The organism is Trichodesmium erythraeum IMS101 (assembly GCF_000014265.1).
In the GTDB taxonomy this organism is placed as follows: Bacteria; Cyanobacteriota; Cyanobacteriia; order Cyanobacteriales; family Microcoleaceae; genus Trichodesmium; species Trichodesmium erythraeum.
Map to the genome: position 1 here is coordinate 115,343 of NC_008312.1, position 57,671 is coordinate 173,013.

Genomic DNA, 57,671 nt, shown 5'->3' on the forward strand with positions numbered 1-57,671 from the left:
AGTTTCCCTTTTTCATAGCAAACACTAGCTTCAATTGTATACTAAAAAAGTCTAGCTATTTCATGTTGTATATCTTGGTCATTAACATTTTTTCTAATTATATATTGATTGCCTAAATATTTTAAAAAGTTAGAATAAATTAGGAAAAAAAGTAAGGGAAGATGACCAAAAATATCATGCCAAAGATTGAGAAGTCGAGAAAAATTAATATCAGTATCCGATCTGATAAAAGTTGCTATGGCAAAATAACGATGAGAAAGCAGATAAAAAAATGTGTCTGCTTCTAATAATCCTATAACTGGCCATAATTGCTATCCAATTTGTTCTTGTAAAAAGTCTGAAAGATGATTAATATTAGGAATATCTTGAATCAAATTTTTGATTTTTGCTAAACCTGCAATAAATTTTTCATTGCTCGACTTTCAATAGTTTCTAATTGTGTATTTAAAGGTTGTTTCCAATTACGATGGGCTTGGGTTTTATACTGATAAAAGTTCTTTTCCAGCAATAAATTTTTCATTGCTCGACTTTCAATAGTTTCTAATTGTGTATTTAAAAGTTGTTTCCAATTACGATGGGCTTGGGTTTTATACTCATAAAAGTTCTTTTCCAGCCTTTCATAAAGTAATTTTTCCAAAGTTATGGATTGCATATTTACTTCTATTAAGTTATTCTGACTTGAACTACAATTATAAATTTATAGTCAAAATATGATCAAAAAAATGCTTTGTAAACTACTAGTAAATTTGTTATAAACAGGAGCTTGCTTTGATGAAAAAAAGTATAAAACCAAGCTATAAACTACACAAAAATTTTCGCTTACCAATGGGATTTACTCCAGAAAATTTTGACTCTGGAATTACATATCAAGCTCAAGAAAAAGATACTTTTATTGTTACTTATCCTAAATGCGGAACAACTTGGACTCAACATATTATTTGGATGTTATCCCACGATGGAAAACCATTACCTTTAGATAAAAATATTAATTTAGAAGTTCCTCATTTGGAAGAAGTCGGAGGTGATTTTGTTAAATATTTATCGAAACCTCGTTTTATAAAAACTCATTTAACTTATAATTTAACTCCCTATAATCCTGATACAAAATACATTTATGTAGCTCGTAATCCTTTTGACTGTGCTGTTTCTTTTTATTATCATACTCAAGGATTTATCAAACATTATGATTTTGCTGAAGGTACATTTGATGATTTTTTTGAATGTTTTATTACTGGAGAAGTAGACTGGGGAGATTACTTCGATCATTTGCTTTCTTGGGTTCAACATAAAAATGATCAAAATGTTCTGTTTCTAACTTATGAATCTATGAAAAATGACCCGAAAATGAATATTATTGCTATGGCAAAATTTTTAGGTGATAATTATCTAGAAAAAATCGAAAATCTACAAATTCTAGAAAGCATTCTTCATCATACAAGTTTTACTAGTATGAGCCAAAATCAAAGTCGTTGGTCTAGTCAACGTCCTGTTAATATGACTCCATTTATTCGTCAAGGAAAGGTGGGAGATTGGAGGTCACATTTTTCAGTTTCTCAAACTCAGAGATTAAGTCAAAAATTGAGGATGAAAACTGCTGGTACTGAAGCTGAAAATTTATGGCAAATTCCTGAATAGTTATGATTTTTATTCATAGAAAAGTAAGGTAATAATAAATTGTATTTTTCAGTTTATTAAACTCAGAGATTAAATCAAAGGTTGAGGATTATAAATGCTGGTGCTAAGGCTAAAAATTTATGGTAAATTTATAAACAATTCGTAAAAAATGCTCATAAATAATAAAAATAATTTCTCAAAATTAACTAATATAATTTTTTTTAAAAAAATGGTTTTTTTTGATATGATTAAATCTAAAAATTTGGGTAATAAATTTAATTAAAAAAATGGTTAATCAATATAAAATAATTACTAATTATTAGTATTGATTGATGATTTATGGTTACTATAACTATGATGATAGAGCTAAACTAATATACTTAATTGTAGGTAATAATTGTCATATTTTGAACTAGGAGTAGGAACGGGATTACTTGCAGAAAAGTACATGAAACTTGACAATACTTGTGAGTTTACGGGGGTTGATATTACACTATGGTTTCTGTAAATTACTAAAAAATGTTTGGGAAATAAAGCTAAAAATTTGGGTAATAAATTTAATTAAAAAAATGGTTAATCAATATAAAATAATTACTAATTATTAGTATTGATTGATGATTTATGGTTACTATAACTATGATGATAGAGCTAAACTAAGATACTTAATTGTAGGTAATAATTGTCATATTTTGAACTAGGAGTAGGAACGGGATTACTTGCAGAAAAGTACATGAAACTTGACAATACTTGTGAGTTTACGGGGGTTGATATTACACTATCGTTTATGTAAATTACTAAAAAATGTTTGGGAAATAAAGCTAAGTTAATTGTAGCTGATGCTCTAACAATGGAACTAAATACAACTTTTGATGTTGCTATATCAAATTGAGGAGTTTGGCTATTTGTTAGTTGTGGCGATCGCTTAGAGTTAGTCAGTCATATTCCTGATGTTGAAACTAACTATTAATAACTCAAAAATTTAGTTGGTCATTTACGAAAAGGAGGTTCATTTTTTGAAATATACAAAAGTTTGGAATTGATATCGTAAAAAAAAGCTATTGCCTTAAGAAAAGGCTGAATTTTTAGCTCAAGAAAAAGTAACTATTATCTTGTTTAAGTTGGATACTTATCAGAAATCATTCAATGAAGTAGGGTTTGATTTTCAAGGTATTAATAATGATAAAAGCTTGGTAATCTACAACAATAAATAGATCTACTAGACAGTAGATATCTTACCTAAAGCACGAAAAGATTATCAAATCCTTATCCTACCATTTAAAACTTAGTATTTTTTGGAAATGTTTAATTTAGTCGGTAAAAGTGTAATGCATTTTCTCGAAACAGTTTACGCTTTTGTTCTGGAGTACATTCATGAATAGCTAATTCTAATACTTCTACCTAACGAGGATACTCGGTAGCAAGTTGAAACACGGGCCAATCACTACCACAGAGAACTCGATCCCAGCCGAAACAAGTGATTGTCCAATCTATATAAGGTTTTAACTGTTTTTCAGTCCAGTTTTGATGATCTGCTTCAGTTACTAGTCCCGATATCTTACAATAAATATTGGGAAATGCTGCTAGTTCCTGAATTTGTAATTTCCAGGGTTCAAACAACTGGTCTTTAATATTTGGTTTACCAATATGGTTAAGCATAAAGAATACTTTGGGACATTTCTACACCATTTTGATGATATTCTCCAGGTGCTTGTGGTAAATGCAAATATTAAAACTCAAATCAAATTCAGGCAATAACTGGAGTCCCTGAATAAAATTGGGATTTAAATAAAATTCTAAATCTTCTTCTTGAATAAGTCGTCGAACCCCCTTAGCCTTTGGAATGGCAGATAATTTTTCGAGTGGTAGATCTAATCTGTTGACCTTTTTCCAAACCACAGAAAACTACAATTCTTTGAATAATAGAATTTTCGGATGCTAATGAAGCTACCCAATTTGTTTTATCTATCCTTTGGGAAAGATTAATTTCACATTCAACAAAAACCATTGTATCGACTATAACTGGATTACAGGCGTTTTGAAAATCAGGCACAAGAAAAGGATGCTGGAGTGGTGGACAATTCTTCAACCACAAATAGTCAAATTGTTGAAGGTTCCACAAATGGACATGAGCATCGACAATAGGAAAATTGAGAATAGTTACTTTAGGGAAAATCTATTTCAAGTTAGCTATTCTGAGTAATAATATCACTAAAATGGCCAGCGATCGCTTAGTGGTATTTGCCTGAATAAATTAGGTAAACAAGTCATCAAAAAATCTAGTAGTAGGATTGGAAGGTAATACCCAATTTGTAGATTTATAGCTAACTTTAGCTCCATAGTTAATCGAGTTAAAAAATTTGAACACAAGAATTTAAAATTAATACAATTTATCTGTTAAAAATCTAATTCTTAAATCAATATGCTAATAGTCCAAAAATACGGTGGCACATCAGTAGGGTCTGTGGAAAGGATTAAAGCCGTGGCCCAACGTATTGCTAAAACAGCTAGCGATCGCTCAGTAGTAGTAGTCGTATCAGCGATGGGAAAAACCACAGATACCCTAGTCAAACTAGCAAACGACATCTCCCCCAACCCCTGTCGCCGAGAAATGGATATGTTACTATCTACAGGAGAACAAGTTACTATCGCTCTAGTGAGTATGGCCTTACAAGAGTTGGGAGTACCAGCTATTTCCCTCACTGGAGCCCAGGTAGGAATAGTCACAGAAGCTCAACATTCCCGGGCTCGTATTTTACATATTCAAACCGAACGGATAGAAGAACATCTGCAACTGGGAGAGGTTGTAGTTGTTGCAGGTTTCCAAGGTATTAGTCAGACTCGCCATCAGGAAATCACAACATTAGGTAGAGGTGGTTCAGATACTTCCGCAGTTGCTTTAGCTGCAGCACTCCAAGCACAAAGGTGTGAAATATATACAGACGTACCCGGAATTTTAACAACTGATCCCCGCATAGTACCTGAAGCACAGTTAATGTCAGAAATTACCTGTGATGAAATGTTGGAGTTGGCAAGCTTAGGAGCAAAAGTGCTACATCCTAGGGCTGTTGAAATTGCTCGAAATTATGGAATGCCATTAGTAGTCTTATCAAGTTGGAGCGATGCACCAGGTACCCGTGTAGTTTCAGCAATACCCAAACGTCCTGCCTTGCAAGATTTAGAATTAACTAAACCTGTAGACGCCGTAGAATATGATACTAACCAAGCTGGAATTTCTATGCTGCGCCTTCCGGATCGCCCTGGTGTGGCAGCCCAATTATTTTCTGGTATTGCTCTACAAAATATAGATGTAGATTTGATTATTCAATCTATTCACGAAAGCAATACTAATGATATTGCGTTTACCGTCAGTAAAGATGTATTGAAACAAGCAGCAGCAGTTGCAGATGCTATGCTGCCGGCTTTAGGAAAAAATGCTCACCCCAGTTTGGGGGAACCAGAAGTTAAAACAGAAGAGCGACCTATTGCCAAAGTTAGTCTTGTGGGTGCGGGAATGATCGGGCGACCAGAAGTAGCAGCCAAAATGTTTGAAGCTCTGGCAGCAGCAGGAGTCAATATAATAATGATTTCCACTTCGGAGGTTAAGGTCAGTTGTGTAGTAGATGCAGAAGACTGTAAAAAAACAGTTAATTCTTTGTGTCAAGCATTTGATGTGGATGTTGCAGATATTTCCAGTAGCTCTACTGCTGGTGAGTCGGAAGAAGTGCCCCCACCAGTGCGAGGGGTGGCTTTGGATATAAAGCAAGCAAGACTGGCAGTGCGTCAAGTTCCGGATCATCCAGGAATGGCAGCCAAGATATTTGGTTTGTTGGCGCAGCAGAATATTAGTGTAGATATGATTATTCAATCTCAACGCTGCCACAGTGTGGATGGAGTTTTGACTCGTGATATTGCTTTTACTGTATCTCAACCAGAGGGAGAAACTGCATATCAAATTTTGGCAAATACAGCGGCTGACTTTGGTTGGGGAGAAGTGGTATTGGAGAGTAGTATCGCGAAAGTGAGTGTAGTTGGCTCCGGAATGATTTCTCATCCAGGGGTAGCAGCACAGATGTTTGAGGCGTTGGCAGCAAGTCAAATCAATATTTTGATGATTACCACTTCGGAAATTAAAATTAGTTGTGTGGTAGAAGAGGAGGATGGTGTGAAGGCATTGCAAGCTATTCATAAAGCTTTTTGTTTGTCTGCTAATGAGGTAGTTAAAGTTCCAGCTTAAGGGTTCTATAAGGTACAAAAATCATAGTCTAACCTCTGTGGTGCGGCCATCTTACCCGCCACATAGGGACTTTATTTGAGCAGGGTATTTGTCTAATCTTTTAATCAAAAACCAGGCTTTTTTGAGTCTCGAAATATATCCAACATTGAAGATCTCAATGGATAAATTAAGGAATTAACAGGCCAGAAAATTTTGTTAATGTTGTCATAGAAAAAATCTCCAAAAATTATATTGGTTGTGGGATAGAGCGTGTGGATTTTTTTCAAAATATTTGCTGTAAAAATAGGAAAAAGTTTTTATAAAGAACAGCCACGAATTGTGATCAGAATATTTGCAGAACTTAAATTGAAACATCATTCAATTAAAATGAAGCCAATTTTAACTTGAAGAACTGCAGTTTTTTTTGAATAAATAGTTAAGCGATCGCGGAGGGTAGCGGAGTGCTGTATCTTCTAAAATAGAGGGTAAAGATTGATCTTATTTTCATACACTATATATAGTGTTTTGGGGTAAGTCCTGACTAATAAAAATTACAATCCATCAATTTGATAATATTTTTTTATTTTATATATAAAAATATTATACTAAGCTGTTAAGCATTTCAACGAATTATCATAAATTTTAGCAAAATAGCCAATTTTTTACTGTACAAAGTTTTTGCTTGAATTGGTTGTTATTAGAATAAGCAATCTAAATAGTTAACAGCTTATGCCCATGAAATTACTTAAAATATAACTAAGCAATTAAACAATCATTGTAATCCTAGTATAGTTTTATGTAATATCTACGTATAAGATGTTCAGCTTAACAAAATGTATAATTAATTTTACGTACCTGTTGATTCAACTAAAATCACTAGTTAATAATGCCTGTCTAAATTCTTCAGCAGTTTTAAAATAAATTTCTGGCTCATCAATTAATGCTAAATCAATTACTTCTGCTAATAATTGGGGAATATAAATATTTCTTTGTCTAATTGGCACAGGTTTAGTTTGCAATATAGTTAAAATTGGGTCTTTCCCAACAAAATCACGGGGATATTCACCAGTTAACATATTATATAAAGTTGCTGCCATTGCCCAAACATCTACTTCCGGTTTTATATGTTTAAAATTAATTATTTGTTGCCTGGGCATAAACCGAAAAGTTTCACCTTTGTTTCTTGTGATTATTTGCCTACTAAAACCAGCTAAATTAAAAGCTTTTGCTATTCCATAATTTGCTATTTTTACCACTGTTGAGCTATTTATATTACTTATAAAAATATTAGCTGGTTTAATACGCCCGTGAACTAAACCTTTCCCTGTACCAAAACTACCATCTGCTTTTTGAATGTAAGGAATTTCTGCATTATGAGCATATTCTAAACCATCTAAAGCTTGTATAATAATTGCGACTGACATACTAATAGATAATCGATCACCACAACGGTCCAACAAATCCTCAATACTATCACCATTACAATATTCTAAAGTCAAAAAAAATCTCTGCTCACTATAACTATAATCCTTCAATTTCACAACATTCCTATGATTTAAAGCTTTAATATTTTCTATTTCTACTAAAAAACGATTTATAGCCTGAGAATGGATAGCAACTTCTGGCAAGATTGTTTTGAAAACCATTAATTTTTGAGTAGATGTATTTCTGACTAAATAAACTTCTCCCAACCTACCTTTATCTAGTAATTTTATGAACCTATAACCTTTGGGAATTGTAATGATGATATTATTGTTTCCTGATTTTGTTGATTTAGCCGATAATTCAATAGTTTCTGTCTGGGTAATTTTAGGTATAGAAATCGTCTCTGGAGGAATCTCTATTTGAGTTTCAATACTTAGCTGAAAAATAGTTGTACCTAATTGAATTTTGTCTCCTGATTTTAAATCATATTCAGGAAACTGCATTTTTGCCGTAGCTTCAGATTTATATTTTGCTTGAAGTTTTCCAATTTTTTTACCATTAATATAAGTACCATTTTTACTGCCAAAATCATATATTTGTACATAAGGATAATTAATGTCAAGTATGCAATGATAACGAGAAATAGTACGATGTTCTTCATTATTTGGTAGTCTTATGTGACAGTTGTGATGACGACCGATAATACAGATACTTCTTTCTTCAAATATAAATTCTTTGCCACTCAGACTTCCTTGGATAATAGTCAGTTTGACTTGAACAAACATAATAGAAATTACACAAAAAATAAGTCAAAAAATAGGTTCAAATATATATAGATAAATGCTTTGAATAAAAAAAAATTAATTCTTCATTGCCAATTATTATAGCCATTTTTAGGGAACCAGGATAGTTTCCTTGCCTAGACTAAAATTTAGGCATTTTTTATTCCAGAAAACATCTAATAACAAGGGTGAAAAAAGAATGTTTTCTAATAACAAGGACTAGAAAAAGACTTGATAATAGGTGTTCCTTTAATTAAAAAATATCAGTTATAAACTAAGAAGTAGTATCGAACCTATTCCTATTTGACTTAGTCCGCCTGACGCAAAAAAAAATTCCTAGCTATTTGTAGCAAATATTTATCAGGATTAGTATAATATCAAATCTCAAAAGTATTGCTGTATCTTCTTGAGAGTAGGTAGGAACCTTCCATGTAAAAAAGCTAAGTCCTGGGGCTGAACGAGTAAATAATAATCGCCTTCTTTGCTTAGAACCATTAAAAACATTGCTCACCTTGTTTATCACTTAATTCTTGAAGTTTTGAGAAAGTATAGCATTATTTTCGGGAATTAGCATCCGCATCAATAAGACAGTTATAACTTTGATATTTTATATGTTTATAATATTAATTATTGTATAATTATATTCTATAATATTATTTCTACTTAATTAGTGCTCACAAATAATTTCATCTTTTACAATTTAATTTTTCTTTTATTCCTTTCTCTTTATTCCCTAATTATTGATTTATAAGTATTCAACCGGATATCATATAAACACTACTAATGCTTTTGTTAAAGATGACATTATGGTAATTTTACAAAATGTTAATTATCAGTTATCATAACATTTATGATAGTGACTTTTCATTGAATAATAGTTATTTTTGATTATTATTTTTATGCTATTCAGAGTGTACAATGACTTCGATTAGATGGTATAATTTTATTTTTTTATGGTTTTATTTTAGGGATAGAAGAAGACTAAACTAGGAATGATTAATCTAATTATCTGTGTATTTACTTTAAACAAAATTTATACTAAAATTATCGCTATTATAATATTATAATTATATTTTTTTTGTCCATAATTTGGTCAACAAAAAACTATTGAGTGTCCACCTCTATGTAGGAATTAAACGATGCCCCCTAAACTTGTGAAAATTCTCAATGATAGCTATCAAGCTGTGAAAAATGATGGAGAAGATGTGATTAGAGGATTAAGTAGAAGTCCCAAGAGTTTGCCACCCAAGTATTTTTACGATGATCATGGTTCTAAACTCTTTGAACAAATCTGTGAGTTACCTGAATATTACCCGACTCGTACAGAAACTTCTATCTTAAAAGAATATGCTGATGAAATTGCTCAAATAACTGGTAGTCGTGAACTAGTGGAATTAGGTAGTGGCAGTTCTACTAAAACTCGCTTATTGTTAGATGCTTATCAAGAAGTAGATAATTACTTTACATACATACCAACTGATGTGAGTGGAGGAATACTCAAAACTAGTGTATTAGACCTACAAAAAAAATATCCAGATTTCACTATTGAGGGATTACTTGGAACTTACCAACAAACTTTAGCCTACCTAAAATCAACTCCTAAAAAATCACGAACAATTTGTTTTATCGGAAGTTCTGCTGGTAATTTTCCTAGACAAGAATTTGACAATTTATTGAATCAGATTACTAGAAGTTTACAGCCAGAAAATTATTTTTTGCTAGGTATTGATTTGCACAAAAATCAAGAAATTTTAGAATCTGCCTATAACGATACTCAAGGAGTTACGGCTGCTTTTAATCTGAATATTTTATCTCATTTAAATTGGCGTTTTCAAGGAAATTTTGACCTCAATTTCTTCAGTCATGAAGCAATTTATAATCAAGCTAAAAGTCAAATAGAAATGTATCTATATTGCGAAGAAAATGTAACATTTTCTCTGGATATTCTAGATTTAAAAGTTAATTTTCAGGCAGGGGAAAGTATTCTAACTGAAATTTCTCGCAAATTCAATCTAGCACTTTTACCAACAGAGCTTGAAGCTAAAGGATTAAAAGTTAGGAAAGTTTGGACAGACCCTCAAAAGTGGTTTGGATTAATTCTTTGTCAAACTTAACTTCAGGAAATAAATAAAAAAGTATGGTAAGCACTTCACTGTCATATCTCAGTTATTAGCTTTATAAATAATGAATTAGTTATGTTATTTTTTTTCTACTCAAATAATATTCTTAGCTATAGTTAAAAATACATTTACTAACCTTAACTATCCATACAAGTAGGTTTCCTAATTAATTCAAAAAAGCTTTTGCTGAGTCTTGATACCTGAATGCTTACTAATACTAATTCACTTTAAATATTTCAGACATAATTTCCTAGAATGACTGAGAACCTCAAAGTTTTTGATTTTAAAAATCTTAATAAATGAATCTATAAATTCCATGAAATAGTATAATTATCTGGAATTTAAATATCTTAAATTGCAAAATTTAGAGATTAAATTTTTTTCTATTTATAACAATTATGAACAGTATAAAATCTACTACTCCACCAAAACTTGATAGTTGTCATGCTGACCTTGATTTTCGCCAATATATCCTTGAATATTTTAAGAATGCTTGGGAAATTGAAGATCTTTTAATGCATAGTTTAGTGGGAGAAGAAACGTTTTATTCAAAACCCGATCCTTTGAGAAATCCTCTAATTTTTTATCTCGGACATACGGCGGTTTTTTACATCAATAAATTAGTTTTCGTGGGATTATTAGAAAAGCCTATCAACTTTAACTATGAAAGATTATTTGAGTTAGGAGTAGATCCAAAAAAATCAGAAGAGTTAGATCAGGCGATCGCTCACATTAACTGGCCTCAACTTGAAGATGTTTGGCAGTATCGAAAAAAAGTCTATCAAAGCGTTATAAGCCTAATTGAGAAAACCCCTTTAAATCTACCCATCCATCAAGATCATCCTCTTTGGGCATTGATGATGGGTATTGAGCATCAACGTATTCATATTGAGACTTCTTCAATGTTGTTTCGGCAACTACCGACTGAAAAACTAAGACGTCCTAGTAATTGGCAATATGCTCCTACTAATGGTGAGGTGGTTGAGAATGAGATGATAGAAGTTTCTGGTGGAGTAGTTAAACTGGGTAAGCCAGAAGATGATCCTACTTATGGTTGGGATATTGAATACGGCGATCGCCAAGTTAAAGTTGCACCTTTTGTTGCTAGTAAATATTTAATTACTAATGCAGAATTTTTAGAATTTGTCAAGGGTGGTGGTTACGAAAATCAAGATTATTGGACTCAAGAATCTTGGCATTGGAAAAATGAAAATAATATCAAACATCCAAAATTTTGGATACCTGAAAATGGTACATCTATATATAGATATCGAGCCATGTTTGATGCAATTAATTTACCTTTAAATTGGCCTGTGGAAGTCAATCATTATGAAGCAATGGCTTATTGTAGTTGGAGAGGTAAAAATACTAGGTTAATGAGTGAAGCAGAATATAATTTAGCAACTTATGGTAATGGTAGAAAAGTAGAGGTAGATAATTACAATTTGAATTTAAAATTTGGTTCTCCAACTCCAGTTGGTTTATTAGAAACTGCAAAAAATGAATCAGGATTATATGATTTACGGGGTAATGTTTGGGAATGGTTAAGTGATAATTTGAATCCTCTTTCAGGATATAAAACTCATCAACTATATGAAAATTATTCTGCTCCGTTTTTTAATAGTAGACATAATATGATGTTAGGAGGATGTTGGATAACTAGCGGTACAGAAGCTTTCAGATATTATCGTAATTGGTTCCGACCTAACTTTTATCAGCATGTTGGTTTTAGAATAGTTCAGGGATAGAAAGATGTATAGCGTTTCTCAGACTAACGAGGTAGACCTATCTTTACAGAAGTGTTGAATGTTTTAATGTTGAACTGTATCTCACTATCTTGAAAAGTGCTGTAATTATTTTCAAATAGTATAAAATGAGTTGAGATTTAGAATACTAAAGATACAAAAGTTATTTGATTTTTATTATGAAATATAATTTCATCTAAAAATTGCTATTAGCGGCACAATTTTCAGCAGGTATTATATTTTTTATTAAAGCATACAAAGCTTAATTTTATAGCACAAATTATTGTGTACTGGACTATTGGTTCTATATCGTTTTATTTTCTTGGCATTCTCATTAAAAAAGGAATTAATAGCAAGGATAATTTGAGAAATAAACTAACAATAATAGTGAATAAAATTAAGAAACAACTATTTCCTTCGTTTACTCTAAAAGGAATTTTTATAGGACAAACAGAGGTGATATCCACACCCTATAATCTAGTTATTTATAGTGTTTAAATTAATAACTATAATATCCTGTTGCTTCCTAGGATTTTCCAGGAAATACTTGCCCTAATTAATATAGTAAAATCATGATATTTATTAGCTAAAAAATAGACTTTGCTTTCAAAAAAATATTTGGCTCTACTTATAGTAAAGATATATTAATTAGTTTTTTGAATGCTTTAATATATTCTGGTAAATCAATAATTCAAGATTTAGAAATAATCGACCCCTATAGTCCGGGAGATGTCATTAGTTTAAAAGATATTTATCTAGATGTAAAAGCTCTCTTAAATAATGGCTCGAATGTGATAATTTCAATGCAAGTTTTAAACGTTTCAGTATTTGAAAAGCGAGTAGTTTATAATCTATGTAAAACTTATGGGAATTAATTAGATACTGGAGAGGGATATCGAATATTAAAACCAGCAATTGCTTTAACGATTAAAGATTTTAAAATGTTTGAGAAAACAGATTAATATATTAATCATTTTTTGTTTAAGGAGAAAGAGAAATCATTTGACTATATAGATGAAGAAGTAGCAATGATATTTGTTTAATTACCAAAATTAATGAAAACATTAGATGAGCTAGAAAACATCACAGATAAATGGATTTATTTTGTGAAATTAACTCCAAGTCTAGAAGTAATTTTCACTAATTTAGCAGAAATAGAAGAGATATAAAAAGTTTTAAATATTGCTAATATGACAAATCTATTAAGAAAAGAATTAGAGGAAGTACACAAGGGGGAAGTATTTTTAGAAGACCGTGCGGGTCAAATTATACTAGCTCGACAGGAGGGACGAGAAGAGGGACGAGAAGAGGGAGGGCAACAAGGAATAGAGCAAGGGTTAGAAGCAGGTAAGTTGTGAATGTAAAGGCTAATATTAGGTCAACTGGAGAGAAAATTTTCAGCATAAATTTTTGCTATAATTAAAGAGAATATTCAATATTTATCTCTGGAAAAGTTAGAAAATTTAGGGATAATAATTGATGGTTTTAGCAGATTAGAAAATTTGTCTAACTGGTGTCAATAATTAGAAAGCTGTAGGTGTTCAACAATTAATAATTAATAATTAATTATTATCTCTTTTTGTAACCCAAATTTCCCACGAAAAGCATACTAAAACAGTATTTTTTAAGGAAGAAGGTGGATGACAGCTTCTTTGATTAATAATTACTATCAATAGTTTTTATAATATTTATTTTTACTTATAAACTTCATGGTTATTCCCAGGCAAGGCTTTCAATGGCTAGCCTAAAATATTACGTTTTGACGTGGGGAATGTAGCTTATAAAAAAGAATAGAATTAAGCTAAAAAAAATTTTTATTCATAAATGGAGAGGCTTTATACTTTAAATTTTTTCGGTAAATTGCTGTTAAAATATTATAGTAGAAGGGCATGCATAAATTATGACTCAAAAAAAGGTCTGACTTAATAACTGACCTAAGTATTATTTGTCATTATCTGTTTTCTAAGTAAATTGAAGTTTTTGAATGACAATAAGCATAACAATATTAATCCCAAGTTTCCTTGGGATTAATTTAACTATATGAAATAGAAAAAATCCTAGATAAATTAACATTAACTACTCTCAAATTACGTCCTAAAAAGAATTAAAAATTACAGGATAATTTTTGCAAATAAATTTTATTTATTAGGCAGAATGTAATTATTGATTATAGCCAATTACTGATTCTCACCAGACAAATTATGTTCCTGAAATTTATCGCAATATTAAACCCATACCCTGAAGTTATTTTGTCAGATATGGAAAAATAATTCAGCCTCAGATTCCAAAATCTCAAAAACTATGCGAAACTGTGAATCAAGTTATTAAAAATCTAACAAATAAACAACTTTTTCCTTGACAATATCTCAGGTTGGGTGCAATACTAATATTATTGAAAAAAAAGGTAAATATCCTTGGCATTATGCTCGAAATATTATTACAGCTTTGTTGTATTTGAACAAAGTTGATGGAGGAGAAATTGCATTTTATCCTAATTATAGAATTATTTTACCCAAAGCTAAATTTTCTAGATTTCAAAAAGTGATAGATAGGGTACAAAAATTTAGTTTTTTTCGTCATACCTTTGGCAAATAAATTATTATTATACATCAGCCTGGTTTACGGTTAGTTATGATGGGTGATAAATGTCTACATATTGTTTCTCCGGTAACAGAAGCAAAGGGGTAAATTAATGTTTTTATGAATTAGGATTTACCTAATGCTAGTTTTGTAATTAAATACAAACTGAATAGCTATTTATATAGTTCAGAATAGGTGTTAAATACAGACATAAATTGCTATTAATATTAGATCTGCCAAATAACCAGCAAAATTGAAATATATAAATAGAGATATAAGTATCATGATTTTCATCTATCTTTTATTTTATATTTACTAAAAATTACAAATTTTGTTTGCTATAAAGTCTGAAATTTTGATTTTTTAACTGATAACTGAAATGACAATGAAACCAAATCCAATTCCACCCCAACCAGGCCAAGAATCAGTTTGGGATTATCCTCGTCCAGCTCGTTTAGAAGATACAAATAAATCTATTCGAGTGATTTTTAATAATGTAGTTTTGGCAGAAACAAATAAAGCAAAAAGAGTATTAGAAACTAGTCATCCTCCTAGTTATTATATTCCTCCTGAAGATGTTAAAAGAGAGTATTTAATTCCTAATCCCAGGAAAACTTTTTGTGAGTGGAAAGGTTACGCTTCCTATTACGATATTTCAGTAGAGGATAAGTATGTTAATTATCCAGTCTGGCAATATTTGGAGCCAACCCCTGATTTTCTACCTATAAAAGGATATTATAGTTTTTATGCTAATTTAATGGATGCTTGTTATGTTAATGATGAGTTAGTAAAGGCTCAATCTGGTAATCTTTACGGAGGATGGATTACCTCTGATATTGTCGGACCATTTAAAGGGGAACCTGGTACAAGATGGTGGTAAATAATTGATAATGAAAAGGAGAGAAATTCTGTTAAAATAAAAGTAATTAAAGAAGTTTTTCGGGTGAATTTATTTGATGATGAAGATTTATTGTGGATATTTAAAGCAATGATAGGTTGATTAACTCATACTTTTTTTGAATGTATTGGGAAAATTGATGAAAGTTCCTTGATGATGAAAAAATGTCTGTAAAAATGTTTCTCTGGAAAAGTACTAAATATGTTTTCTGAACAGGTTGGCTTAGATACTACTATTGACTGGGAAAAAATAGATAAAAAATATAATTATGTGTATGGAAAAGAACACGCAATTCTAGAATGGTTATTTGAAAAGACTAGGGAAAATTTGTAAATATAATTAATAATCAAGGGCAGAGAAAAAAAGGTAAAAAATGATGATGGATAGTTTGGAAAAGTCGGCGATCGCTAATTTACTTTCAGACGAAAAACTCAAGCTCGTTAAACTGGATGAGCAAGAATATATGGAAGGACAAATTGCTTTTCGCAGTCAGCAAAATGAACAAGAGATGATGCTTGAAGCTACATTTCAAACTATAAAAAAATATAAGTCTTCACAAGAAAACTACAGTATCCTTAGTATAGGTTGTGGCAGTGGACTTTTTGAAAAACCTTTTTTAACAGAGCTCCTTGAGTTGAATAAATCTGTTCATTTTGTGGGAGTAGACTCAAACAAATTAGGATGTATAAAAATCAAAGAATGGTGTCAGGAACTTAGTAAATTTAAAGTGGATAAATTTAGATATCAAATTCATCCAGTTGAGTTTGAAAAATTTGAATCATCCCCAACTTTTGATATTATCCTATTAATTCATTCATTTTACTATTTTTCAGAAATAGAATCCTCTTTCCAGAAAATTTATGAACTTCTTGGAGAAGAAGGGATAGTAATTATTGCAATAGCTGTAAAAACAGAATTAAAGGAGCCTAGTTACTATGTAAATCAGCGACTTGATCAAAAGCAAACAGTTTGGAGCCACGATTTATATCAATTCTTTTCTGAACACCATATTTCTTTTCATAAAGAAGTTATAAACTCTTCAGTAAATATTGCACAATGTTTTCAGAAAGATTCTCAATTGGGTAGACATTTATTAGATTTTATAGTTAGTGCTAAGACGAGATATTTTTCTCCTTCACAATTAAAAGTATTGCTGGATTATTTGAGTAGCAATTCAAAAGAGTTGGAGGACGGAAAAATTATGATTCCAAGTTCTGTAAGCCTTTATTATTTTCAAAAGAAAAAGGAAGAAGAAGTCAAGAAAGGAACTTGAGAAAAATTGTGAATCTAATCAGTTATAAATCTATGAATCAAACTATGCCAAATTAAACCAATAAGAATTAATCCTAAACCTACTAACCAAATTTGCTTTTCTACCCAAAAAGCTAAAAATAAACAAGAAGCTAAACCTAGCCAACCTAACCATTTAGGATAAAGTCTTTCTTCTGGAGAAAGGTGGAGGGCAGCAAAATTAGTAATAGCATAATAAATTAATACATTAAAAGCACTAAAAGACCAAGTAGTTTTCACATCTCCAATTAAAACTAAACAAGCGATCGCTACTCCTACTATTACTACAGCTATATAAGGTGTAGTTTGCCCACTATCCAACCTAGCAACAACTTTAGGTACATCTCGTCGCCTCCCCATTGCTAACAAAACCCGCGACAACCCCAAAATCAGATTTAGCAGTACTCCCAACATTGCCGTAATAGCACCAATAGCAATTAACTTAGGAATAACAGGAATACCCAAACCTCCCACTTTAGCAATAACTTCTAAAGGTGCAACTAGACTTACATCTGCCTGAGATAATTTTTGAATTACTTCTTGACCCGCAAATACACTAACTATAGCGGTAGATATGTATAATACACAGGTAAAAATCATAGTTAGAGCGATCGCTCTAGGAATAGTACGTCGTGGTTCCTTTACTTCCTCGCCCAAAGTGGCAATACGACCATAACCAGTATAAGCGACAAACATTAAAGCAGTGGCTTGCAGTAAAGATGCTATAGGTTTATCCCCTGGAAAGAAAGGCATTAAATTCTTCCCTTCAGAGAAGACCACTTGAGGTACCCCTGCCAGAATAAACAGAACTAGAGAAAATAAGGTAATAGAAACAATAATAATATTAGTAACATTAGAACGACGAATTCCGCTTAACACAACTATAGTTAATACAACCACCGCAGTTAAAGCAGTCAATACTAACCAAGTGTTATTATTCACACCAAAAGCATTAAGGAAATAACCAGCAAAACCTAAAGCAGCAGTAGCAGCAGAAGCACTTTTAGCGAATAGAAACATCCATCCGGCAATAAAACCCAACCAATTATTTAGATATTTGTAACCATATTCATAAGTACCCCCACTCACGGGATGGTTTGCCGCTAACTGGGCACTATTAAAAGCATTGCAGGTAGCAACAACACCAGCTACCGCTACTGCAATAATTACCGACGGACCTGCAATGCTAGCAGCAATACCAATACTGACAAATACTCCGGTACCAAGAATGGAACCATTACCCATGAGGGTAGCGCCAAACACGCCAATTTCTCGCCGAAGTTGAGGTGTAGATGCCATTTAATTTTTAATTTTTATCGGCTTTGTTGTATAAAGATAGAAAATATGGTAACAATAAGCGTGTGGCACAAGAAACCTATAGTAAGGGTAGAGATGAGTAAGTCCAAGTCCAAGTCTAAGTACCTCTTCAGCAACTGGTCGTAGGTCTGATGCGTCCCTAAGACAGAGAGGGAGCCTCACATTTTGGTTGAATGATGAAGTCATAGAGCAGTGGGTAAATCAACAAAAAACTGGACGTAGGGGGGCATCAAATACCTATAGCAATACGGCCATTGAATTTATGGTCACTATAGGCTTTGTTGTATAAAGATAGAAAATATGGTAACAATAAGCGTGTGGCACAAGAAACCTATAGTAAGGGTAGAGATGAGTAAGTCCAAGTCCAAGTCTAAGTACCTCTTCAGCAACTGGTCGTAGGTCTGATGCGTCCCTAAGACAGAGAGGGAGCCTCACATTTTGGTTGAATGATGAAGTCATAGAGCAGTGGGTAAATCAACAAAAAACTGGACGTAGGGGGGCATCAAATACCTATAGCAATACGGCCATTGAATTTATGGTCACTATACAATCATTGTTTGGTCTGGCCGGACGACAGACTGAAGGTTTTGTCGAATCTATATTTCAATTGATGGACTTAGATTTACCAGTACCAGACCATAGCACTGTATCCCGTCCCTTGCTCAAACTGAATATCCAACTGCCAGTTATACCAACTAATGAAACTATTCCGTACAGTAGTAGACTCTACAGGGGTGAAAGTTTACGGAGAAGGTGAATGGAAAACAAAAGTTCATGGTGTCAGTAAACGGCGTACATGGGGTAAATTACACCTAGGAGTAAATGAGGCTAAAGGAGAGATTGTCAGTGGAGTAGTGACTACCAATGATGTCAGTGATTCACAAGCATTTTCTGAACTTGAGAAATGGAGTAGATGGGGAAATAGCCCAAGTATCAGGAGATGGAGCAGAGCACAAGTATAAATGTTACGGGAAAGCTAACCAACTAGGAGCAAAAGTAACAATTCCACCCAGGAAAAATGCAGTAATAGGTCAACACGGCAACTGCAAATGCCCACCTCATCCCAGAGATGAAAACCTCAGAAGAATCAGAAAGGTAGGACGCCAAAAATGGAAGCATGAAAGTGGTTACCATCGGCGTTCTCTATGAGAAACCACAATGTTTAGACTCAAAGTGAGCTTTGGAGGTCAGTTACGACGAGGAAAATTCGAAAGCCCAAGCAGTAGAGTTGTTCATACAATGTGCCATGCTGAACCGTATGATTCAAACAGGTAAACCCAAAAGTCACAAAGTGAAAATCTAGTTAACTTCCTGATGGAAGTTTTTGGCGATCACTACTTTCATGCAACAAAGCCATTCCACCCAGGAAAAATGCAGTAATAGGTCAACACGGCAACTGCAAATGCCCACCTCATCCCAGAGATGAAAACCTCAGAAGAATCAGAAAGGTAGGACGCCAAAAATGGAAGCATGAAAGTGGTTACCATCGGCGTTCTCTATCAGAAACCACAATGTTTAGACTCAAAGTGAGCTTTGGAGGTCAGTTACGACGAGGAAAATTTGAAAGCCCAAGCAGTAGAGTTGTTCATACAATGTGCCATGCTGAACCGTATGATTCAAACAGGTAAACCCAAAAGTCACAAAGTGAAAATCTAGTTAACTTCCTGATGGAAGTTTTTGGCGATCACTACTTTCATGCAACAAAGCCCAATAATGGCATAAATATATTATTGGGAAAAATATAAATTTTTAACTATAACGATTTGCTGATATAACTGAAAGCATTATTAGGTAATATTAACAGCAGCTAAAGTTGAGAATATAAATTTTCTCATCTTGATATTGCTGAAAGCTTTCATTGCCAATATTTATACCTAGGATTTTCGCGGTCTAGTTAAACAAGAAATAATCCTTTAATATTTATTTGCAGTAAATGTTGATGGTGATGGAAATATAGATTTTCTGAGTGCTTAAAGCTCTGAAAAAAAATCGCCTTGTACCTCAACAATAGCAGCAATAACTTTACATCAAAGATGATTTGTACTAATACTAATGGTAGCCCTTCAGTCTTTGGAGTATAATATTTGGAGACAATGATGAGCAAATTTTGATCCTTGGCCAAAGAGACGATAGCATCTACGATGGTAGTCGTGATCAGGAACGAGATCATAAAGGAAACGATTCTAAAATCATAAATATAAGTTTATATAAGTTTCATCAAAGTTTATCAGTCTATTTGAGTTATCTTTAATTATACTAAGAACAAAATCAATAATAAGTAGGTCACTTTTGAAATTTGTCGCTATATAACAAAATGTAAGTTCACCTCAAATCAACTGTGTAGATGAGCTTGAATTTAGTATACAAATATTAATATAGCTCGGTTGGTTGATAGCTATTTACTTAATATTATAATAGAATAAGTATCTTTTCTAAAAAGTCAAACTAATAATGTTAGAATTTTTATTTACAGATAACAGCGATCTCTCGCCAATATCTGATGTATTGAATGGAGTAAATACTCAACCGGACCCAATTAAGCTACAAGAAGTAACTTTACAAACTGAGTCAAAAAGTACCAATTTTGAGGTTGATAAATATAATGTAGAAACTGCTTTTATTCCTGATAAATATCAAACACATTTAGATAAAACTTTATTTACAGAACCAGAAATTCTTAGTAAAGAATTAACAGAAAAATCTGTTGTTTTGAAGTATGCTAGTCAAAGCCAAAAAGACCCCCTAACAGGAGTAGAAGATGGAGAACAATTAGTAGGAAAATCCATAACTCAAGAACCACCTTTACTATTTACTGAAGTTTCTGAAAAAGGAAAGGTAAAAAGAAACTTTAAAAATTCACCTATAATTCGTCAGCGACTAGTTGAGTTAGACTTTAATCTTCTAGATAACACAGATGAATCTGACAAAATTATCAGATTAAACTTATTTTCAGATGTTACTCTAGATGTCAAACTTGGGAAAGTAAAAAGTTCGCCAAATCAGCAAGATTGGGTAAGAACGGGTAAAGTTATAGGAGTCGAAAATAGTCAAGTTATTTTGATTAGTAGTAAAGATGAAAATAATATTTTAGGAGAAATTAGACTGGACTACATAGAGCCAGGAAAACAAGATCAATTTTATGAAGTTCGTTCTACAGACTCAGATAAATTTGTAGTCAATCAACTAGAAAATCCTTCTTTCTATCATTGTTATATTTGTGGTGGTATTCATGAAATATCCAACCATCAAAATAACGAATCAAATTTAGAAGATAACCTTGGCAATGGCCATTTTGATAGTGTTTTTAATAAAAAAGTCCTAAGAAAAACATCCCTATTATCTAGTAACAAAAAAATCAACGGTTTATTAACTAAAACACTTTGGGATACAGAAGAAGAAAATATAATTACTTATAGTTTTTTCTCAGAGCAAGCAATTAATTCATATTATGGAAGAGAAAATCCATTACCAGTAACTGACCCTATTAAAATAAATGTCAAAGATATTTTTAATCTCTTTGAACAATATATAGATGTTAGGTTTCAAGAAGTAGGAGATACAGCAGATAACTACGGTCAAATACGAATAATGTTATCCAATGGACCATTACAAAATGAATCCCGTGGTTATGCATATCAACCACCAGGTACATCAGAAAATCCTGCTGATGGAGATATACATTTATCATCTGTTTATCAAGACGAATACGAGGATGTTCCCGGAAGTTATGGTTATATAACTATCGCCCATGAAATAGGTCATGCTTTAGGCTTAAAACATCCTGGTAATTATAGTCCTGGAGAACGAGCTCCTTTCTTATCTTATGCTCAAGATAACAATACTAATACCATGATGACCTACATTGGTTTAGGTGGTTTAAATCAATATTCTACGACACCAATGACTTATGATATTCAAAGTTTACAATATTTATATGGTAGAAATAACAACTTTAATGCTGAAAATACAACTTATTCATTTGATAGGGTTTATGGATTTTTTGATGGTAATCAATATTTAGGCAGTTCTGACACAGAAACAAAACTAACCCTGTGGGATGGGGGTGGCTTTGATACTATCGATCTATCGAAACTTCCCGATTTAGAATTAGCAGATTTTACTTATGATTATCGCATAGATTTAAGAGAGGGTGGGTTAATTACTACTACTGATGCTTATAACCAACATGAATATATTGCATTTCAAGATACTAGTGGTAAGAAATATAAGACTTCTACTTCCGGTACGGCGATCGCTTATGGTGCAGTTATGGAAAATCTAATTAATTCTCGTGGAGATGATTTGATTTATGCTAATAATGCAGCCAATAAATTTAGTGGTTATACACCAGGAAAATATACCGGAAATGATAAAATTTTCAGGACAAATCAAAAGGATGTTTTAGACTTGTCAGAATATAGTAGTTCCCAAGTTAAGAGAAGGCGAAAGAAGAAAGATTTAATCCTTGACTTAGGTGAAGAAAATGGTTCAATTACTATTTCTAATTATTATGGAGTTAAAGCAAAAAAACGGATTGAGATATTGTATGAGAAACCAACTAAACCAGAAATTACTATCAACGATATTACTGTAAATGAGGGTAATAGTGGAACACAAAGACCACAATTTACAGTCAATCTTAGTGAACCTAGTGAAAGCACCGTAAGAGTTAATTTTGTTACCGTAAATAATAGAGCTAAAGCAGGTTCAGATTATCGACGTCGTAATGGCACTATTACTTTTAAACCAGGTCAAACCACAAAACAAATTACTGTACCTGTTTTAGGAGATACTGTTGATGAGTTTAATGAGAAATTCTTTGTCAAACTTAGGAAACCCCGAAATGCTACTATTGCAGATAATAAAGGTGTTGCAACTATTAAAAATGATGACTTAACAACTATTTCTATTAGTGATGCTAAAGTCACCGAAGGTGATAGTGATGAGAACAACGGTAGCTTTCAAGTAACTCTTGACCAAAAAAGTCCGAGGACAGTAAAAGTAGATTATGAAACTAAAGATAGTACAGCTATCAATGGTTCAGACTATCGTTCTAAAACAGGTACGATAAAATTCAAACCTGGTCAGACAAAGAAAATAATTCAAATACCTATTATTGGTGACGAAAAAGTTGAAAAACAGGAATATTTTTGGGTGGAATTAAGTAATTCTCAAAATGCAGACATAGACAATAAAAACCGTGCTGGTTTAGGAACTATTCAAGACAATGATGAATAGCATTTCTCAAAAACTTTTCTAATTGGCACTTTAATTAGGATACCCACTCCTAACCTCAAGCCTAGTGGGGGAGTGGGGAACTAAGAGAATAGGTGTAGGGACGGTTGCATAAGGGCATCTATACAACAGAAGAATAATTAATACACTTCTGGGGTAATAATTATCACAAAGGTGATCGTAGTCTGTTGTTAATTACTTTCATATTTGATGTGTTAACCTAAATATAGGATGATTTTAGGAGATTGGTTTAATAAATTAAAGTGGCTTTGTTGCATGAAAGTAGTGATCGCCAAAAACTTCCATCAGGAAGTTAACTAGATTTTCACTTTGTGACTTTTGGGTTTACCTGTTTGAATCATACGGTTCAGCATGGCACATTGTATGAACAACTCTACTGCTTGGGCTTTCGAATTTTCCTCCTCGTAACTGACCTCCAAAGCTCACTTTGAGTCTAAACATTGTGGTTTCTCATAGAGAACGCCGATGGTAACCACTTTCATGCTTCCATTTTTGGCGTCCTACCTTTCTGATTCTTCTGAGGTTTTCATCTCTGGGATGAGGTGGGCATTTGCAGTTGCCGTGTTGACCTATTACTGCATTTTTCCTGGGTGGAATTGTTACTTTTGCTCCTAGTTGGTTAGCTTTCTCGTAACATTTATACTTGTGATCTGCTCCATCTCCTGATACTTGGGCTATTTCCCCATCTACTCATTTCTCAAGTTCAGAAAATGCTTGTGAATCACTGACATCATTGGTAGTCACTACTCCACTGACAATCTCTCCTGTAGCCTCATTTACTCCTAGGTGTAATTTACGCCATGTACGCCGTTTACTGACACCATGAACTTTTGTTTTCCATTCACCTTCTCCGTAAACTTTCACCCCTGTAGAGTCTACTACTGTACGGAATAGTTTCATTAGTTGGTATAACTGGCAGTTGGATATTCAGTTTGAGCAAGCGACGGGATACAGTGCTATGGTCTGGTACTGGTAAATCTAAGTCCATCAATTGAAATATAGATTCGACAAAACCTTCAGTCTGTCGTCCGGCCAGACCAAACAATGATTGTATAGTGACCATAAATTCAATGGCCGTATTGCTATAGGTATTTGATGCCCCCCTACGTCCAGTTTTTTGTTGATTTACCCACTGCTCTATGACTTCATCATTCAACCAAAATGTGAGGCTCCCTCTCTGTCTTAGGGACGCATCAGACCTACGACCAGTTGCTGAAGAGGTACTTAGACTTGGACTTGGACTTACTCATCTCTACCCTTACTATAGGTTTCTTGTGCCACACGCTTATTGTTACCATATTTTCTATCTTTATACAACAAAGCCATAACGGACCAAAAATTGAGAGGCAATTTTTCCAACTACCTCCTAGTTAATTCCTATTTAGACCTAGGTCTGTTCCATGCAACCTCCCTACCTACTCTTAAGTTCTGAGTTCTAACCTTACTCATAAAACTTTTTCACTCAAGCATAATTAGGACAATAAAGCCCGCTTCTTGTTTGGATATTTAAGTTCTGAACCACATCTTTTCTTTTTTCAAACCCTAATAATTCAAACTTAGTCTACCAATTTACATCAATTATGGCAAATCAAATAAAAGAATTTCTCCATTGGACTTAGTTGAAATAGAAATATTTTGGATTTCACTTAAAGCAACACCATCTCCAGCGTTGAGAGATAATTTGTTATTAGTATCTACTTCAATATCTACTTCCCCACGAGCCACTTGCACCCATCCATAACGGTTATCTTTAAAAGAATAAGAAATGCGATCGCCCTCTCTCAAAACACTTGCAAATAAATCCACATCTTGATTAACTTTTAGTGCGCCATCCCTACCATCTACAGCAACTACTAAGTTTAACTTACCAGAGTTTTTTTCTATATTAAAAGAGCTTTGATGATATACTGGTTTTACAGCATTAGCCTTTGGCAGTAGCCATATTTGTAAAAAATGAACATTTTCTGATGTTGAGCGGTTATATTCACTGTGCATAATTCCTGTACCTGCACTCATGTGTTGTACATCTCCAGGAGATAATACACCACCTTGACCTATAGTATCTTTATGTTCTAATGATCCTTCTAAGACATAAGTAATAATTTCCATATCTCGATGTCCATGAGTTCCGAAACCATTACCAGGAGTAACCGTATCTTCATTAATTACTCTGAGGCAACGAAAACCCATGTGTTTGGGATCAAAATAATTTGCAAAAGAAAATGTATGCTTAGTATTGAGCCAACCATGATTTGCGCCTCCTCTTTCTGTACCTTTTCGTACTTTAACCTTTTCTACCTCTTGTAGTTGAACCATTTTTACTAACTCCTGTAAACTTTGATGATTTTTACCTAGATTAAATTGTAGCTATTGATCCTTAGTTTATCCTTAATTTTAACTAATAAAAAAAATTAATAAATAATTGGATCAAGTTGATAAAATTATGTGATTATCTACATTTTATTACTTTTTAAGGATATCGCAAATAGTTTCAAACTGTAAATATCAAATAATTTTTTGAAACTATTGTATTGTCAAATTTTTTCCTGGATACAATTGAGCCTTATAACTTTGGTGAAACACTCTAAGCACCCAAAAATCATTGAGTTTGCTGATTAATTATCAAAAAATTGGCTGATATTGGCGAATACCTTTTTGAGTCAAAAAAAGAGTAAGCTTTTAGGTCCAAAAGCTCACATAAATTGGCATTTTAGAGTGATTATGGCAGACAAATCAAGGGACAAGTATATCCCACTGCTTTATCTATAATTTTTATTTATCCTTACTTTTGACTATTCTTTTAACTATACATGCTTTTTAAGTAACACTTAATTAAGGATTATTAAAGTTAATCGATCCTTGATAGCCAGATAACTTGGCTAAATTCTCTAAAGAAATTACACCCTCCTCAAGCTGACCGTCAATATCCCAACTTGGATATGCCCTAATACCTGCTGCCACACATAGCTGGGTTTGAGAATTTTGGCCTTTAGGATCGCACTCAATATAGTTGAGTTTACTAACAGCTTCTTTACCAAATAACTGCTTCTGATCCTGACAATGACTGCACCAATAAGCACCATACATCTTTGCACCTACTTTTGTTAAATGTTCTGCTAATGCGACTTTTGTCGGAGTAGAAGTAGTCGTAACCCCAGAAGCACCTGGTTTCTCAGCAGCGGGGCTATGAATTGGAGCATAAACTGCAAATGTTCCTACGATAGTAATCATCCCCACAATAATAGCAGTAAAGATTAACTGTCCAATATCTTCCCAATTACGACCAATTAGTGCCAAGATAAGTAGAGATAGGGAACAAATAGCTGAACTAATACAGTAAAGACAGAGAGATTTAATCTCAAATGCCATGATGTACATCAGGTAGCTACTGAAGATGGTCATAGATACGCTACCTACAAATATTAATAACCAACTCCAGTTTTCTAGTTTTGAGCGTAATTCCTTTTGAGAATCTGGGTTAATTAACCAAGGTGCGATCGCTGTTGTTCCCATACCAGCATAAGCTAAAAAGCCAAACAGAGCTAAAGGTAAGCCTAAAACAATAGCGTAGGGACTTTCAAGGACTTTATCACAACCAGTCACAGGGCAAACAACTGTTCCCCCTGTTAATTTTTCTATAGTAAGATAAGCTGTAATTGTAGCACCTACTGCTGTAATACCAGCAATAATAAAACGTGAATTACGATGAATCCAGGGTTTAGAGCGTTTACTAACCATTGGTATCTCCTATTTAATGTAGTTTCTCTTGATCCTATTGGCTCTCTGGGTGAACTGAAAAGTCTATTTAGAGAGCTCTATAGTAAAATATTTTATCTATAATTGATTAAACGTATATATTTTATTGCTCTTAATTTACCAATTCACTTCAATACTGACTCTTGATCAAAAAAGCTATTGAGCATTTTTTTATTTCTTAATAATTGAAGCATAACCTCAGTACATTATTATTACATAATTATTGGTATAACAGTATATCATACTAAAAAACAATAAAACTGGTATTTCTGTATAGTAATGGTAAGATATTAGATATTTAGAACAATAAAATTCAGTTTGTACTAGATGAATTGTCCTAAATGCCAGTCTACTAAAATTATAAAGTATCGGCATACTCACCCATCGGTTACCTCGCTCCCGTTGTCCCCACGATGAGCCGACAATTTGTGGAATATCCTAGCAGAACGTCTATTGATGAGGCTACAAGAATATTAATTGATAAAATATTGCCAGATCCATTCGCATTGGCTGCAATTCCCTATGGGATGCTACGGAAAGGCCAGAATTACTAGTGTTTTCCCACTTATGGCTACAGATGTATGTAAATAATAAATATGAGCAAGCTCAACAAATAGGAAGTTGATGTTACAAAAAAAACAGGCAAATTGACAACTTATAAGGAGGAAATATGCTCTTACGTCGGGTATAAAGCTAATAAGAAATGGATTTTGCATGCTTAAGATATTAGCGATCGCTCAATCTTAGTCCCATATATTGGCGCAAGTTATCAAGTACGACAGCTACATTGCTCTAGACAATTAGCTCAAGGTTTTTGGGAGTCATTACCTTCAGTATATCGTCAATGTGCCGTTTGCTATAAAGATTTTGGGGGGCAACTCTGAGGAAGTTCTACCTTCAAGGCGACATCAAGCTGTCGGTAAGGAAACAGGTAAAAATAGCTATATAGAAAGACTTAACAATCTCACGGGGTGACAAGCTAGTTGAAAGCTATATATAGAAAGGAATTTGTGTTCGGGAACTGAAGAATATTTCAACAAAAAGAAAACGCTTATTGGACTGGGAAGGGGTGTAGTGCGAGCGCTCTGCGCTCGCACTACACCCCCTACCCATGGTTGATTATTTATTCATTACAACATTAAAAAAAACTGTTAAAAATATGATAAAAAAGGGTTAATAATTACAAAAAAAAAAGAAGAAAAAGTGAATATATTAGGCTTTTATCAAGACCATATTAAGCAAAAGTTGAGTCCATCTCAAGTAGTAACATTACAAATATTATTATACTTAATTTCAGTACATAAAACTGTACAAATATCAAAGCTAACCAATTATTTTCAGCTACCAATTAAATCAGAAAGTAAGCGAAAACTTATGCGAAAGATTTTTAACCCTAAAGGAATTAAGTTTACCTATATTTTGGTTCCCTTTAGTCAAAATAATGGTAAAAAATCTCTTCAGCTTTACCTCAGAGTTAGTGTTGATTTTAGACCGCACTCAGTGGCAAAATATTAATATTTTAATGATAACTGTAGCTTGGAAAAAGACAGCTTTACCTATATATTGGAAGATTTTATCTCATAAAGGAGCTAGTAATTTAACCGAACAAAAATCAGTAATTCGCCCTGTATTAAAATTATTGAAAGCACACAAAATAATTCTCACAGCACCCTAGAATTCCACAGTATTTTCCTGTGCCATTGGTTGAAAGAATATAAAAAAAAAGACGTATATTTTGTCTTAAGACAAAAAAATCAACTATGATAAAACGAGGGAGAAAATATTGTCAACTCTCAGAGTTAAAAGTAAATATCGGTGAATCCCAACTATTATTGAATCAAAAAATTACCAAAATTTTGAAGGTAGGAACATATAATTTACTTGTATATAAAAGACAGAAATATCGTCACAATTCTGTTTCAGAGAAATGGTATATTCTCTCCAATTTATCATAGTAATGTGGAAAAGTTAAAAAAATATATAGCCAGAGAATGGCTATAGAAGCCATGTTTAAGGATTATAAAACTGGTGGTTATAATCTAGAATCAGCAAAAGCCAACGAAACTAGACTTAATAATCTAATTTTATTAATAGCTATTTCATACACAGTTAGTTCATTTAAAGGACAAGAAATTAAAAACAAAGGAGTTCAAGAATATATATCAAGAACTAATGAAAGAGGTAGAAAAGAAAGAAGAAACAGTAGTTTTTGCTTAGGGTTATCTAGTATTTATTGGGCAATAAATGATGATTTAATGTGGAAATTAGTAGAAAATTTAATGAGCCTTAATCCTCATAAATTACTATATTATCGCAGGGGAATAAAAGCGATGAATAAAGTGGTTAATTAGACTGTAATTTTTGATTAAAAATTAATTAATAAAGTTAAGTTTTTTCATGATATTATTCTACTGCACAACTTGAATTATTATTCAACCCAGTTAGGGGGTGTAGTGCGAGCGCTCTGCGCTCGCACTACACCCCCTTCCCAGTCCAATAAGGATTTTTTTTTATTGAATTATTCCTCAGCTCCTGAAGGTAAATCCCTTTATATATATAGCTTTCAACTGGCTTGTCACCCCGTGAGCTTAACAATACAATGCAACATGGAAAAGGAAGTTTATAGGGAAAACATTATCCTTTTCTAAAAAGTTAAGTAATCACATTTGAGTTATATAAAAACTTATATATCATTACAATAATACAATTTGTACTTGACCATTACTATGTAAAACTACTAAAAAACTTTGCTACACTTAGGTTTTATATTTATAAATACTATTTATTGACATAATTTTATTTTTACCTAAATTATATAATCTTTATATTTATTTTTAATACTTTCTAAGTGTAACATTTTTTTTGAAAAATAATATTAAGTAGTTATACAAAATTTATTGCGCATTTATACAAACTAAATTCTTAGCTTGCTTGTGATTTTAAATAATTAGAGTGATCTGAAAAAAACTAAAGGTATTTACTTAAGTGTTGCTCAAATCAAACAGCTCAGGTGCATCTCAATTAAGGGATAAGTAATTGTATTCAAGAAGAGAGAATGCTCAAGCCACTGCGTTAATTTACTAGTAAACTTGAACTATAAAGCATTGTTATTTTTGGGGTTTGGCGATCGCATTTATACAACATGAAAATCCAGCAGCAAAAGCACCATTAAGATAAGCACAATGATGCTGGAGTATAAGGGAAACATTTTTTCGTGACCATTGTGCCCCTGGCAATTTAACCCGTAACCCAGTTTATTTGACTAGAAGTTCAATTAATCCTAAACCTATTGAATTTCCTGTTGCTTTCCTGGCTTGGTAGTTAATAATGACAGATTGATGCTTTCTCAAGTTAAGTCAAGTCATTTCTAGTAACAACTCTTTTATTGTCTCTTTTTTTTCTCTCTGTTTTCTTGAGTATAATTATTATACCTCATTTTTGAGTATAATTATTGATCGCTTAATTGAGATACATCCAACAGCTATCCTTAGATTGAACAATTTATTCTTTGATATTTTGAGATCAATATTGTGTTTATACAGTTCTTTATTTGCAACTCAAATCTGACATTTTGCATCAGGATTAGTTGTATAATTGCTTACTTTTTCTAAGTAAATAACTAAATTAATTAAGGTCGAGTTTATGTGACAAATTAGTAAAAATTGGTATGAGATAAAGATGATTAAAGCCTATATTGTTGTTAAGAAAAATCAGTAGTAGATTAGTTATCTATTAAGTTAGGATTTTTGAGGAATTATTTTAATGCTTTGTTATAAATATATAGATTAATAAGTACGCTATATAGATCCTACTTTGGTAAGTCTTTATCTTGATTGAATCGGTCTTCATATTGGTTAAGCATTCAGCTATTAGCGTTTAAATCTTAGCTTTTTAATAAATGAACCATTTAAGTATATTAAATGTCATAAAACTGACATTCAAGAGTTATTATTGAACCATTATTTATTGCAAATTAAATGTTTATTATTTCAGAATATAGATAATTTTGATATAAATAGTCATTTTAAACCCTTGACAATTCAAGTATATAAAGGTAAAATATTATTCACAATCATGATAAAATTAAAAACCTAATTATATCATAAAAATTATTTTTTTTATTGAAAATCAGAGATTTGTAATTAATATTAATTTATTCAATTTTTAACTAAGAATTTATACTTAAAAAAAACAAATTATGTTCACAAAAAATTAATAAAAAGCTGTAAATAGTATTGTATTTAACAATAAAAAATATTCATTTAGAGATATAAAAAGAATATAGATAGTAATTAACGATCTAAACAGCAAAAAAATCAGGAGATTACAGTGAAAAGTTATTTTATCCTCTCTGCATTAGCTTGTCTAGGTATCTTCTTACAAGCAGGATCAGCTAATGATCAGTATAATTGCGATTTTAAATACAAAATAGGTAATAATGATTGGGTTCAAGATAGTGCCAGTGGAACAACTCGTTCTTTAGCCAAAGTTTCAGTTGCAGCTTTTCTAGAAAACAAAGAATCTCAAGCGAATAGTTCTGGCCAAGATTTTGAGTCAGCTCAATTATTTTGTAATGATATACTAAAGGATTAATCTAAACATTGTAATTGGGGAAATTAAAATTCTAGCTATGAGATAGCTTTCCAGCTTCAAATAGTTGTTGAAATTTGGGTAATAAAGTGAATTCATTTCACAATTAAGTTTCTATGCCCTGCCAAAAATTGAAATTAATACTTCCAAAGTAGTTCCTATTAACAGTACTTTAACATTTATAAAAACGCGAAAATGCTTATTCTTACTAAGCATTGGGGGCACGAAAATACGCAACTATTGCTACGAATGGCTCAAACCTAGATAGGTCATAGAACAGGTTAATCAAATTTCAAACCTATATATAAAGCTTTGATGCTATTTTTAGCATATTTTTCCTCAAATTTTTACTCAAAGTATTAAATAGGAGTTCCCATTGAAAAACGGGAACTTTTTTTTAGTTCTCAAAACTTAAGGCATTGACTGCCATAACACTAAATCTTTTGGTTAGGACTGGAGAATTTGGCTTGTAAGGGAATAGGAAACAGGAAATAGAGAACAGATAAATATCCTAAGGTATTTGCGTAGTGCTATATAATTACTTTTGAATGCATCGCTTTTTGACTTGCATCGCCAAACATTGGTTAATTCTGTTTCCGGAAAATTAAAGTCGGAAAAACTCACTTCATTAATTACTTTTGAATGGGTGGGTTCCCCTTTTAGGGAAGAATAGGAAGGTTGAATTGTGACTGGCGCATAGCGCTATAATATGATATCCAAAATTTAATTATGTCCGAAAATCAACTTTTATTAGCATCAGGTACTCTCACAGAAAGACTCAAACAACAAACTAAATATGCTCTCTATTGTGGCGCACTCCAACCGATACCCACAGAATATGAATTTGTGGAACAGGATAATATTCGCTTTGTGGTGCGCATTTTGTCTAATTTATCGGGTAAAGAGCAAGCTAGAAAACAGCAGGAAAAAAATATTATTGTTACTGGCCAAGATTTTAACCCTTTTCTACCTTATGAGAAAGACTTATTTGTTGCAGACATCTCTACAACTCATCTGTGTCTGTTGAATAAATATAATGTTGTTGATTATCATTTACTTATTGTTACTAGAGAATTTGAGGAACAAGAAAGTTTACTTAATTTGCAAGATTTTCAAGCTTTGGGTAGTTGTATGGGAGAGTTTGAAGGTTTAGCTTTTTATAACGGTGGTAAAACTGCGGGTGCGAGTCAACGTCATAAACATTTGCAGGTAGTTCCTCTTCCTATGATACCTAGTGGAGAGAAAATACCGATAGATAGAGCGATCGCTACTGCTAAGTTTAATAACGGGATAGGTATTACGTCACAATTTCCTTTTAGACACGCTATAGCTAAGTTAGATGTTGCTTGGGTGCATTCTCCGGTTGAGTCTGCTGCTGAAATACTGGAATTTTATTTGACTTTGCTCAAGGCAGTGGGGATAGAAAGTCGTGATGGAATGAATGGGAAACAGTCTGGTCATTATAATCTTTTGGTAACGGGAGAATGGATGTTAGTTGTGCCGCGATCATATGAATATTTTCAGTCTATTTCTGTAAATAGTTTGGGTTTTGCAGGTGCTTTGTTGGTAAAAAACCAGGAACAAATGAATATTATTAAGGAGCAGAAACCTTTAACTATTCTGCGTCATGTTGCTGCTGGGTAATGACAATAATATAGTTTTTTGGGAGGAGTAAAGAAAAGAAAATTATCTTTGAGGAGGCATTCTCAAAATTTCCAGAAGCAATCTTTTTTACAAATATGAGAGACTTCTCCTACAGTATCAAATAACTACCAAATTATTGTCATATCTAATAGACATCTGCGGAAACTAAGTTCTTACCCAGGTATTTCAAAGGCTTTATATTAATTATCGCAGATGTCTAATATAAATCTAGGCAAAACATTTTCACTAGATCATGTTTCAGGTAAGTCTAATATTTCCCATCTTTTACCAGTACGATCAACTACCGGATAGTGCTACATAGTATAGCAAAGTGTGCTGGTATATTGACAATTTTTCTTGATGATGGGTTATTTTAAAGGGTTTGAACTATAAATATGCCTAATCTCACTGCTATCCCACAAATGGTTTGTGATTTAATATAGATGCCTAAGTCCTGAACTTGTGAATATGAAACACAAAAAATTGTGCTATTGCCCTACTACCCTACTTCCTTGCTTCCCTGTTACTATAAAAAAAACGGTGTTGCTGAAAAAGTTATGAAAATGAAAATTGAATGATGAAATAACTTTATTCAATAGTTTGGCAATTACTAAAAAATACAAATCATATCCACCCATCAGCAACGCCTAAAAAAAAACTAACTCAGTCCTACCAACTTAGAACTTAGTTCCCAAAGTTTAATTGCCTTATCATCATCACTGGCTTCATCAGAAACCTCTTGTACAAAAGACTTACGATCCTTCTTTTGACGATTTCCCCAGCTCCAATAGATGCCAGACTCCTTATACTCAGGATCTTTAACCACAGCAGCAACCCTTTCCCCTGCCAAATCTTGAGAAACATATCCTCCAGTAATGTTCTTTTGAAACAGTGGGAACAGTTTTTGGAATAAAGGATAATGATTTCGAAATAGAGGTGTATCTGCCACACATCCAGGATACAGAGAACTAAAAACAATTCCCGTTGATTTGTAATAACGCCGATGCAACTCTCGCATTGTCAACACATTACAGAGTTTGCTATCTTTGTAAGCTTTGCCAGACTTAAATTTCTTAGCGTTAATCATTGAAATAGGAGTTTTGAAACCCTGTTCAAAGCCCTGCAAGTTTCCTAAATCTGGAGGTGCTGGAATCGGGATTTTTCCTCCTAACTCTTTCGGGTTAGCTGTTACAGTTCCTAAAATTACTAATCTTTTATCTTTAGCAGGAGACTTTTTCAAATCCTCTAACATCAAATTACAGAGGAGAAAATGCCCAAGATGATTTGTAGCAACACTTATTTCATATCCATCTATACTCCGCATCGGTTCTTTTAATAATGGCAAATATACTGCAGCATTGCAGACTAAAGCTTCTAGAGACCTACCACTTTCTCTAAAAGTCTTGACAAACCTTTTTACAACTTCTAAACTGGCCAAGTCTAGGTGCATAACAGTGTAACTGTCTTGTGTCATTCCTACTTCTTGGGCAACTTTTTCTGCTTTTGAGATGTCTCGACAGGCCATTACAACATACCATTCACCTGTTTTAGCTAGAGCTTTTGCAGCGTGTAAACCTACCCCTGAGGATGCACCTGTAATTACTACTGTTGATTTATGATTTTCTTTCATTCCCAATGATATTTTGTAAAATTCGATTGACTAATTGCTTTATTTTACAACAGGTTTAGCCAAATCAAAAATCAAATGTGAATCACTAGAATAAATTTATTTTATAGGCTTACTGAAAGAAACTCGGTTGCTAGGACCTTGGACTGAGTTGATAATTTGCGTTATGTAAGCGATATAGTATTAAAATCATCTCAAATAACAATGTACAGGACTTACGCAAGCACGCTATATATAGTTTGCTGTCATATTCAATTATTTATACTATAATTAGTTGTTTTTCGGATACATATCACTTTGAATATATATGATCTAGTGCCAGTAAAAAAGCAAAGTTTTTCCAGGAAAATAGATTACAAATTGTTCAATTAATTTGCTAAAAATCTTTAATTATTAGACAATAATGGGGCTTTGTTGTATAAAGATAGAAAATATGGTAACAATAAGCGTGTGGCACAAGAAACCTATAGTAAGGGTAGAGATGAGTAAGTCCAAGTCCAAGTCTAAGTACCTCTTCAGCAACTGGTCGTAGGTCTGATGCGTCCCTAAGACAGAGAGGGAGCCTCACATTTTGGTTGAATGATGAAGTCATAGAGCAGTGGGTAAATCAACAAAAAACTGGACGTAGGGGGGCATCAAATACCTATAGCAATACGGCCATTGAATTTATGGTCACTATACAATCATTGTTTGGTCTGGCCGGACGACAGACTGAAGGTTTTGTCGAATCTATATTTCAATTGATGGACTTAGATTTACCAGTACCAGACCATAGCACTGTATCCCGTCCCTTGCTCAAACTGAATATCCAACTGCCAGTTATACCAACTAATGAAACTATTCCGTACAGTAGTAGACTCTACAGGGGTGAAAGTTTACGGAGAAGGTGAATGGAAAACAAAAGTTCATGGTGTCAGTAAACGGCGTACATGGGGTAAATTACACCTAGGAGTAAATGAGGCTACAGGAGAGATTGTCAGTGGAGTAGTGACTACCAATGATGTCAGTGATTCACAAGCATTTTCTGAACTTGAGAAATGGAGTAGATGGGGAAATAGCCCAAGTATCAGGAGATGGAGCAGATCACAAGTATAAATGTTACGAGGGTAGTCCTGTATATGTAGTGATAAAATTACAGTGAAGCGATCGCTTCATTATAATGATTAATGAAATACCAAATAGCTCCTAGATGGGACCGAAGCTTTTTAGAAAAGGATAAAGTCTTTCTGACCAACCGAGAAATTCTTTGACGCAAAGTATTATTCAATCTTTCTATATAAGCTGTTAAACCTGAATATTCCCCACTGATTTATGTCTCTCTTCAGGAAAGACAAGCTCGTAAGCTGACCAAAAATCTGTATAACAAACTGCACACGGCCTTAAGACACCGTGGGTTAGAATTCCATAATCTATGCTGCCCCTTTTTCTCCTCTTTCCCCTAAGTAAAAACCCACAATTTCTTTAGTTTCTATATCAATCGCTAACCACAGCCATTGTTTATTATTTTTATTGCCTACAAATGACCACATTTCATCACATTGAATGGTGAGTTTACCTGTTTTTTTTTAGTACATTTAATAGAGCGTGAAACCTCAGCATACTTATTATTGACGTAATTCTGGAGCCATTTTTCTGACACGCCTGTTACACGGGTTATACCAGCTAAACTAATTTTTTCTCTATTTTAATTTATCAATAAGTTCTTTGGTTTCATTACTAATATAATCTCTTTGACTATTTTCGACAAATTGTCTCTGACAATTTTGACATTGATATTTTTGTTTTTTGTTGTGAATAGTCCCATTTTTGACAATATGATTACTGCCACAACTAGGACAGATTAATTTATGAATGGACATCTGAATTATATAGATTTTTTCTTATTACTGTCATAGATAATAGCATACTTTTTTCATGATAGTTGAGTTTAATTCTTGATAGTTTAATGACTGATTATTATGTAGCGATCGCCTAGATAAAAATTTTGAATTATTAAGCATAAAAAACTTAATGTTTTCAAGATTGATGTCAATAACTAATCATTTATATTGGCTTATCACTACATATACAGGACCACCGTTACGAGAAAGCTAACCAACTAGGAGCAAAAGTAACAATTCCACCCAGGAAAAATGCAGTAATAGGTCAACACGGCAACTGCAAATGCCCACCTCATCCCAGAGATGAAAACCTCAGAAGAATCAGAAAGGTAGGACGCCAAAAATGGAAGCATGAAAGTGGTTACCATCAGCGTTCTCTATCAGAAACCACAATGTTTAGACTCAAAGTGAACTTTGGAGGTCAGTTACGACGACGAAAATTCGAAAGCCCAAGCAGTAGAGTTGTTCATACAATGTGCCATGCTGAACCGTATGATTCAAACAGGTAAACCCAAAAGTCACAAAGTGAAAATCTAGTTAACTTCCTGATGGAAGTTTTTGGCGATCACTACTTTCATGCAACAAAGCCGTCCGTTATTCTGCCCAAAAAGCTAATACCAATTTCCATGCATTGATTATAATTTTATTGTAAAACTTTAGTGGTTAAATAATTCATGACTTTTTGACTATTTATAGCTAAGTTAATGCTAATTATGATTATGTTTACTTCTCCTCTACTACTCTACTAACCTACTTTCCTACTCAATAAAATGTAGAAAAGTTTTTGACCAATGGTATAACATCAATGAGCTATGCTCAAGTGACCTGAGTGATTTAGAATGGGAGCCCCTCAAACCTCTTCTACCTAAGCCCAAGGAATTTGGGGTTTGTAACTGTTGGCTAAAATCTGAGATTATCTTTTAAAATCTAAAATTATCTGTTTTATGATACTAGGATTCAAAACTGAATTACACCCCACAAACTAGCAAAAAAGGCTGCTGGCCAAACACGCGGGTGTAGCGCGTCATGCTTACAATTGGGGATTATGGTTAACTAGAAATATCCTTACTCACAATTCCAATAATCCTGATAGTAAACTTAAATTTCCTACTGCAATATACCTGCATAAACTTTTAGTAGCAATAGTTAAACCTAATAACTATTGGTACTATGAAGTATCTAAAACAGCGCCTCAATATGCTTTAAGGCATTTATCCAATGCTTGGAAGGGTTGTTTTAGTAAAGTGTCGGGAGTACCTAAATTTCAGAAAAAAGGTAAAGACGATAGCTTCACTTTAGATGGTTCAATATCAGTAGGTTTTAATCATATCAAACTACCTCGAATAGGATGGATGAAAACTTATGAAGTTTAGATCGATAATGTAACTCCTAAATCTGTAACTATTAGCAGGAAAGCTGATAGATGGTTTGTCAGTTTCAAAGTAGACAGAGAATGTCAAATTACTGAGAAATTGGCAGGTGTAGTTGGTGTAGACTATTGAGTTAAAACTTTGGCAACATTGTCAACAGGGGAAGTGTTTGATGGTGCTAAATCTTACAAAAAGTTAGAGTCTAAACTATCACGACTGCAATATCAATCACAGGCATAAAACTAAGTTTTCCAATAACTGGAGGGCAGTACAGCTAAAAATAGTGCTCGTTACATAATAGAATAGCTAACATCAGGAAAGATACACTGCATAAACTAACTACTTATTTGGCTAAAAACCAGAGTCAAATAGTAATAGAAGACCATTATGTATCAGGAATGATGTCAAACCATAAGCTAGCTAAGGCTGTTGCCGATATGGGTTTTTATGAGTTCAGAAGACAGTTAGAGTATAAGAGTCAACTATACGGATCTAAGTATATCGTTGTTGATAGATGGTTTCCTAGCTCTAAGACTTGCAGTAGGTGTGGTCAGGTGAAACCTTCTTTGTCTTGCTCGGAGCGTGTATTCAATTGTGAATATTGCGGTTTCAGTTGCGATCGAGATTTGAATGCTAGTTTAAATCTAGCTATGGCGGTCAGTTCGACCGTGACAGCCTGTGGACTGGATAACGCCGACGTTGCCAGAAGGAAGCAGGAATAGAACAGATAATCAAAGATTTCTAAAGATTATCGTAGGTTTCTAAGAACAGCTCATATTCAAGTGGATGTCTGAGAGACTTCTTGGATAGTATATTTTATGTACAAAGAACGAGATGCCAATGGGAAATGATACCTCATGACTTGCCACCTTATACAACTGTATACAGACAGGTACTTCTAGAAATGGCAGCATTGTAGTTTCTGGCAACTTTGCGCCCGACAAGTCCGCCAAAAATGAAGAACACAATTAGATATCCGATAATTACTCGACCGTTGCGATCGCTGATTCTCAATTAGTCAAAACAACAGAAAAAATGTCTATATCTACTAACCCCATGTTTTTATCGTAACCATAAGATTCAAAATCAACTTTATATAAATTTGCCACTGCTTTTTTAACTGTGTCGTCATAAAAATTTTTTGAAGGTGGAAAAGCCACATCTTTGTCTAAAAAAGTAAAGTGTTCATCTGCAAAACAACCCTCCAATTCTGCTAATCTCTTTGAATGATGTGCGGATTTTTTTAGCTCGTCAAAGTTGCTCGTATTTAGTCCCAAATCTATTTCTATTTGCCTTTGTTGGGGCAAAAAACGATAATATTAAATATAGAACTATGGAACTGATTTTTCGTTCTGCTAGAAAGTAATCTTCTGGTGTATTTTTTGGGCTACGATAACTAATAATGCCGATGACTAAAGTCAGGAGTAAATATACATAAATACATAAGTATTTTTAAAATACAATCTACTGGAACTCACCAAAAAATAGCTGGTTTTTGGGCATCAAAAATATCAGTTTACATTGATCGCCTGAACTTGCCATATTTTATCCCTAGACAAGGATTAATTAAGACCATAGATTCGGATAAATCTTCATAGCAAAGTTTTTAATGATTAGTATAATACCTATCTATATCTAATTTTCTAAAGATTTTAAGATCGACTTTAAAGTTGCTGAAAAAAATTCAGGAGAACATTCAGTTTCAACTCGCTTCATAGCATTTTTTCTCAGTTCATTCCATAAGGCTGAATCTTGATAAAGCTTGACACATTGTTGAGCAAAATTTATCTGATCATCACCAACCAATAATTCTATTTCATGTTTCCATCCTAACTGTTGACCAATTAAAGATGTGCTAACAATAGGTAAACCGTAAGCTGCTGCTTCGTGAACTTTATGGGAAATACCTGCAGCAAAGCGAGTCGGTGCAACGAATATTCGACAGTTGTTATATAAATCTGTCAAATCTTCAACTCGACCTAACATTTCAATTGAACTATTTCCTAATCCTTCAACTTTTTGTTTTAAACCTTCAACCTCATTATTTCCAGCTATTAACAACTTAACCTCTTGACCTAAGTAACTTTGTATTTGAGGAAATATTTCTTGACACAGCCAAATTACTGAGTCAGCATTAGGAGAATCTAATTCATAAATAGCACCTACAAATAAAATATTCTGGCGCTGGAAAAAACTATTAACTGTAGGATAAGGCGTCATAAAATGTCCGATAACTTCCACTTTTTCATATCCATATTCAATAAATTTCTGCCTTTCTTCTTCTGAAACTGAAATAATATAATCGCTAGTTTCTGCTAGTTTTAATTCCTCATAAATTAACCTTTGCATTTCCTCTGATGAGATTTTTTCCCCTTCTAATTTTCGTCGCTCAAACTCTCTCAAACAGTACAGAGCTTCCGAATCATAAATTATCTTTGCTCCCTCTAATAAATTTACCTTTAATAATATCGAATTTAATTGTTCTATATTGTGAGGACGGCTGACAAATACTATATTGTAATACCCTTTTCTCTCTCGGAGAAACTCATTTAACTGAGGCAAACCATAACCGATAATGACTTCAACTTCTCTGGATATATCCCCATAAGTAGTCACCCATTCTTCTTGATAAAAAGGGTCTCCAGCATAGAATGTTACCGCGTATCCCATATTAACTATTTGAGATAAAATACTGTGACTGCGGCTATAACCAGAACCTAAAAAAGGATGAGGTATTTTATCATCAATAAAAAGCAGTTGTTTCCTTATACTTAAAGTGAAAGGATTTTCCCTAGCAGTACGAGCTAATAAAACATTATTAGAATCAGGTGGATGCTGAAACTGAAGCCAATCTTGATGTTTTTCTACAAAGACTTTTTGGTTGGTTTCCATCAGTTTAAACCCTTGTTCTCGACTAGAACTAGCAAACTCGTAGTGAAGAATATTAACATTAGGTTCGTAAATGATTTTTTTACCTAACTTCTGAAGTCGAACACAATAATCAGTTTCTTCATAATAAGCTGGTTGATAAGCTTCATCAAAACCACCCATTTCTAGAAACAAGTTACGAGGAGTTAACAAAAATACTCCCGAACAATAATCAACCGATCGCCTAAACATATATTGGGGTGCTATTGGAAAATCACCCCTTCCGTAACAAAAACAAGAACCATCTTGCCAGATAATATTTCCTGCTTCCTGAAGAGTGCCATCGGGGAAAATAATTTTGCCACCGACAGCACCAATATTGTCTGAATATTTGATAGTTTCAACTGCCGCAGTAATGCTATTTCCTAAAATCTGAGCATCGTTATTTAAAAATAAAATAAAATCACCTTTAGCTAACTTAGCTGCCTGGTTACAAGCTAGAAGATAATGATAATTTTCCGGATTAAAAATAATATTTACTCCTTGAATTTGTGACAGTAGTTGCTGAGTTTTATCTGTAGAACAGTTATCGACAATAACTACTTCAAAGGAGCTAAAACTATTTTTTAGAATTGAATTTAAACAGCTTAAAGTTAACTCTGCACGATTATGTAAAATCAGAATAATACTAACTAATGGATTCTCTATTTCAGGAAAAATGATTTGAGAACCTGTGTTTAAAAATACTTCTAAGGCTATTTTACTTAAGTTCTCTAAATATTTTTTAGATTGTTCTAGTGATGATACTTGGTGAACTTGAAGATGAGAGTTATTTTGTTGTTGGTTTAATAGGTTCTCTAATTTTAAAGTTGCTTCAGGATGAGTTGGTTGTAGTCGAAGTACCCTTTTATAGGTGTTAATTGCCTGATTAATTTCTCCCTTTTTAGCTAAAGCATTAGCCAAACCAAAACAGAATTCCACATCATTAGGTTGAAGTTCTAAAGCTCGGTTATAAATCTGAATATTGTCAGGGTTTTGCTGAATTTCCTGTCTATAAGTATTTAATATTGCTATGCGATCTGTGGTTATTTTTTGTTGAAACGCGTCACCCAGTTTTTGATAGATATTAGGTAAATTTGAATTGAGTTCTAAAGCGCGTTGGTAAGCAGCGATCGCCTCCTGCCACTGTTCTAATTTGATTAATGCCTCCCCTAACTGATAATGAGAAAAATCTAAATTTGGGTTGAGTTGGATAGCATGACGGTAAGCAGTAACTGCATCTTGCCAACTTTCGATCTCCAACAAAGCATTTCCTAAATTTTGGTAAACTTCCCAGTTATTAGGTTGCAGTTCAGTAAGTTTTTTATAATAGAAGATAGCTTCTTCCCATTTTCCTTCATCAGAGTAGTTTTTGCCATGTTTTAAGTAAGTTTCAGCAAGTTCCATCTAAATTAAATTAATCAAAATAAAGACAATTACAAATAGAGAAAAACTCCCATTTATAACCTCCTAATTTTTCTTGAAAACTAAGGGGTAAAAATGAGAGTTATATCATTCCTAAAAAACTTTTCTACATTTTCTTCACCAGCGCATTAGGAGAGTAATAAACATAAGAATAACTAACATTAACTTAGCTTGAATTAGCCCAATGGTTATTATACCTATATTAATCATTTAATAACTCAAGTGTTACCTAAGTTGAGCATTAATGCATGGGAATTGGTATGAGAGCAAAATATATTGAAATTGATCCCCATTTATTTACCGTCGATTTAGCTAAATTGAAGTAGCTTTTTGGTAATATTGATCAGCTTCAGTCGTCCGACCTTGTTTTGTCATTAAATCGCCCATCAAACGATATAAACCGGGAGCATTTGGATTGAGTTCTATCGCCTTTTGATAAGAATTGATTGCATCATTGAATAAGCTTTTTTGTTGTAAAGCATTCCCCAGATTTTGGTAAGCAGCTACAGAACTCGGATCTAACTCAATTGCTTTTTGATAAGTAGCGATCGCTTCGTCTAGTTGCCCCTGTTTGAGCTGGGCTTTCCCTAACTTAGTATAGACCCCTGCACCCAAATCTGGTTTTACTTCTAATGCTTTTTGATATGAAACAATAGCTTCCTCAAAGCGTTCCTGTTTTTGCAGAGTGTCAGCCAAGCTAATATGAACCTGTGGGGGGAAATCAGGTTTCAGTTCCACAGCTTTTTTATAAGTCGCGATCGCATCATTAGCCAGAGCTTTTTGGTTTTCAGAGCTTTTTAGTTGAACAAATATATCTCCTAATTGCTTGTAGTCTTGGGCTTTAAGTATGTCTTTGTCTATTTCAATGGCTTCTTGAAACGCAGCTATTGCCCCATAGAGTTTATTTTGTTGTTTTAGAGCTCTGGCCTGTCGGAGATATGCCCTAGCATTAGTGGGTTGGAAAGCCACAATTTTTCTGCAACATTTGACTACTTCTTCCCAGTTTTCTTGGGCTTCATAAATCGAAGCCAACTGGTTCAAAACCTGTATGTTGTCTGGGGTTAGTTTAAGGGCCATATTGTATTTGGCGATCGCTTCTTTGAACGAACCCTTCTCTTTAAGCTGTTTGCCCATTTCCATATTTTTTTGAGCCACAGCGACTTCTTTGAAAGATGATGACATAATTAAAACTTAATAATTTGTTCTAGCTTAAAATACACAAGACTTACGCAAAATATTAATATATACACCATCTGTATGGTTTGAAGACCGTTAACCCATAATAGATACAGTGCTTCTGCGTAAGTCCTGAAGATATAACTAAAGGTGATTAGCCAAGGTTAAAAGAGATTTGCTGTTGCAAGACCAATCATATTTGTATCTATCGCTGCAATTTCATCCTCAAGATTGTTTGAGGCAGGAATTACACCATCGTCATTGAGATCATGATTGAACTCTTTCTCTAAATCATCGAGGGAGGTTTCGTCAGATATCCAACCTGAATTGCCCACAATTTTACCATTCTCATCAGTATCCCAGACAAAGGCTTGACCTTTTCTTCCTTTGTCCCCGTCGAGAAGGAAGCGATAGCCGCCCTCTTCGCCCTCTACAGCTTCCGCAGCTGCACCGTCCCAGTGTTGGCTACTTTCGTCATTGTAGGTTGTGCCATTCTTGTGATGGAGTTGGAACTGATCTTGTGTGTCATTATCGATGATCCAATAGGTTTTATCTTTGTCTTGGGCGAAGGATGCTGTGCCATCATCTTCTATGATCGTTAGATCAGGTTCGCCAATTAAACCATCATCATTTAGATCATGATTGAACTCCTCCTCAAAATCATGGAGGGAGGTTTTGTCAGATATCCAACCTGAACTTTTGATGATTTTACCATTCTCATCAGTATCCCAGACAAGGGCTTGACCTTTTCTTCCTTTGTCCCCGTCGAGAAGGAAGCGATAGCCACTATCTCCAACTTCCGCAGCTGCACCGTCCCAGTGTGGGTGACTTTCGTCATTGTAGGTTGTGCCATCCTTGTGATGGAGTTGGAACTCATCTTGTGTCTCATTATTGATGATCCAATAGGTTTTATCTTTGTCTTGGGCGAAGGATGCTGTGCCCTCATCTTCTATGATCGTTAGATCAGGTTCAGCTTCAAGAGCCAAATTTCCGAAGTCAATATCATCAAATGTTTCACCATTATCTAATTCTACTTTGTGATACTGACTCTCTACTGAAGCTCTTACTGTCACATCATCAATGTACCACCCTTCATATCTATTATATATCTGATCCCCAGTATTAAACTCAAAACTGATCTTAATTGTTTCCCCTACATAGTCATTTAGGTCAAATGTAGCATTTATCCATCCCGTAGTGGGGTCTTCTAATTTATTATCATGATTCGATGCAATCTCCTCAAAATTAGTACCACCATCTGTTGAAATAAGTACTTTTGCTGAATCCCAAGGAGATAAATCTTCCGTCTCTAAAAAATAGTTAAAGGAAAGCTCAGCATTACCTTGATCACTTAAGTCAATATCTGGAGAAATAATTCGACCGGCGGTATGTCCTTTATCATAGTCACCTGTTGCTTCGTCTCCATAGTACATACTATCTTGAGCACTGTGACCTGGTTCATCACCACGTCGGGTGGATAGATGCCACAAGCCTTCAGTTGGGTTTCCGCGAAGGGTACCAGGCCCATCACCGGATCGGGATAGTATATTCAACGACTGCTCTGGGATAAAACCATTGTCAAGAGTAAAGCCATCCAAATCTGGTTGGTTATCATCACTACTGAAGTCTGCCTCAAAGATTACTTCAAGCTTAGAAGGATAAGTTTGCTCCCATCCATCTTGGATGACTTCAGTAATAGAGTAAGTTCCGGGATCAAGACCCATGAATTCATAATAACCATTTTCATTAGTGGTAGTAGACGTTTCTCCATCGTCCAGTTGACCATTTTCATTCTCATCTATGTATATTTTCCAGCCTTCTAATACTGGTTCACCATCGTCCCTTTGACTGTTACCATCAAGATCATGCCAGTTAACACCAGATATTGAACCGGGAATAATTTCTTGGTTGCCGAAGTTGATATCAGTAATAGTTTCGCCAGAATTCAATTCTACAGTATGAGTTCCGGGGTTTTCAGGAGGACTCCCCATTGCAGATAAGGCATTGTCTGCATTCAATCGACCCCCCGTTAATGTCTTGCCATTAAGTGCTGAAATAGAGTCAACGTTATCAAGAATTATTTCTTTGACTTCTGCGTAACTCAAGTCGGGATTTTCTGCTAACACCAAAGCTGCCACTCCAGCTACATGAGGAGATGCCATAGAAGTACCGCTGTAAGAGGCATACCTTTCTCCCGGCACAGTGCTTAAAATACCAGAACCAGGGGCACCTAAATCTACTGTAGTAGCTCCATAGTTAGAGAAACCAGACATATTATCGTTCTTATCCGTGGCAGCAACTGCAATAATATTTTCTAAGTCATAGCTAGCTGGGTAACTTGGACTGTTATCGGTGTTCCTACTGCTATTACCTGCTGCTGCAACAAATAAAGAATTTGCTTCCCCTGCTGCTGCAATTGCGTCATACAATCCTTGAGAAAAGCCTCCGCCTCCCCAACTGTTGTTGGTTATGTCTGCTCCCATCATTGTGGCATATTCTACAGCCAAAATAGCGTCAAATGTACTACCAGAGCCTTGATCATTTAGGAACTTAATCGCCATCAAGTCTGTCTGATGATTAACCCCTACTACTCCTACTCCATTGTTGCCCTCTGCTCCAATAGTTCCCGCTACGTGAGTGCCGTGACTCTGACGATCCATTGGATCGCCATCATCGTAGGCAAAGTCGTAACCATAATAATCGTCTATATAGCCATTATTATCGTCATCGATGCCGTTACCAGGAGTTTCACCAGAATTAGTCCACATATTGTTGGCCAAGTCTGGGTGACTATAGTCGATACCAGTGTCTATAACTCCTACTACGATATCTTTACTTCCTGTTTGAATGTCCCAAGCATTTAGCGCTTGAATACTGGCCTCAGGCTTTGTTTCATTGTCAAGGCCCCACAAATCCTTGAACATAGGGTCATTAGGAGGCTCAGAATTTGTCTGAACTTTATAGTTCAATTCGGCGTATTCTATTACAGGGTTTTCTTGGAGTTGATTTAGAACGTCTATTGTGTCCCCATCAAATTTCCACAGTTGCAGACCTTCTAATTCTGATGTTTTTGTTTCCTTGACCGTCCTTGCTCCGATCTGAGTTTTGAGATTTTCAAGAACACTAACTTCAGAATCATTGAGTGAATTGTTGATCTTAACAATTATCTCATTTTCAACAAAGCTATTTTCTAAGCCTAGGTTTTCTCCAGTAAATTTTGTCTCAGACTCACTCGCAGATACTTGAGACCCATCGGCTGCTGTATTTTTTGTATTGCCATTACTTATAGTATCTGTTTCAGAGAAACTACTTAAAGATGATTGAGACCGTAATGATGTGTCTATCTCTGCTTCTACTTTAGGATAAGTTTGTGTCCATCCTTCTTGGATGACTTCAGCAATAACGTAAGTTCCGGGAGCAAGGTCTTTGAATTCATAATAACCATCTCCATCAGTGGTAGTAGACTTTTCTCCATCATCTAGTTGACCATTTTTATTCTCGTCTATGTATATTGTCCAGCCTTCTAATACTGCTTCACCATCGTCCCATTGACTGTTACCATTAAGGTCTTCCCAGTTATAACCAGATATTGAACCAGGTTCTTCCTCTTCAAATTCATAGACTAAATCATCAATAACAAAATGTACATTAGATTCAAATTGGACTTCATCTACGTCAGTAAAATCAAATTGAACCAGAGTTGGTCCCTGATTATTCACAGTGACAGTCTTGGAATGCACCTCCTGTCCATCATTAAGACCTTTTAGCTGAATATCTAAGTTATCCTCCCACGCCGAAGTCAAATAGGCACTATTTAATGTAAAGTCTTGATCTGAAGTAATGCTTACTGGATTCGACCAGCCATTAAATGCAGAGTAGGGTGGAGAAACGTTCCCATATTCATAACCTGATCCAGGATTAGAATCTTTATGGATAACCGCCCAATCTTCACTCCAGAAAAAGTCTCCAACCTTTTGTCCACCGAATCCTTGCGAACCAGTTGTGTCTGAAATATCATCAAAGTCAAACAGCACCTGTCCCTCAGCAATGACAAGTGGTTCTATTGTTACATTTCTATTGACATCATCGGTATTCGTGATGATGTCATTTAAACGAGCTTCTGTTACCCCTAAGATGTCCATATCAAGTTCCGACATTTGCATGTTTGTAACCATTATTACATTATTATTATTATTATTATAACATACATTCCGCACTTCTTAACATTAAATTGATAAGTTTTATTAATCAGGCTTAATAAAACTTATCAGGACTTACGCAGTACCGCTATATATAGTGTATTTTTGATAATTATCTTAGATATTTACACTATAGTTAGTGCCTTTCCGTAAGTCCTGTTAATCTATCGCCCCGAATGCTATCCCTGAAAGCCTTATAGCTATGGGCATGGATTTTCCATATTATGTTTGTTGGTAATTACTTTAGGCCAGCGTCAACTTCGTCAAACTTTAAACCGGACTAAATCTACTGTAAAAAATCAATTGGGCCAAAAAATCAATTGGGCCGTCCTACTAATAGGCCAACAAAACGATTGGATATTTCAATGTTTTCAGTCGATTCATTTATTGATTAATTCTGGATTTAAGAGTATATCTAACCTCACTCCGGAACGTTTAGAATTATTGAAGTTTTTTCCTCCAAGTTGTCAAAGATACTATCTACTCAGTTGAGAAACTTGAGATGAAAACAGGTAGAGGGCCAAAATAATCAACGATTGAATAGTAGTAGAATAAATCCCTTGGCAATTAGTGCGATCGCACTAGGTGATAGAGGAACTTTGGCAAATTTTGAATTGGTCATTGGTAAATTCCGGCAACTGATACCATTCTATTGAGAAAGCGATCGTCTCCTACCCCATATTATAAGTATAAATACTTGCTCGACTTTCCCCCTCTTTCTGTGCTACATTTTATCCTGCGGAATGTAGGTTTTAAAATAGGAAAAAGTATTTATCAAGTTAAGCACGGATTATTATCAAAATATCTAACCTCAGAATTGAAACATCTTTCAATTAAAATGAAGGTTATTTAACTTAAATAACTAAAAATTTTTTGAATAAAAATAGTTAGGCGTTCGCGGAGCGTGGCGTTAGCCGTATCCCATAAAGCTATAGTGAAGGTCGTCAAAATTCTCATGCACTATATATAGCGCCTTTGCGTAAGCCCTGTATAAATTATATTGATTTATATCATATCATAGATTATCTTTAAGTAAATGATTGGTCAAAATTAGAGATTGGAATTTATGAATTTTTAATTCACCCCATTTCCTGCAGCACAAAATTTATAACGTCATGTTTTTATCGTAACCATAAGATTCAAAATCAACTTGATATAAATTTGCCACTGCTTTTTTAACTGTGTCGTCATAAAAATTTTTTGAAGGAGGAAAAGCCACATCTTTGTCTAAAAAAGTAAAGTGTTCATCTGCAAAACAACCCTCCAATTCTGCTAATCTCTTTGAATGATGTCCGGATTTTCTTAGCTCGTCAAAGTTGCTCGTATTTAGTCCCAAATCTATTTCTATTTGCCTTAGTTGCTCGTAGCTATTCTCTAGGTGAACGACATAATTTGGTACAATTAAACCTACTTTTTCGCTCTTGTGCTGTTGTATCCGCCAGTGAATATTGCATAAAAATATATCTAAACTTTCTAAATATGCTACAAATTCTCTAAAGGAAAAAGTGTCTTTTTCGTTCACTTCTCTGCCTAAAAAGTTCCTAATTTTTTCTGTATCGTAGTTGTCTTGAGCAGCTGTAATTCCCTTAATTGCTGCCAGATAAGAACTAACAACCCTAGAGAAAGGATTACATACAACTTTGATAATCTTGATTTCACCGTCGAGTAGTTCTGCAACTGTATTCCTATTTTTTAAATATCTTTTATACTCAACAGACTCGCAAAATACTTGAGTTCGAAAACAATGAATCCAAGGGTGATAGAACAGAGCCATATCAAGAAACCCTATTTTATCAAAAAACCACTTAACGGAAAAAGTACATCCAGCTTTGGCCGACCATAGTAGAGCTAGGTTATGTTTTTTTGAAAATAAAGGTTGGGGTGCAATCTTAAAAAGATTCTGGGGAGCTGGAGGCTTCTTCGGTGTAACGATCGAGCTTTTTTTGTGCTCCTCATTCCTGCGCTTCTCTTCCATTGATGAATTAATTAACATATTTTTTAGCTATTCCTAATATTTAATAATACCTTTTGTTTGCGTAAATAAATTATTAATAATCTTCCCTTTTTCTGAACATAACATAAATCATAAAATATAGGAAATTAACAAAATGTACTTTTTAATATTTTTCTAACCAATGAGTTGTCTTTAATCCAGTTAATTCATCTAATTTGGCTAGGTCCTCATTAAACTTTTCTAAAAGTTCCTTCATTGTCTCTCTATTTAATTGAAAATCTTTATCTCTATCTTTCGGCGAAGAGTTAGCTTTATACAACTCTTGTTCGACATCCTCAATAGCCAAAAACTGATTAATTTCTTTTAATACTACTTTTGAATGCTTCTTTAGTTGATCATAAGTAATTATCAAAACATTTTCCTTCCCAAATTGCTGGATATATCTCTTTACTCCCTCAAAATAAAGAGATTGCGTCATGTTTTTAACAGGATGAAACCAATTAAGTTGGTATTTTTTTTCTTCATGGTCTCTAAGTATCTTCAGACCCTTTTCACAGTATTCATTAAGATCATTTATTTGATGTTTATCTAAATGGTGTTTATAATGAGATATCATTCTTTCTATAGGATCTCGAATAGTAATCAATATCTTAATATTTCCCAACTTTTCATTTATCAGAGAAGCACATTCTGGAATACCAAGATAAATAGGAGAAATTTCCCCAATACATTTTTGACTTTCTGCCCCCATAAAATAATAGAGATATTCCCTAAAAGTTATTCCATACTTATTTTTTTCAGTATTTCTGATACCAAAGTAATTGATTTCCTTCACTGGAGACATATAAACATCTTTATGTGCTGCTAAATATTGATATAAGGATGTAGTTCCACACCTCCCTGCTCCTACTCCAATTAAATTAGGTTTATTAAGTATCTTATTTCTTTGCTTGTGCAAAGCAGCCACATCAAACTTCAGAATAAATTGCTCTATATCTTTACTATCCATTATGAATATTTGACCTTATTTTGTTTAATTTGATTACTTTTTTTGTCTTAGACCAGAAATACTTTTGCCACAGGCTAACTTCATAATTGGATCTTTTTTCCTATCATTTACGGCAGTCATCTCCATAAGTCTTCTGTTGTCCCAAACCTTTGCTTCTTATCGGATTACCTCAAATTTTGCATCGTCAACAGCAATAAAATTTCACAAGAGTGAAAACCTTTTGAGGATTTCCTTTTAGGTATTTTTTCATATTTTTGATTTTAACCTTGATTTTAACCTTGATTTATGCATACCTACTTACTATCTAATATTGGCGATCGCCCCTGTCAGTTTTTTTGAACTATAAACGTATTTGATATATATCCCTCCCCTGCCCAATTATCCTCTGTAACTTCAATTAACTTAGCATCCATTTGTCTAATAATTGTAAAAATATCTTTTTGAGGTAGAATATGCATTTCTATTTGATTATTTTCTGCTTCTTTATTAAGATCATTCAAATATTCTTTCAAAGAAAATTTATATCCATGTTTATAGGTGGGAACTTGAAAAAAAGCTACACCCCCAGAGTTAAGAGAATTCATAAATTGTTTAATAATGAAGGCAATAATTGGAGGAGGATTATGTTGTAAAACTATTACTGAATATATGAAATCTACCTGAGGAAGTTTTTTGAGATCTCTAAGAGCAACCAATTGATTTAACTGAACATTTTTGATTTCTACCTCAGTCATATATTGATGAGCAACCTTCAAGTGGGATGAGGATATATCATAGCCGTAAACAACTTCAAACTTTTCAGCCAACCATCTTGTAACTCTACCAACTCCACAACCATATTCAATAGCTGACTTAAATGATTTATAATCCAATTGATTTCTATCTAAGGAGGCAAATAATTTTGATACTTCATTTTTACCTGTTTCGTTAAATAAATTAATTGTCTGTGAAATATTATCTTGTTTAAAGTTTTCTGCGGACAATACAGACCAATGAGGTTCTGTTTTACCTAAATAAGACCAAGTATTTTGAATATGATTAAATAAAAGGGCTAATTCTCGTCCTGGGGCTACATTTTCTACATAGACAATACTTTTATCAGTAAGTTGTGGTAAAGGTTTATGCCACTGATTTTTGGCTTTAAACTCTTCTGAGTTTAAAAAAATATCTCTTAAATCTCGACAATTTTTTATTCTTCTTTTTTTATCTTCTATGGCATCCTGGTTTTCAACTTCCCTATCTAAAAACAAGCGATAAGCCCACTTAATAAATTCCTCTGGTAAATCTTCATATAATTTACCATTATTACTATTTTCCATTAGATACAAAATACTCCTATTAAATTAATATAAAACTATTTTCATTAAGAGAAATTATGAAAAATTTTCTTAAAAATAGATGCTACAACAACTGCTGAAAGTTTATCCTTAATACTCTTACAAGCATAATCACCATATTTTTCCCGAACAGAGCGATCGCACAGAAATTTCATAAACTCTGCTGCTTGATCCAGATCTGGTTCTGCCCACCGAGTACCTCTGGGATAAGCGCCATAACTCCTATCAGTTTCAATAACCTCAGCTTCCACCAAAAAAGAATTAGAATTATCCATAAAGTCTAAATTGGCTGAGTATTTGGTAGCAATAACTGGTTTTCCCATTGCCATCGCCTCTGCCAAAGTCAATCCAAAGCCTTCGGACCTGTGCAAAGAAACATAAACATCTAAACAGTTCATTAGTCTGAGAGTCTTAGCTCGATGGTAAGTTTCCTCTATCCAGATAACATTCAAACCATCTGACTCTAATTTTAGCATTTCATAATCATAATTACCGGGGACTGGAGAACTTACCTTTAAAAGCAATACCACATCCTCAGAACTCTTAAAAGCTTTTTTAAAAGCTTTAATCAGTCCTCGCGGGTTTTTTCTCTCCAGACTACTTTTCTGGTCAAAGAAAAAGCCAAATAATACCTGATCTGTGGGTAAGTTAAACTCACTACGATCAGAAGTTATAGAATCTAGTGCTGCAAAATCTATAACATGAGGAACTACTCTAACAGGTTTATCTACCTTTTTGCCAATAGCTGCTGCTGAATATTCACTAGGTGTCCATATTTCATCAAATCCCTTAGCTGCTCTTGCTTGAGAGGTAGGTAACTCTTCTGTTTCCCAAACCCAATAACCAATATTTTTTCTACCTTGCCAATAAAAATCTGGTAGAATTTTGTGAACCTGCCCCACGCTATCAGCATTTACTACTGTTATGTTAGCTCCCTTGCCTGGTAGAGGCCAACCCATCAATAGAAGTTTATTTTCTTTATCAAAAAAGGTATCTTTATCAATGTAGGTATTAGGAACTATTATTTTTGAATAATTAACTTCGACTGCCTTGAGAGTATGCTCCATAGACCTAGCAGATTGTCCCATACCTGTAGTAGCGTCGAAATTTCCTGCTACATTAACAACAAAATCGTCCCCATAGGTTTGAATTTCTGCTTCTAGTTTATCTATCCATTTTATAACTGCTTTACTTTGGGATGGAAGATTATGAATATTGGGGTTTTCCTTGAGGTAATCATGTAGTTCCTGAAGATTTTCTTTCGATTGAAAAGCATCTGGAAATAAATGTTTTAGCAGTCCTTGACTCCTGTAGAAAGCCTCTAGCTGAGATAAGGGAGTAGGGGCTTTTTCTGAGGCTAAAAATTCTATAATTGCATTCTTCTCCTCCTGATTTTCTGCCAACTCTAAACTTTTGATAATTTTGTCTATTTCAAATAAATTGGCAGTACTACCAGTTAATTGTCTTAGATAGGAATTGTACAATAAATTAATGACTGTTAGCTCTTTTTGTTGAACTTCGCAGACTAAATCAAACCACAAACATTCATCAATATCTATATTTGGCAAAGAAGTTAAATTAGACTTTAGCCATTCCAGGAATTTCTCACGTACTTTAGGAAGATGAATATTACAAAATGCACTTTGTAAGTCAGGGCGTAAAAAGTAAAGATTGAGAATTTTTAAATACCCACCACGAGCTTTTTTAAACTTTTCTATTTCTTCTGTTTTTAAATTCTCTTCTCTAGGGCCAGAATTTTTTAACCAAGCACAAAAGCGATCATAACTTTGAGGGTCACTAACAAAATTTGGATATGCTGTAACTACATCTGTTCTTCTACGGAGAATTTTCTGTAGATCTTCAATAATGTTTGTTTTAACCCAATATTGTTTAAATTTATGACATAATTCGTCAATATTGTGTTCTGTGGCTCCCCTTTCTTCTAGCCAATTAATAAATCCTTCATCCAAAAAATTATTAGAAGCATTAGGAAAAGCAGCCGCTACATCAGGTCTAAATTTTAAGAGAGATGTTATGATTGGGGGAGTATTTTTTCCTGATAAATATGGAGATGGAGTCATCAAAAATTTACAAAACTCATCTGCTTCAAATTTAGGACTAGGAAAGGGTATATTTTTGATAATTAGTTGCCTGAGAGTGTAATTAATTAGCTCGCAAGCCTTAATACCATTAGGTAGTTTTCCATAGGCATAAGGAAAATTTTTAGCTTTTGAATAGCCCCACTTCAACATTTTATTTGCATACCCGTCACAAAGTTCTTTAACCGTAGGTAGATCATATAAATTATGTCTTGTTTGATGCTTAGATAACTTATTTCTGTTTTTGGGAGAGTAACCGCTAAAGTGGAAAAAGGCTAAAGGTCTGCCATCAACTAAATATTCATCGCCGATTTTTTCTACAGTGCGATCGTGTAAATTCCAATATGCCACATTGTAAGAGGGATCATGAAGAATATAGGTATCTGGAAAATACCCGGGAATCAAATCCATCCATTTTTGATCTACAAAAAGACCATTAGGAATATCAACCACACAATCCAAATGTAATTTTTCCATCCACCACTTGAGTAACTCAAGAGAATGTTGATTCTTTTTGAGACCAATAAAACCTAGATTATAAGTTCCACTTTGTAGAATTTGCACTTCTGAAGGGGAATAATTGTCTCGAAATGGCTTTCGCATATGAGGTATTAAAACTGTCGTGTTAGTTCTTAAAGCATTCCAAATTGCATCTAGGGGACGAAATATCTGAATATCAGGATCAATGTAAACCAAATTTTCTATATCGTCGTATTTCTCCAACAAATATTTAAGAACGAAAGGTTTAACAGCCGTATTGAGTTCAAGAATGGTATAATGATAAGGAAAAGTATCGGCGGAAGGCAGAGGAACGTCTTCCATTGTTAATAATTGAAACTGTTCCTGAGCTGGCTCAAAATAACCATCTACCTGATCGACTAGCAACACAAAGAAACGAGCTTGGGGATGATGCTCAAGGAAAGTTTCGCATAAAGTTCGTGCTTGAGGCAAATAATTTTTAGATACCATGGTAATAGCAGCAATTGAAGTATTCCTCACCCTCTCTACTTCATTTCCGTGTGGCAGGTGAATTAAATCTCTTTGAATTTCCTGGGTAGAATAGTTACTATTTTCCTCTATTTTTTGCTGCTGGTTTTGTTGGCTATAAGTTTCTTTAAGACCTGTTTGAAGTTCTTGATTTTCTGGAATTTGCTTCAGTCCCTGTCGATAAACAGAAATAGCTTCTGACCATTTTTGGCCATCCCTGAAAACTTGACCCAAAAGTAAGTAAGCTTCTAAAAAACTGGGGTTTAAGGCGATCGCTCGGCGATAACAAGTCACAGCTTCTCTGTGCTGCTCTTCTTGTAAAAACTCACTTCCTAAATTAAAATGTTGTTCTGCCGTTGCCAAACTTGCCTCTAAACTCAAAGCTTTAAACCATGACTCCCTAGCTTCTTTTTCCCTTCCTTTTTCCTGAAAAACTCTAGCTAAGTTTTGGTAAACTTTTCCCAAGTTAGGATTAATGTCAATTGCTTTTTCGTAACTAGTAATTGCTTGGTCAAATTCCTTTTTTTCTAGCCAAACATTTCCCAACCCAAAATACAATTCAGGATTATTTGGTTCTATCTCAATTGCCTTGAAATAGTTCTCTACATTATTTGGTTCTTGTTCAATAGCTCTAAGATAATAATTCAGGACAGACTGCAAACCAGATTTGACTTTTTGATGTAGAGCATTATCTAACTTTTGTTTGGCTTCCGGCAGCTCTAACTTGAATTCTAAAGCCTGACTATAAGCAATAATAGCCCCTTCCCAATCTTCCAACTTCACCAACACATCTCCCAAATTATAATAATTCCAAGGAAAATCCGGATTCAACTCAATAGCCTGATGATAAACACCAGCCGCTTCTGGCCACTTCTCTAACCTAACTAAAACATCCCCCAAATTATTATAAGACCAACAAAAATCAGGATTCAACTCAATAGCCCTACCATAAGCACCAGCCGCCTCCGACCACTTCTCTAACCTAACTAAAACATCCCCCAAATTATTATAAGACCAACAAAAATCAGGATTCAATTCAATAGATTTCCTATAAGCATTAGTAGCTGCTTCTAACTTCTCTGTTTCCTGGAATAAACTACCTAATTTATGATGTACTGTCCATAATTGAGGCTGAATTTCAATAGCTTTTCTATAAACCTTTATAGCCTCTTCTTTCTCCCCTTTATTTCTTAAAATATCACCCAAATACTGATAAGCCTCAGCCAAATTGGGGTCGATGAAAATTACTTTCTGGTAAGCATTTATTGCCTCAGAAAGTTTCCCTGACTTAGCTAATATTTCAGCCAATTTTAAATAAGAAATAGAAGAACTAGGATTTAGTTTTATAGCATAATATAAAGCCGAAATTCCCTCTGAAAAATTTTCTTGCTCAATTAAAATATTCCCTAAATTATGATAATTTTCCCAGATATTTGGCTGAATTTCAATCAATTTTTTATAGATAATTACAGCTTTTTTAAGCTGGTTTTGGTTGACAAAAATATTAGCTAAAGAGTAGTAAGCCTCTGTCAAATATGGATCAATTTCAAGAGCTTTATAGTAATAAGTAATAGCCTCTTCTAATTTGCCTGGTAAAAGAGCTAATATATTTCCCATCTCATAATTAGCACCTGAGTCGTTAGGATTTAGTTTCAGTGCTTGAGCATAACAATTAATAGCATTATCTAATTGATTTTTCTGTTGAAAAGCTTTCCCCATTATCTGATAAGCTTCTGAGTTTTTTTCAACTTTAATTACTGAATAGCAGATAGCGATCGCCTCAGAAAACAATCCTTCTAAATAATAAGTCTTAGCTTGTTTTAATAGTTCTTTAACTTCTGCTTTTTGAGAATAATTAATCTGATTTGTCACTATCTGATTCAACTGCAGTAATTCACCACTTTTCCGTTCAATTTCTGCTGCACTTAGTTGATGACCATTCTGATATTTATCTTCTAATTTTGCTGAGATATTAAAATTCACATCACCCTTTAAACTCTTCTGATTTTGATTTTTATTTTCCCAAACTTTATCTTTAATTTCTGCTGCACTTAGTTGATGACCATTCTGATATTTATCTTCTAATTTTGCTGATGTATTAGAATTCACATCACCCTTTAAATTATTCTGATTTTGATTTTTATCTGCCCCAACTTTATCTTTAATTTCTGCTGCACTTAGTTGATGAATATTCTGATATTTATCTTCTAATTTTGCTGATATATTAGAATTCACATCACCCTTTAAATTATTCTGATTTTGATTTTTATCTGCCCAAATTTCCTTAGCTTTATGGTAATAAATAACTGCTTCATCCCATCTTCCGAGACATTTTAATCCCAAACTAAGATTATAGTAAACTGTACCCAAATTAGGATTTAACTCTATAGAATTTTGATAACAAGATACTGCCTGAGCAATTTTTCCTTTCTCATACAATTTATTTCCTAAATTAAAATGGTCATTAGCAG

Annotated in this window: 39 protein-coding genes and 9 pseudogenes (1 of these 48 cut by a window edge); 28 read left to right on the forward strand and 20 right to left on the reverse strand. The window is 33.7% G+C overall.

The window, feature by feature from the left end; genetic code table 11:
• Positions 1-41: 41 nt before the first annotated feature.
• A pseudogene (locus TERY_RS31950) lies at positions 42-299 on the reverse strand (hypothetical protein); the annotation flags it as partial.
• An 89-nt stretch (positions 300-388) separates the two neighbouring features.
• Positions 389-652 carry a hypothetical protein gene (locus TERY_RS00345; RefSeq protein WP_011609990.1) on the reverse strand — a complete coding sequence of 88 codons (264 nt, stop codon included), beginning with the start codon at positions 650-652 and terminating at the stop codon, positions 389-391.
• A gap of 119 nt (positions 653-771) precedes the next feature.
• On the opposite strand from TERY_RS00345, the gene TERY_RS00350 reads away from it, so the two are divergent.
• Entirely contained in the window at positions 772-1,635 is an 864-nt protein-coding gene (locus TERY_RS00350; RefSeq protein ID WP_011609991.1) for a sulfotransferase domain-containing protein, read from the forward strand.
• Between the two features lie 1,377 nt (positions 1,636-3,012).
• On the opposite strand, the pseudogene TERY_RS29540 reads toward TERY_RS00350, so the two are convergent.
• Both TERY_RS29540 and TERY_RS31955 read right to left on the reverse strand, forming a co-directional pair.
• Positions 3,013-3,279, reverse strand: a pseudogene (locus TERY_RS29540) (amidohydrolase); the annotation flags it as partial.
• Between the two features lie 163 nt (positions 3,280-3,442).
• Positions 3,443-3,664, reverse strand: coding sequence for a hypothetical protein (locus TERY_RS31955; RefSeq protein ID WP_213960078.1), 222 nt, complete (start codon positions 3,662-3,664; stop codon positions 3,443-3,445).
• A gap of 369 nt (positions 3,665-4,033) precedes the next feature.
• On the opposite strand from TERY_RS31955, the gene TERY_RS00360 reads away from it, so the two are divergent.
• Positions 4,034-5,848, forward strand: a complete 1,815-nt coding sequence (locus tag TERY_RS00360) for an aspartate kinase (protein WP_011609992.1) — start codon at positions 4,034-4,036, stop codon at positions 5,846-5,848.
• 842 nt (positions 5,849-6,690) lie between these two features.
• On the opposite strand, the gene TERY_RS00365 is transcribed toward TERY_RS00360, so the two are convergent.
• A complete protein-coding gene (locus TERY_RS00365; protein WP_011609993.1) occupies positions 6,691-8,037 on the reverse strand; it encodes a protein kinase domain-containing protein in 1,347 nt (448 codons plus the stop codon).
• Positions 8,038-9,173: 1,136 nt separating this feature from the next.
• Here TERY_RS00365 and egtD point away from each other — a divergent pair.
• The 8 genes from egtD to TERY_RS00395 all read left to right on the forward strand — a co-directional run bounded on the left by egtD (position 9,174) and on the right by TERY_RS00395 (position 16,650).
• Positions 9,174-10,148 (forward strand): L-histidine N(alpha)-methyltransferase, encoded by a 975-nt coding sequence (gene egtD / locus TERY_RS00370; RefSeq protein ID WP_011609994.1) that lies wholly within the window; start codon positions 9,174-9,176, stop codon positions 10,146-10,148.
• 404 nt (positions 10,149-10,552) lie between these two features.
• Positions 10,553-11,902 (forward strand): 5-histidylcysteine sulfoxide synthase, encoded by a 1,350-nt coding sequence (gene ovoA, locus TERY_RS00375; RefSeq protein ID WP_011609995.1) that lies wholly within the window; start codon positions 10,553-10,555, stop codon positions 11,900-11,902.
• Between the two features lie 590 nt (positions 11,903-12,492).
• Positions 12,493-12,774, forward strand: a complete 282-nt coding sequence (locus TERY_RS35785) for an Rpn family recombination-promoting nuclease/putative transposase (protein WP_370497354.1) — start codon at positions 12,493-12,495, stop codon at positions 12,772-12,774.
• 315 nt (positions 12,775-13,089) lie between these two features.
• The gene (locus TERY_RS35790; protein WP_370496319.1) at positions 13,090-13,257 is read left to right on the forward strand and encodes a hypothetical protein; all 168 of its coding nucleotides are present in this window, start codon (positions 13,090-13,092) and stop codon (positions 13,255-13,257) included.
• Positions 13,258-14,254: 997 nt separating this feature from the next.
• Positions 14,255-14,494: a 2OG-Fe(II) oxygenase gene (locus TERY_RS00385; RefSeq protein ID WP_011609997.1), complete on the forward strand. Its 240-nt coding sequence runs from the start codon at positions 14,255-14,257 to the stop codon at positions 14,492-14,494.
• Positions 14,495-14,864: 370 nt separating this feature from the next.
• On the forward strand, positions 14,865-15,359 hold the full coding sequence (locus TERY_RS00390) for a DUF427 domain-containing protein (protein ID WP_044136232.1): 495 nt from the start codon (positions 14,865-14,867) through the stop codon (positions 15,357-15,359).
• A gap of 219 nt (positions 15,360-15,578) precedes the next feature.
• Positions 15,579-15,710 (forward strand): hypothetical protein, encoded by a 132-nt coding sequence (locus tag TERY_RS35795; protein WP_370496321.1) that lies wholly within the window; start codon positions 15,579-15,581, stop codon positions 15,708-15,710.
• A gap of 130 nt (positions 15,711-15,840) precedes the next feature.
• Entirely contained in the window at positions 15,841-16,650 is an 810-nt protein-coding gene (locus TERY_RS00395; protein ID WP_213960079.1) for a class I SAM-dependent methyltransferase, read from the forward strand.
• A gap of 14 nt (positions 16,651-16,664) precedes the next feature.
• Here the strand turns inward: TERY_RS00395 and TERY_RS00400 are convergent, their stop codons facing one another.
• Positions 16,665-17,966: an APC family permease gene (locus TERY_RS00400; protein WP_011610000.1), complete on the reverse strand. Its 1,302-nt coding sequence runs from the start codon at positions 17,964-17,966 to the stop codon at positions 16,665-16,667.
• Positions 17,967-18,153: 187 nt separating this feature from the next.
• Between TERY_RS00400 and TERY_RS31965 the strand changes: the two genes are divergently transcribed.
• The 4 genes and pseudogenes from TERY_RS31965 to TERY_RS00410 all read left to right on the forward strand — a co-directional run bounded on the left by TERY_RS31965 (position 18,154) and on the right by TERY_RS00410 (position 23,222).
• Complete coding sequence (locus TERY_RS31965) at positions 18,154-18,273, forward strand: hypothetical protein (protein WP_155994204.1); 120 nt, start codon at positions 18,154-18,156, stop codon at positions 18,271-18,273.
• Between the two features lie 59 nt (positions 18,274-18,332).
• Positions 18,333-19,287: pseudogene (locus tag TERY_RS24545) on the forward strand (IS5 family transposase).
• Between the two features lie 49 nt (positions 19,288-19,336).
• Positions 19,337-19,640 (forward strand): annotated as a pseudogene (locus tag TERY_RS35800) (IS5/IS1182 family transposase); the annotation flags it as partial.
• Between the two features lie 795 nt (positions 19,641-20,435).
• Positions 20,436-23,222 (forward strand): Calx-beta domain-containing protein, encoded by a 2,787-nt coding sequence (locus TERY_RS00410; RefSeq protein WP_011610001.1) that lies wholly within the window; start codon positions 20,436-20,438, stop codon positions 23,220-23,222.
• A gap of 314 nt (positions 23,223-23,536) precedes the next feature.
• Here TERY_RS00410 and TERY_RS24550 read toward each other — a convergent pair.
• From TERY_RS24550 to TERY_RS00425, 3 genes and pseudogenes are all read right to left on the reverse strand, one after another.
• Positions 23,537-24,490: pseudogene (locus TERY_RS24550) on the reverse strand (IS5 family transposase).
• A gap of 328 nt (positions 24,491-24,818) precedes the next feature.
• Entirely contained in the window at positions 24,819-25,556 is a 738-nt protein-coding gene (locus TERY_RS00420) for a pirin family protein (RefSeq protein ID WP_011610003.1), read from the reverse strand.
• A gap of 516 nt (positions 25,557-26,072) precedes the next feature.
• Positions 26,073-26,978 carry a vitamin K epoxide reductase family protein gene (locus TERY_RS00425; RefSeq protein ID WP_011610004.1) on the reverse strand — a complete coding sequence of 302 codons (906 nt, stop codon included), beginning with the start codon at positions 26,976-26,978 and terminating at the stop codon, positions 26,073-26,075.
• A gap of 431 nt (positions 26,979-27,409) precedes the next feature.
• Here TERY_RS00425 and TERY_RS34280 point away from each other — a divergent pair, with 431 nt between their 5' ends.
• The 4 genes from TERY_RS34280 to TERY_RS29565 all read left to right on the forward strand — a co-directional run bounded on the left by TERY_RS34280 (position 27,410) and on the right by TERY_RS29565 (position 29,347).
• Complete coding sequence (locus TERY_RS34280; protein WP_196797180.1) at positions 27,410-27,550, forward strand: hypothetical protein; 141 nt, start codon at positions 27,410-27,412, stop codon at positions 27,548-27,550.
• A 292-nt stretch (positions 27,551-27,842) separates the two neighbouring features.
• Positions 27,843-27,971: a hypothetical protein gene (locus TERY_RS35805; RefSeq protein ID WP_370496325.1), complete on the forward strand. Its 129-nt coding sequence runs from the start codon at positions 27,843-27,845 to the stop codon at positions 27,969-27,971.
• A gap of 466 nt (positions 27,972-28,437) precedes the next feature.
• Positions 28,438-28,671, forward strand: coding sequence for a hypothetical protein (locus tag TERY_RS29560; protein WP_011611143.1), 234 nt, complete (start codon positions 28,438-28,440; stop codon positions 28,669-28,671).
• A gap of 316 nt (positions 28,672-28,987) precedes the next feature.
• The gene (locus tag TERY_RS29565; RefSeq protein ID WP_011611144.1) at positions 28,988-29,347 is read left to right on the forward strand and encodes a hypothetical protein; all 360 of its coding nucleotides are present in this window, start codon (positions 28,988-28,990) and stop codon (positions 29,345-29,347) included.
• Between the two features lie 756 nt (positions 29,348-30,103).
• On the opposite strand, the pseudogene TERY_RS35810 reads toward TERY_RS29565, so the two are convergent.
• Positions 30,104-30,346: pseudogene (locus tag TERY_RS35810) on the reverse strand (hypothetical protein); the annotation flags it as partial.
• A 979-nt stretch (positions 30,347-31,325) separates the two neighbouring features.
• Between TERY_RS35810 and TERY_RS00435 the strand changes: the two are divergent.
• The 3 genes from TERY_RS00435 to TERY_RS00440 all read left to right on the forward strand — a co-directional run bounded on the left by TERY_RS00435 (position 31,326) and on the right by TERY_RS00440 (position 33,230).
• On the forward strand, positions 31,326-31,589 hold the full coding sequence (locus tag TERY_RS00435; protein ID WP_011610005.1) for a hypothetical protein: 264 nt from the start codon (positions 31,326-31,328) through the stop codon (positions 31,587-31,589).
• A 541-nt stretch (positions 31,590-32,130) separates the two neighbouring features.
• Positions 32,131-32,259, forward strand: a complete 129-nt coding sequence (locus tag TERY_RS35815) for a hypothetical protein (protein WP_370496328.1) — start codon at positions 32,131-32,133, stop codon at positions 32,257-32,259.
• A 56-nt stretch (positions 32,260-32,315) separates the two neighbouring features.
• The gene (locus TERY_RS00440; protein ID WP_011610006.1) at positions 32,316-33,230 is read left to right on the forward strand and encodes a DUF4922 domain-containing protein; all 915 of its coding nucleotides are present in this window, start codon (positions 32,316-32,318) and stop codon (positions 33,228-33,230) included.
• 658 nt (positions 33,231-33,888) lie between these two features.
• Here TERY_RS00440 and TERY_RS00445 read toward each other — a convergent pair.
• On the reverse strand, positions 33,889-34,860 hold the full coding sequence (locus TERY_RS00445) for a protochlorophyllide reductase (RefSeq protein WP_011610007.1): 972 nt from the start codon (positions 34,858-34,860) through the stop codon (positions 33,889-33,891).
• Between the two features lie 572 nt (positions 34,861-35,432).
• On the opposite strand from TERY_RS00445, the gene TERY_RS26815 reads away from it, so the two are divergent.
• A complete protein-coding gene (locus TERY_RS26815) occupies positions 35,433-35,747 on the forward strand; it encodes a transposase (protein WP_011611338.1) in 315 nt (104 codons plus the stop codon).
• Entirely contained in the window at positions 35,689-35,952 is a 264-nt protein-coding gene (locus TERY_RS00450) for a transposase (protein WP_081432368.1), read from the forward strand. Before TERY_RS26815 ends, TERY_RS00450 begins: the two co-directional genes overlap by 59 nt.
• 37 nt (positions 35,953-35,989) lie before the next feature.
• Here TERY_RS00450 and TERY_RS29570 read toward each other — a convergent pair.
• Positions 35,990-36,716, reverse strand: a pseudogene (locus TERY_RS29570) (IS1 family transposase).
• Positions 36,717-36,925: 209 nt separating this feature from the next.
• Here TERY_RS29570 and TERY_RS35820 point away from each other — a divergent pair.
• From TERY_RS35820 to TERY_RS26820, 4 genes and pseudogenes are all read left to right on the forward strand, one after another.
• A pseudogene (locus TERY_RS35820) lies at positions 36,926-37,274 on the forward strand (transposase); the annotation flags it as partial.
• A gap of 707 nt (positions 37,275-37,981) precedes the next feature.
• Positions 37,982-38,110: a hypothetical protein gene (locus TERY_RS35825; RefSeq protein ID WP_370496331.1), complete on the forward strand. Its 129-nt coding sequence runs from the start codon at positions 37,982-37,984 to the stop codon at positions 38,108-38,110.
• Between the two features lie 344 nt (positions 38,111-38,454).
• The gene (locus tag TERY_RS35830; protein WP_370496332.1) at positions 38,455-38,829 is read left to right on the forward strand and encodes an RNA-guided endonuclease InsQ/TnpB family protein; all 375 of its coding nucleotides are present in this window, start codon (positions 38,455-38,457) and stop codon (positions 38,827-38,829) included.
• 68 nt (positions 38,830-38,897) lie between these two features.
• On the forward strand, positions 38,898-39,026 hold the full coding sequence (locus tag TERY_RS26820) for a transposase (RefSeq protein WP_081432369.1): 129 nt from the start codon (positions 38,898-38,900) through the stop codon (positions 39,024-39,026).
• Positions 39,027-39,117: 91 nt separating this feature from the next.
• Here TERY_RS26820 and TERY_RS00470 read toward each other — a convergent pair whose 3' ends face one another.
• The 4 genes from TERY_RS00470 to TERY_RS24560 all read right to left on the reverse strand — a co-directional run bounded on the left by TERY_RS00470 (position 39,118) and on the right by TERY_RS24560 (position 47,757).
• Positions 39,118-39,414, reverse strand: coding sequence for a hypothetical protein (locus TERY_RS00470; RefSeq protein WP_011610009.1), 297 nt, complete (start codon positions 39,412-39,414; stop codon positions 39,118-39,120).
• A 328-nt stretch (positions 39,415-39,742) separates the two neighbouring features.
• A complete protein-coding gene (locus tag TERY_RS00475; protein ID WP_011610010.1) occupies positions 39,743-42,421 on the reverse strand; it encodes a tetratricopeptide repeat protein in 2,679 nt (892 codons plus the stop codon).
• Between the two features lie 330 nt (positions 42,422-42,751).
• Entirely contained in the window at positions 42,752-43,621 is an 870-nt protein-coding gene (locus tag TERY_RS00480; RefSeq protein WP_011610011.1) for a tetratricopeptide repeat protein, read from the reverse strand.
• A 158-nt stretch (positions 43,622-43,779) separates the two neighbouring features.
• The gene (locus tag TERY_RS24560) at positions 43,780-47,757 is read right to left on the reverse strand and encodes a S8 family serine peptidase (protein ID WP_052845727.1); all 3,978 of its coding nucleotides are present in this window, start codon (positions 47,755-47,757) and stop codon (positions 43,780-43,782) included.
• A 279-nt stretch (positions 47,758-48,036) separates the two neighbouring features.
• On the opposite strand from TERY_RS24560, the pseudogene TERY_RS35835 reads away from it, so the two are divergent.
• Positions 48,037-48,306: pseudogene (locus TERY_RS35835) on the forward strand (IS1634 family transposase); the annotation flags it as partial.
• Between the two features lie 613 nt (positions 48,307-48,919).
• On the opposite strand, the gene TERY_RS00495 reads toward TERY_RS35835, so the two are convergent.
• The 4 genes from TERY_RS00495 to TERY_RS00510 form a co-directional block, all read right to left on the reverse strand.
• Positions 48,920-49,807, reverse strand: coding sequence for a sulfotransferase family 2 domain-containing protein (locus tag TERY_RS00495; RefSeq protein ID WP_081432370.1), 888 nt, complete (start codon positions 49,805-49,807; stop codon positions 48,920-48,922).
• Positions 49,808-49,931: 124 nt separating this feature from the next.
• Complete coding sequence (locus TERY_RS00500; RefSeq protein ID WP_011610015.1) at positions 49,932-50,777, reverse strand: sulfotransferase domain-containing protein; 846 nt, start codon at positions 50,775-50,777, stop codon at positions 49,932-49,934.
• Between the two features lie 326 nt (positions 50,778-51,103).
• On the reverse strand, positions 51,104-52,096 hold the full coding sequence (locus tag TERY_RS00505; RefSeq protein ID WP_011610016.1) for a methyltransferase domain-containing protein: 993 nt from the start codon (positions 52,094-52,096) through the stop codon (positions 51,104-51,106).
• Positions 52,097-52,140: 44 nt separating this feature from the next.
• Positions 52,141-57,671 carry the 3' portion of a tetratricopeptide repeat protein gene (locus tag TERY_RS00510; RefSeq protein ID WP_011610017.1) on the reverse strand. Its footprint extends 4,375 nt past the window's final position, so the window shows 5,531 of its 9,906 coding nt (coding positions 4,376-9,906); the start codon falls outside the window, past its right edge; its stop codon occupies positions 52,141-52,143.

Bases quoted from the DNA above. Each gene is read 5' to 3' on its own strand.
- TERY_RS00410 (WP_011610001.1), top strand. From the start codon at position 20,436: ATGTTAGAATTTTTATTTACAGATAACAGCGATCTCTCGCCAATATCT.
- TERY_RS00365 (WP_011609993.1), bottom strand. From the start codon at position 8,037: ATGTTTGTTCAAGTCAAACTGACTATTATCCAAGGAAGTCTGAGTGGC.
- TERY_RS00495 (WP_081432370.1), bottom strand. From the start codon at position 49,807: ATGTTAATTAATTCATCAATGGAAGAGAAGCGCAGGAATGAGGAGCAC.
- TERY_RS00400 (WP_011610000.1), bottom strand. From the start codon at position 17,966: ATGGCATCTACACCTCAACTTCGGCGAGAAATTGGCGTGTTTGGCGCT.
- TERY_RS00420 (WP_011610003.1), bottom strand. From the start codon at position 25,556: ATGGTTCAACTACAAGAGGTAGAAAAGGTTAAAGTACGAAAAGGTACA.
- TERY_RS34280 (WP_196797180.1), top strand. From the start codon at position 27,410: ATGAGCCGACAATTTGTGGAATATCCTAGCAGAACGTCTATTGATGAG.
- TERY_RS00450 (WP_081432368.1), top strand. From the start codon at position 35,689: ATGAAACTATTCCGTACAGTAGTAGACTCTACAGGGGTGAAAGTTTAC.
- TERY_RS00395 (WP_213960079.1), top strand. From the start codon at position 15,841: ATGGAAGGACAAATTGCTTTTCGCAGTCAGCAAAATGAACAAGAGATG.
- TERY_RS00480 (WP_011610011.1), bottom strand. From the start codon at position 43,621: ATGTCATCATCTTTCAAAGAAGTCGCTGTGGCTCAAAAAAATATGGAA.
- TERY_RS35790 (WP_370496319.1), top strand. From the start codon at position 13,090: ATGACAAATCTATTAAGAAAAGAATTAGAGGAAGTACACAAGGGGGAA.
- TERY_RS00505 (WP_011610016.1), bottom strand. From the start codon at position 52,096: ATGGAAAATAGTAATAATGGTAAATTATATGAAGATTTACCAGAGGAA.
- TERY_RS29565 (WP_011611144.1), top strand. From the start codon at position 28,988: ATGGCTATAGAAGCCATGTTTAAGGATTATAAAACTGGTGGTTATAAT.
- TERY_RS00345 (WP_011609990.1), bottom strand. From the start codon at position 652: ATGCAATCCATAACTTTGGAAAAATTACTTTATGAAAGGCTGGAAAAG.
- TERY_RS00440 (WP_011610006.1), top strand. From the start codon at position 32,316: ATGTCCGAAAATCAACTTTTATTAGCATCAGGTACTCTCACAGAAAGA.
- TERY_RS00500 (WP_011610015.1), bottom strand. From the start codon at position 50,777: ATGGATAGTAAAGATATAGAGCAATTTATTCTGAAGTTTGATGTGGCT.
- TERY_RS00360 (WP_011609992.1), top strand. From the start codon at position 4,034: ATGCTAATAGTCCAAAAATACGGTGGCACATCAGTAGGGTCTGTGGAA.
- TERY_RS00445 (WP_011610007.1), bottom strand. From the start codon at position 34,860: ATGAAAGAAAATCATAAATCAACAGTAGTAATTACAGGTGCATCCTCA.
- TERY_RS00350 (WP_011609991.1), top strand. From the start codon at position 772: ATGAAAAAAAGTATAAAACCAAGCTATAAACTACACAAAAATTTTCGC.
- TERY_RS29560 (WP_011611143.1), top strand. From the start codon at position 28,438: ATGGTAAAAAATCTCTTCAGCTTTACCTCAGAGTTAGTGTTGATTTTA.
- TERY_RS35795 (WP_370496321.1), top strand. From the start codon at position 15,579: ATGTTTTCTGAACAGGTTGGCTTAGATACTACTATTGACTGGGAAAAA.
- TERY_RS00390 (WP_044136232.1), top strand. From the start codon at position 14,865: ATGAAACCAAATCCAATTCCACCCCAACCAGGCCAAGAATCAGTTTGG.
- TERY_RS00425 (WP_011610004.1), bottom strand. From the start codon at position 26,978: ATGGTTAGTAAACGCTCTAAACCCTGGATTCATCGTAATTCACGTTTT.
- TERY_RS24560 (WP_052845727.1), bottom strand. From the start codon at position 47,757: ATGGACATCTTAGGGGTAACAGAAGCTCGTTTAAATGACATCATCACG.
- ovoA (WP_011609995.1), top strand. From the start codon at position 10,553: ATGAACAGTATAAAATCTACTACTCCACCAAAACTTGATAGTTGTCAT.
- TERY_RS00475 (WP_011610010.1), bottom strand. From the start codon at position 42,421: ATGGAACTTGCTGAAACTTACTTAAAACATGGCAAAAACTACTCTGAT.
- egtD (WP_011609994.1), top strand. From the start codon at position 9,174: ATGCCCCCTAAACTTGTGAAAATTCTCAATGATAGCTATCAAGCTGTG.